Raw genomic sequence first — 57,671 nt, 5'->3', positions numbered from 1 at the left:
AAATTATATCCGGCTTTTTAAAAACGGCCGCTTGCCAGTGGATGAATTGGTAAGTGATGTCATTTCTTTGGATGAGATAAATGAGGGTTTCGACAAATTGGCCAAAGGGGACTCATCCAGAATCATGATTCGGTTCGACTAAAAGATGATTGCCAAAAAACGTGCCCCGTGCCGCTAATGTGGCCCCCATGTTAAGAACACATTAAAAGAAGAGTTCAAGCAGCTATAAATGAACTTAAGTTTTAACATTAAGCCCGAGCACCCATTTGCATGATGACGACTTGTTACAGCAGACAACAGAGCTAGGATATTTTGTTCGTTTTATAAAACGACAAAATTTTTGATTTCCTGACTGAATCCTGCGATTTGCAAATGGTTTGAGCAGGAATACAGTATTGATCCGTTTACCGTCAGCATCCGCTTTGAGGAGGATGACGGCAGGTCGTATACGTGGTCTACAAAAGGCTTGGCGCAGCGCAGCGTGCCAAGCCTTTTATTTACAATTTTTTTAATGCAAATTATACTGAAAATACGACTTTATACATAAAAGAAGGTCTATTTTCATGAATAAATCGGCATTTTTAAAACTGAGCATCTCAATGGTGATTTTTGGTTCAATCGGATTTTTCTCTAAGTATACGGGTCTGCCCGCACTGGAGCTTGTTTTCGTCCGCTGTGTGAGTGCTTCAGCGATCTTAGCCGTTTACTGGCTTGCAACCGGCCAGTACAAAAAAGAGCGCTGGAATATAAAAGAGATGCTCTTTATTTTAGGCGGCGGTGTTACGCTTGTTATCAACTGGCTTTTCTTGTTTTTGGCGTTTGAAAAAACTTCTGTCACCGTCGCAATTTCCATTTACAATACAGCTCCGCTCATTGTGCTCGTTGCAGGCTGGACGTTGTTCCGGGAAAAATTCCAATGGGGCGGACTGCTTGCCACTTTGGCGGCCTTTATCGGCACCATCATGATTACCGTAACAGCTTCCTCTGCGTTCAGCCACGTTCTCCTGCTTGGGTCGGTTTACGCATTTTGTGCGGCGATTTTTTATGCGTGTACCGTGATGATCGGCACAAGGATCAAACAGGCAAGCCATACCTCGTCACGTTTCTGCAAACATTCATTGGGATTATCATGTTGACACCTTTTGTCGATTTTTCAAAATACACTGGGCTGACTCCCGGAAACTGGACATTCAGCTTGCTGACAGGTGTCATCCATACCGGTATCGTGTATTTGCTGTTTTATGGCAGCATCCGATTTTTGCGCACGTCCGTCATCTCAGCCCTTTCTTATCTTGATCCGTGTGTTGCCATTTTACTTGATATTCTCATCACTGGTTTCGCACCGTCCTATATACAGGCAGCCGGCATCGCCATCATCTTTTTAGCTGTCTCCTATACAGTAAGAGCCCTTGCCAAAATGCTATATCCCCTGAAACTGTAAGCAGTCAGACAATTAAAGGTCGTTGATTTATTCCACTAAAGAAAAAAGACGTTTGTAGGAACATTATGACAAATGTAAAAATAAATTGTGAGTTTTTGATTTTAATGGGGTAAATTTATTTATTATAAGTGTCTAAATTTTTCCATTTTAGTCGGGTTTCAATAGATTAAGCTACTCATTCCTGTGGTAAATATTGTAAAACGGAAAAGGATGATTTTTTTTTGAAAAAAAAAAGAGCCATGAAAGCCACTCCTTTGTTAAGATATAAGTACCACCAAATATCCAGGGAGTGATTTCATGACTAGTTCTATTCTAACACAAACCAGAGACTTTTCAATACAACAAAATTTGATTCCCCACAATTGGCAAGACTATGCCGATATACCATTTGTCATTCCAGCCATGTGTTTCCCATGGGAGATTTTTAAGCCGATTGAACGAGAATACTACACCCTTTTATATTTGCACCTAAAAAATGAAAGAGCACATGATCCTTCTAATGAAATACAACCGGCACTATTTTCAATAACGGAGGAAGAAGACAAGTCTGCGTCTTCATTATTTCATCTCCCTTCCACTGGGAGAAAACCGCATCCTTTCATGCCCTTTTTTCGTGCTTTTGAACTGGCCTCTTTACAGTATATTGAAGTGATGGTGGAGAGTGTCTATTTGCAAGTGAAATCAAACCCGCTATTTGCCACCATGTGTGGATTTACAGAGAAAATTCCGAGCTACCGGTCCTTTGCTCGTTTTGATCAAATCATGACAACAAATGGTCTTTGGGAAAAAGCCCGGCTATTGGTTGTTGAATATAATAAAGGGGAAGGCGTGGTTGAAACGAATGAGGAAGCAGCCGCCGTGGATACATCGCATATAGAGGCAGAAGCAACCTTGAATAAAACAAGGAAGACGTGTTCTTGTGAGGGTGATTGCGATTGCCCCAGAGTCCTTACGGACGACAATGTAGGGGTAATGCGTAAAAGTAATGCAGTCTCCTATATTGCGCATAAATTATCAATGGTATGCGGGGTGAAATCCGGTTTGCCTTTGACGCGGGAAGTATTTAAAGGAAATACACCCGATGGGAAAACATTAGAACCGACATTGGAAACGTTTAAGGCAGAGCACCCCGAGATGGCTGAGCAGTTGAGCTTTATCCTGGCAGATGGAATCTACCAAACGCCGGAAAATCAAAAAGTGACAAAGGATGTATTACAGGCGAAATTGGTGGCACCGATCAATCCACGGAACCGTAAAGATAAACCAACTACCGCCCGGGGGATTGAAAAAATCAACCGGTACGGCACTCCCATCTGTATCAGTGGACATAAAATGGAACTTAGAGGATCTGATCGGGAAAAGGGGCAATATATTTACACTTGTCCTGTATTTCATCCAAATGCCAAGCAAGAAGGTCTCACCTGCCCGCTAGCGAATCACGCGGAATGTTGTAATGGGGCAGCACAAGGAAGAGTATTTAGGATAGACTTTGATCAAACGCCTCAAGTAGATGTCGAGTTGCCTCAACATGGTCGCACATTTGAAGTGTTATATAGTGCCAGGACGATCATCGAAAGAATCTTTGGCATTCTAAAAGACGGATACAGTCTCCGTCGTGTTCACAAGCGTGGGAAACAGGCAGTTGAAGCTCATGTAGATCGATGCATGATATCTATGCATATCATGGCAAATATGGCGTACCATCAGACTGGAAAGGCCAATTGTGGATGGACACGCAATCGGCTGCAAAGAGCAAATTAAGTTATTCACAGGTGGATATGTGAATAACTCAAATGAACGTTTTCTTTCCACAAAGGGTAGTGAAAAAAACCATTTTGTGAAGGCGGGATACGTATGCCCTTTTTTTGAAGAAAAATGACCGTTTTACTTCTATTGAATTGAAAATCTGGATGTAAATTGAAAATCTGGATGAAAAGGCAAAAAAAAATCGGGATAATTAATTTTCCAGAGCCTCGCTCAAGGGTATATTTTTATTTTGGCAGAGGCTCTAAGAAAAAACAGCCAGGAAGACCCGGCAACACAAAGACAAGTATAAATTGGATTCTTATCCGCAGTTTGATCCAAGGGATGGAATCGGTTGTTTTTTTGGGGGGCTGTTGGTTGGATTGTTTATGGGCAAAAAATCGGCAGCACTTTTTCACATCGTCGAGCTGCACATCTGTTTTTGCCATCTCAACCACCGCCCGCAATCGTGGCAATTTTTCACATGGCCGAGCTGCACCATCATTTTACCGGTCACAATACATGTTCTTTTTCTGTGCAGCTCCGCTTTTTTAAAGGATTGCTTGCTATAAGAAATCGTTTATGGGACCCCGAATATTGCTGTTGCATTTCGCTTTCACGCCTTCCATTTGGGATACCTGTTGATTGCCAAAAATAGAAGGTTCAACTTTTTTTAATCTCTAAAAAATCTGCAAAAAGGGTTGACGAGCTGAATAAAAAATACTAATATAGAGATATTTAATTTTTGCAATGTTAGAAATCCATACAATATTAGCAACCGCTTCAATTAAGTTGAAGTTTCATTCAGCTAAAGAAAATGACAATTCAGGGAGGTATGACCGTTGAATCAGACGATCGGACATCAGTTGGACAGGCTGTCAGTAGGAAAAGTGCAACAACGGGCAACCGCGGTAATTGGAATGGGATTATTTTTCGAGTTTTTTGAGTTATTTCTTGCAGGTGTGCTCTCCAGTGTATTAGGTGAAGAATTTCATGTCTCGGCTTCGCTCATGCCTTTGCTGCTGGGCTCCAGCTTTTTGGGGATGTTTATCGGGGCTATTTTCCTTTGCCATATTGCAGACCGTTACGGCAGAAAGCGGGCTTTTATGCTAAATATCGGCATTTATAGTCTTTTTACTATTTTCATTGCCTTTAGCCCGAATGTCGTCACGGTCATCTTTTTCCGGTTCCTGGCAGGAATGGGTCTGGGCGCGCAGCCGGCGTTATGTGATACATATTTAAGCGAATTGATTCCGTCGGTAAAACGCGGGAAATATATTGCCTGGGCGTATACGCTTGGTTTTCTCGCCGTTCCTGTTGAAGGATTTCTTTCCCGTGTCCTTGTGCCTTTAAGCCCCATGGGATTGGATGGATGGAGATGGGTGTTCCTGCTTGGGGCGGCAGGGGGTGTTTTCGTCTTGATGGCGGCGCGTACGCTTCCGGAATCTCCGCGCTGGCTTGCCACTAAAGGAAGAATGCAGGAAGCAGTTGCATTACTGGAGAGATTTCAGAAAGGAAAGAAAGAGGCCGGGATGGTTTCAAAATTACAACCTGAGCCTGCAGACCAAATGCCAAAGGGAAGTACTTTGAGTGCTGTCTTTCAAAAAAGATTATGGAAAAGTACGGTCATGCTTTACATTTTTCAAATTTTCCAAACGATTGGCTACTACGGCTTTGGGACGCTTGCGCCGCTTGTACTCGCATCAAAAGGCTACACTGTCACGCATTCACTGGAGTATATCGCCTTGTCATTTATCGGCTACCCGCTCGGATCATTACTTTCTGTTCCGCTTATCGAAAAAATGGACCGTAAATGGCTGGTGTGCTTTTCCGCTGTTTGTATGGGTGTATTTGGCGTTTTATTTGGAATCGGCGGTTCGCCTTTTCTGGTCATTGTATTTGGATTTGCCTATACACTTTGCAGCAATATCTTTTCAAATGCTTTCCACGTACTGCAGGCGGAAATCTTTCCAACTGAAATCCGTGCGAGTGCTACCGGAATGGCATACAGCATCAGCCGTATTATGAGCGGCCTTATGCCGTTTATGCTGCTCCCGGTACTGGAAAATGAAGGTGCAACAGCGATGTTTATTATTGTTGCAATAGCAATGCTGATTGTCGTATTGGATATCGCACTACTGGCGCCAAAAACGACAGGACGTTCGCTCGAAAATATAGAGAGTCTATCTGAACCGCAACTGTTTGGGAAAACCAGGGTCCACCTTTAAAATGAAAAAGAATATACAGGCAAGCAGAATATTGATGGCTGGAAAAGTGATCAGACATTTACCAAAAGAAAGTCTCATACAAAGGGGTCCTATCCGATAACAATTGAAAGAAGGGCTCGCCTTGAGAAATCAGTCAATATTTAATACTTTATCACTTAGTGAAAAGTTCAAGTGGTTTTTCTTAGGGCAAACAGTCTCTTTATTCGGAAGTGCGATGACTCCTGTTTCTCTTGCTTTTGCAATTCTTCAAGTTAAGCAGGGCCAACATCTATTGGGGTATATACTTGCGGCTGCGGTTCTCCCTAATATTTTGATGCTGGTTATCGGCGGCAGTATTGCTGATCGTTACAGACGAGATAAATTAATACGCCTAAGTAACCTCGGTTCCGGATGTTCTCAAATGGGGATTGCCATTATCGTCCTTGCAGGCGGAAATCCATATACGATTTTCCCATTGGCAATTATAAATGGTATATTAGGAGCCTTTACTTCCCCTGCAATGCGAGGTATTATCCCTGAATTGGTGGAAAGAAAACATATCAAACAAGCTAATTCACTGTTAAATTTATCACGGAGTGCATCTAAAATTGTTGGTCCTGCTCTTGCAGGGACTTTAGTAGCAATTTTCGGAGGAGGATGGGGGATTGCAATTGATGCGATTAGTTTTTTTATCGCCTCTATTTTTATGAGTAGAGTTCATATTCCTTCACATCCTGTTGTTTCGAAAACTTCGTTCATGCACGAAATGCGCGAGGGGTGGAGTTACTTTCGAAGGCGTCGTTGGATTTGGTTAATAACGGGAGCTTTTGCTTTAATAAATGCAGTCCAAATGGGTGTGTGGCAAGTGCTTGGACCCATTATTGCTAAAAATACCATTGGTTCAACTGGATGGGGTCTAACATTAAGTATAAAAGCAGTGGGTCTTCTTATAGCTAGTCTAGTGATGCTGAAATTACAACTCCGGTATCCTCTTCGGGACAGTTTGATTGCCGTTGCTTTCGGTGGAATACCTCTGATCGTCCTTGGCCAAGGATTCGCATTACCTTATTTATTAATTGTTACAGCAATCGCGGGGGTTGGACAAACGATCTCTGGAATCGGCTGGGATACAACATTACAGCAAGCGATTCCACGTGATAAACTTTCACGGGTACTTGCTTTTGATGACTTAGGAGCTTTTATTACAATCCCCATTGGTCAGGTGATGGCAGTTCCTTTGGCTGAGATTTTTGGATATAAAATGGTTGCTACAGTTGGCGGAATAAGCTTTATCCTTGTTGCCCTCATTCCACTATTAGATCGGTCTATAAGAAAAATGAACCCGGAGAAGGAACGATTTTCTAGTTAACATAATTGAGTAATAAGGTTTTTGCACGGTGCATTTGAAGTTTCTCAACTCAATGCCAGACCGGAAGACAGGGGACTTGATGATTTTATCATATACTTGAAAAAAGACTCGATGTTCTATCGAGACATTTTGCTTCACGGGACCTGCCTTTGTCTACTACAGTTATTTCCGGGCATGGAAGAAGACAAACTGCCTATATAAATTGTTGACCTTTTCTAGATATGTGGTATTATTAAACTATAGGCAATATTTACAATTTAATACACGAAGTCATCCGCTAGAGGTGCCTTTTTTAAAAGGCTGAGATCGAAGTATACTTCGGGACTCTTATGAACCTGATCTGGGTAATACCAGCGTAGGAAAGTGGAAACAGGATATTTGATTTCTTTTCAAATCATCAGCCATTTTCTTACCGAAGAAAGTGGCTTTTTTGTTTTTCATTAGGTTCATTTATGTGGAAATTTTCCAAGGAGGTGAGCTAAATTTCTAACGGTATTAAAGAATTACATGTGATCTCGAATGGCAAAATGCCCGTTGCACAGTTACATGAAATATTAACCGATATTCACCCGTTCGTAACGGCCATCCACATACGGGAAAAACAAAAAACGGCACGGGAACTTTACCAGATAATTGAGTATCTAGCGCAAAACATTCCCCTATCCAAAATGATCATTAATGACCGGGTAGATGTCGCTTTGGCAGCGAAAGCAGCTGGTGTTCAGCTAGCCTTTCATAGCTTGGAAACTTCGATTGTCAAAACCATGTTTCCCTTTCTTAAAGTTGGCCGATCGATTCATTCCTATCGTGAAGGCGTAAAAGCCAATCGGGATGGTGCGGATTACGTCTTGTTCGGCCACATCTTTTTTTCCGGCTCAAAGCCCGGAAAGATACCCAAGGGGCTAAAACAATTAGCCAAAGTGGCACAACTAGACATACCGGTGATTGCGATTGGCGGTATAACGCCAGAAAATGCCCAAAGTGTTATTCACGCTGGTGCAAAAGGGATTGCCGTCATGTCAGGAATACTTGAGGCTCGTGATCCTTTATCAGCAGTTAAGGATTACTACAATGCCTTAATAAATGGAGATGGAAAAATTGACGCGTACATTTGATGTTGTCGTGATAGGCGGCGGAATTAACGGAAGTTCTATCGCCTATCAACTTTCAAAAAGAGGAAGAAAAGTAGCCATAATTGAGAAGAAACAATTAGCATGTGAAGCCTCTAGTGCGGCAGCGGGAATGCTTGCGGCACAAGCGGAGATAGAACAAGACGGTCCACTGTTCCAATTCGCTTTAAAAAGCCAAGCTATGTTTCCTGAACTTGCAAACGAACTGTATGAAATGACTGGAATCGATATAGAGTTTGACCAAAAAGGGATCATAAAAATTGCCGAAACCGATGCTATCGCAGAGGAAGTAAAAAAACAGGTGACCTTCCAGCAAAATTGGGATCCAGCCATAAAGTGGCTTGATTCTCATGAATGTTTGGAAATGGAGCCGTCCCTCTCCTCTAACATCGTTGGTGGCATGTATCTTCCTAATGATGGCCACGTCATGCCGGCAACCTTATCGAAGGCCTTTGCAAAGGCAGCGATTCATTTTGGAACGGAAATTCTTGAAAACACGGAAGTCCTCTCGTTCATCTATGAACGGGAACGTGTCATTGGGGTTAAAACGACTTCCGGTGACATCCATTGCCATCAGGTTGTCCTTGCAACGGGAGCATGGTCAGCACAGTTGATGAAGGATACAGGGATAGACATGCCGGTTTATCCGGTAAAGGGCGAATGCTTTTCCGTTAAATCTGATACCCCTATCCTGAAGAGAACGATTTTTTCCGATAAGAGATGCTACTTTGTACCAAAGCGGAATGGTGAAATCTTTATTGGTGCTACCCAGGTAGAAAATACGTTTGATAAAAAAGTGACGCTTGGGGGAATTGCTTCATTAGTAGAGAGAGCGATCCAATTGGTTCCCCAAATAAAAGATGCCAAGTGGGAACGAGCATGGGCAGGTGTTCGGCCGCAAACAGGGGATGGCCTCCCGTACATAGGAGAACATCCGTTTAAGAAGGGATTGTTTATTGCAGCGGGGCATTACCGTAACGGTATTTTATTAAGCCCGGTTACTGGTCAACTGATAGCTGATTTATTGGAAGGCCATCCAGATGATACGCTTCTCTCCGCTTTCAGGATTGATCGAAACAAGCAAAAGGTTCATTAGGAGGTCTATAATGGTTATTACAATAAATGGTGAGTCCGTTTCATTACCAGAACAGATTGTATTTGTCACAGATTTACTTAAATACTACGAAATTCATGATAAAGTCGTCGTTGTCGAAATCAACGGAGAGATATTAACAAGGACAGAACACCAGCGTACTAGATTATCTGATAAAGATCGAATTGAAATTGTCCATTTTGTAGGAGGCGGATGATATGTTAAAAATTGGTCCATTATCCTTTCATTCTCGTTTATTGCTTGGAACTGGAAAATATCCAAGCTATGAAATCCAAAAAGAAGCGGTTGAAGTTTCGAAAACGGAAATCCTTACATTTGCCGTTCGGCGGATGAATATTTTTGAACCAAATCAGCCGAACTTTTTAGAACAGTTGGACACTTCAAAGTATACCCTGTTGCCGAATACGGCTGGTGCCAAAACAGCAGCAGAAGCGGTTCGAATTGCAAAACTGGCAAAAGCTTCGGGTCTATGCGACATGATTAAAGTGGAAGTCATTGGCTGTGACAAAACTTTGCTGCCAGATCCAATTGAAACCCTTAAAGCTACAGAAGAATTGGTAAAAGAGGGGTTCATTGTCCTCACCTATACCTCAGACGATGTTGTATTAGCCAGAAAGCTTCAAGAGATTGGATGTCACGCCGTTATGCCAGGTGCCTCTCCAATCGGGTCTGGTCAAGGCATCCTTAATCCAGTTAACTTAAGTTTTATCATTGAACAAGCTGTCGTTCCGGTTATAGTGGATGCTGGAATTGGTTCGCCTGCCGATGCGGCTTTGGCAATGGAATTAGGTGCCGATGGCGTTTTATTAAATACGGCGGTGTCACTAGCAACTGATCCTGTTAAAATGGCAAAAGCCATGAGGTTAGCAATCGAAGCTGGACGGTTAGGATTTGAAGCAGGCCGTATCGAGAAAAAACGCTATGCCGCTGCGAGCAGTCCAATGGAAGGAATGAGCATCGGGTGAATAATCGATACTCACGCCAAGTGCTCTTCCTTCCAATCGGAAAAGACGGGCAGGAAAAGATTTCAACGAAACATGTCCTCATCATAGGAGCTGGGGCACTTGGTTCCGCAAATGCGGAAGCGCTTGTACGTGCTGGTATTGGTCAACTAACGATTGTGGACCGGGACTATGTAGAGTGGTCAAATTTACAGCGGCAGCAATTATATACTGAACAAGACGCCGAAAAAAGACTGCCAAAAGCAATTGCGGCCAAAAATCGTTTAACGTCCATCAACTCCTCCGTGTCCATCGAGGCAGTCGTCGCAGATGCTTCTGTGTTAGAACTTGAGAAATGGGCACAGAAAGCGGACCTTATAATCGATGGGACAGATAACTTTGAAACCAGAATGATGATAAACGACATAGCACAGAAGTACAAAGTGCCATGGATTTACGGTGCCTGCGTCGGGAGCTATGGAGTCTCCTATACGATTATTCCTGAAAAGACTCCCTGCCTTTCTTGTTTGTTAGAAACAGTACCACTTGGAGGGGTAACTTGTGATACTGCTGGTATTATTGGTCCGGCAGTTAATATGGTTGCTGCCAATCAAATCACTGAGGCATTAAAAATTTTGGTTGGTGACTTGGAATCATTGCGAAATAAACTCGTTTCGTTTGATTTATGGAAAAATCAACATCGTACAATAAAAGTAGACAAATTAAAGAAAGAAGATTGCCCTTCTTGTGGAAACAACCGCTCCTACCCGTTTTTGACATTTGAAAACCAAACAAAAACGACAATGCTATGTGGAAGAGATACTGTTCAAATACGCCCCCCCTCTCCGGTCACACGTGATTTAGAAACCTTAGAGCCTCTGCCAAAATAAAAATATACCCTTGAGCGAGGCTCTGGAAAATTAATTATCCCGATTTTTTTTTGCCTTTTCATCCAGATTTTCAATTTACATCCAGATTTTCAATTCAATAGAAGTAAAACGGTCATTTTTCTTCAAAAAAAGGGCATACGTATCCCGCCTTCACAAAATGGTTTTTTTCACTACCCTTTGTGGAAAGAAAACGTTCATTTGAGTTATTCACATATCCACCTGTGAATAACTTAATTTGCTCTTTGCAGCCGATTGCGTGTCCATCCACAATTGGCCTTTCCAGTCTGATGGTACGCCATATTTGCCATGATATGCATAGATATCATGCATCGATCTACATGAGCTTCAACTGCCTGTTTCCCACGCTTGTGAACACGACGGAGACTGTATCCGTCTTTTAGAATGCCAAAGATTCTTTCGATGATCGTCCTGGCACTATATAACACTTCAAATGTGCGACCATGTTGAGGCAACTCGACATCTACTTGAGGCGTTTGATCAAAGTCTATCCTAAATACTCTTCCTTGTGCTGCCCCATTACAACATTCCGCGTGATTCGCTAGCGGGCAGGTGAGACCTTCTTGCTTGGCATTTGGATGAAATACAGGACAAGTGTAAATATATTGCCCCTTTTCCCGATCAGATCCTCTAAGTTCCATTTTATGTCCACTGATACAGATGGGAGTGCCGTACCGGTTGATTTTTTCAATCCCCCGGGCGGTAGTTGGTTTATCTTTACGGTTCCGTGGATTGATCGGTGCCACCAATTTCGCCTGTAATACATCCTTTGTCACTTTTTGATTTTCCGGCGTTTGGTAGATTCCATCTGCCAGGATAAAGCTCAACTGCTCAGCCATCTCGGGGTGCTCTGCCTTAAACGTTTCCAATGTCGGTTCTAATGTTTTCCCATCGGGTGTATTTCCTTTAAATACTTCCCGCGTCAAAGGCAAACCGGATTTCACCCCGCATACCATTGATAATTTATGCGCAATATAGGAGACTGCATTACTTTTACGCATTACCCCTACATTGTCGTCCGTAAGGACTCTGGGGCAATCGCAATCACCCTCACAAGAACACGTCTTCCTTGTTTTATTCAAGGTTGCTTCTGCCTCTATATGCGATGTATCCACGGCGGCTGCTTCCTCATTCGTTTCAACCACGCCTTCCCCTTTATTATATTCAACAACCAATAGCCGGGCTTTTTCCCAAAGACCATTTGTTGTCATGATTTGATCAAAACGAGCAAAGGACCGGTAGCTCGGAATTTTCTCTGTAAATCCACACATGGTGGCAAATAGCGGGTTTGATTTCACTTGCAAATAGACACTCTCCACCATCACTTCAATATACTGTAAAGAGGCCAGTTCAAAAGCACGAAAAAAGGGCATGAAAGGATGCGGTTTTCTCCCAGTGGAAGGGAGATGAAATAATGAAGACGCAGACTTGTCTTCTTCCTCCGTTATTGAAAATAGTGCCGGTTGTATTTCATTAGAAGGATCATGTGCTCTTTCATTTTTTAGGTGCAAATATAAAAGGGTGTAGTATTCTCGTTCAATCGGCTTAAAAATCTCCCATGGGAAACACATGGCTGGAATGACAAATGGTATATCGGCATAGTCTTGCCAATTGTGGGGAATCAAATTTTGTTGTATTGAAAAGTCTCTGGTTTGTGTTAGAATAGAACTAGTCATGAAATCACTCCCTGGATATTTGGTGGTACTTATATCTTAACAAAGGAGTGGCTTTCATGGCTCTTTTTTTTTTCAAAAAAAAATCATCCTTTTCCGTTTTACAATATTTACCACAGGAATGAGTAGCTTAATCTATTGAAACCCGACTAAAATGGAAAAATTTAGACACTTATAATAAATAAATTTACCCCATTAAAATCAAAAACTCACAATTTATTTTTACATTTGTCATAATGTTCCTACAAACGTCTTTTTTCTTTAGTGGAATAAATCAACGACCTTTAATTGTCTGACTGCTTACAGTTTCAGGGGATATAGCATTTTGGCAAGGGCTCTTAGAAAGAATACTTTCAAACCAAGGGGGAACTGTTCAGCGAAATCCTTATCTTCTATCCTATCGTACAGGTCCGCACCGAATCATCATTTTTAAAGATGGCAGGGTCTTGATTCACGGAGCAAAGGATATTTCTGAGGCTAAATCGATTTATCATAAGTTGTTAGGTTAAAGGCTACCGGCTGCGATCCAAATTGATTTTGGACCGCAGCCTTATAGGGGTCTGATCAATGAGGCCATTGATTGTCTAAATAAAATGGTGTCCTAAATAGGGACAACCAGGATCCCACCCCTTATGCGACAAGGTTTCAAGCGTTCTTCAATCCTTTCCTAGGTGCGTTCTGGTCTAATCTATTTTTTAAACCGATAACCTACACCCCAAATAGTCTCTATGAATTTTGGATTAGAAGGATCCTCCTCAATTTTTTCTCTGATTTTCCTAATATGAACAGTGACTGTTGTGGTATCTCCAATTGAGTCATATCCCCAAATACGCTCAAATAAATGTTCTTTGCTGAATACAATGTTCGGGTTTGTCGCCAAAAATTGTAGTAAGTCAAATTCTTTAGCGGTCAATGTTTTCTCTTCTCCATTTACTATTACCCGCCTTGATTCACTTTGGATAAGAAGGCCGCTTATTTGGAGGTCATCTTGTTGATGTTCACGATGAATTAGACGGTCATATCTTGAAATATGTGCTTTTACCCTTGCTACCAATTCATTCGGATTAAATGGCTTTACGATATAATCATCAGCACCTCGGTCAAATCCCCTAATCTTGTCTATATCTTCCTTTCTAGCTGTTACCATCAATATGGGTATATCCAATGTTTCTCTTAACTTTTTGCACAATTCGAATCCATCCATTCCAGGAAGCATTAAATTCAATAGAATAAGGTTATAGGTTTGCGTCATTGCTAGTTCTAATCCTTTTTCACCAGTTGTAGCAATATCACTTTCAAACCCATTAACCTCTAAATAATCCCGTTCCAATTCTGCAATTATTCGTTCATCCTCGATGATTAATATTTTTGGCATTTACATCACCTTTTTTAGTTTGAAATAAATACTTGTCCCTTTTCCTACTGCCGCCAGTGGAAGAGTTTCTCGAAGTATCGATACGGTAAAAACTTTCAAAAATATGGGGCATATCTTCTTTCCTTATGCCGATGCCATTATCCTTTATTTCTACAATGACCTCATTGGACTTGGATAATAACAGTACCTGGATCTTTTTATCACTCTTCCCCATATATTTCAGGCTATTTTGGATAATGTTTGTAACAGCACGTTTCAATTTATCTCTGTCAGCTTTCACTATATAGGAATCATTCTTATTTGCAATAAGGGTTACAGTACCTTGTTCTTTTTCCAGGTTGAATGCCAATTCATCAACAAAATCGGCGAAAAAAGGGTACAGATCTACCTCCTCATAATGGAATGGTAGTCGATGTAAATCCAGCTTGGAATATAGAAATAATTCATCAATGAGTCCATCCATATCATTTGCCGTTTTATAAATGATGTTCAGATAACGCTCTAACTTTTCCGGGGTATTTGCCACTCCATCCTGAATTCCTTTTATATAGCCCTTTATGGAGGTTAAGGGTGTTTTCAAATCATGAGAAATACTTGCAATTAGCTCCTGCCTATTTTGTTCATATTGTATCTGAGCATCCTTTGCTTCTTTAAGTTTCAGACGCATTCCTTCAAATGTATTACAAAGCTCACCAAGTTCATCCCTTTTATTGGATTCAACACTATATTCTAAATCACCCTCACTGATTTTCTTTGCCGCAATGGACAGTTTTTTGATGGGGATGAGAATGCTTTTGGAAACATAATAAGTTAGTAATCCATTTGTTACGACTAGTATTAGGGCCATTGCAATAAATCGGAAACTAATGAATAGGGTTAAATCCGTGCCGTGGGGATTCCCGTTAAAAACCACAAATAAAAAGTATCCCAATATGATTTCTACTAATAAGATACCAATAATCGGAATAACGACCATCCCTATATTTGAAAAAATTAATCGTTTCTTTATCGACAAGGTTTTCACCTGCTTATGTTTATTGCCTTAATTATAAAAAAGATAGGTCAAATCTGAAAAAATGAGGACCGCCAAGATTGCTTGACAGCCCTGATTATTAATGTTACCAGAATAGCTTGCCATCTTCAAGATGTAAGACACGATCGAGCTTTTTGCGATGTTAACAATTTTTCTTTCAATGCAAATAGAACACCACCAGAAATATAATATTGTCAGATAAATATATGCCCATTTTCACTATAAAGTCAATTTTACACGCTTAAAAAATGTACTGTTATCAGATAATTGTTGAAAAAATATAGAAATGTATCTAAAAAAAGGCGCACGAATCCAATGATCCACAAGCGCTTTTTTTGAAATTGATTTCCTTTATGTGGATAAGTTAAGAAACGAGGCTTCTCATTTTTTCAGCCTGGTTCTCTTTGATCCGGCCTAAGGCCATGGCTAACATGACACAGAGTGCCAGTCCACAACGCAGCTTCATTTTAGCCATTCCCCGAATTGTATGAAGTTCAAAGCCGAAAGAAGTATCAAGCCGGCTGTTCACGCGCTCTACAGCTGTACGTCTGTTGTATTCTTTTTTCCACTTATAGCTCGATCGATCAATGGGTGTAAAAATACGCCTGTCTTCAGATAATGAGATACGGAGCCCTTGTGCCACGGGGCATTGAGCCTTGCCTTCACATGTCACTCCCATTTGTTTCGCCGGGCAAAGTTTTTTTAGTTTCTGGCGGTCTTTCTCAAATCCCCCGTTGCACATTTCCCGTTGTTTACCTGTTTCAGGGCATACGCAGGATACGGTTCCTTTGTAGTTATAAACGACGTTTTCCTTTCCCGGGAGTAATCGTGTTTTGTCGGGGTCTTTCCACATATTGCGAATATCAATGATGGGCTTAATCTTATACGTATCCCAGAGTTTCGTAATCAGCTTCGTGTCATCATAACCCCGGTCTCCCGCCATCGTTTCCGCTGTTTTCAGAAGCTTTGGCTGCTTTTCTTCCATTTGCTCTAAGAGTTTATGCCCTTCCGTAATGTCTGACTCAGACGCTTTTGTAACCTTGAATGTTACCGGTAACTCGTAGGTTGCATCCACCACCAGATGCAGTTTGTAGCCAAACCATTTCACAACTTTTTGCCATGGGTTGCCTTCTTTTGTCACACCACTGTAAACCTTCTGGCTATGATTTGCATCCAGATCCCGGCGACCATCCTCGGTTTCATGCTTGTTCGGATGTTTAGAAAACGATGAGATCGCCTTGCTGTCGATTGCCAAGCGTTTACCAAAATCCGGCAACCGTTCCAGGAGCTGTTCTACCAAAGTCTCAAACATTTTATCCATCATTTCTTCGTCACGGATTAGGGATTTTAGAAAGCGCGTATAGGCATATGAAGTTGGAACCTGCCCTTCAAAGCCACACATCTCCCTTAATTGGCCATTACGGGAGAGTTCACGGCGTAATTTCTCAATGCTTTCATGTTGAAATACAATGCCTGCCAAGATAGAATTCCACATGGCACGAACGGGGTAGTCATTACGGCCCTTCCCCCTTTTCTTTTCAAGGCTTTGCATGAACGCTTCATCAGGCATGTAGTCCAGTACAAGGCGAAGACGGTCTAAATCTCCAAGAATCTCAATTTCTTTCCATGTAAACAGACTCATTTGTGGTATAATAGCCATACAGGTGAACCTCCCAGTGTTAACTCCCAGTGTTAAGATGTTAGTCCTAAAACTATTTTAACCTACTGGGGAAACGGGTTCACCTGTTTTTGTTTCAGTGGGGTGGAATTTTTGTCCACTCCTTATTTTTTTATCATTTTTGCTTGTTTCCCCCTCTTTTTAGGGGGAAAATTTTTTTATCCTTTTTTCAAACCCTTGGGCTACAAGGAGTCTGTAACATCGCAATTACCTCCACGATCACAGTTCTGAAGAGTAAATTCATCAATTTTTAGATGTTTTATGATAAAATGACTTATCCACATTTAGAAAATTTTTCCATCTATTTTTCCTGCTTTCAAAGTCAAAAAGAGCCGAATTTGCAAATTTCTTTTTTAAAATTGTGGATAACTTCAAAAAACCTTTTTTTACATCACATCCTTTGCTATAATATAACCATTAAGTAAACCTTACTTGTATTGGCTTACTTAAATGGGTGAAATCCTCGTCTGTTAAAATACGTGTCCGAAACGATTCCAACAGATTTGAGGATTTTTCTTTTGCCGTTTTTTTGAGTGCTTTTAAGATTGACGAACCTTTTTCAAACAGCTGTCTAATAATATCTGTTATTTGAACTAATAAATAATGATTTTTCATGGCTGTGTAGTTTTGGCTATTGGCATGTTCTATATTGTAACGATTATTTTTTTGTTCGTTAAATCCTTGATTTTCAATCTTCCAGCGGCTTCTTCCTGCAGCGATGAGTCGTTCCACGTTCTTTTTCGTGATTTTAATATCCGTTATAAATACATACTCTTTCGATTTCCCATCCTCTGTTTTCATTGTGGCCTCCATCAGATTGACCGTTCTGTCTTTGTAGGCAATATCATTCACCCAAACTAATGAATTCTGATCCTTACTTTGTTCCAGCTCTTTTATTGCCTTAAACTCCGTCGAGATACTTTTAATTCTCCCTTCCTTAAATCTGCATATATATTTCCATTTGTGCGCCCTGCACAGATTAAATACCGTTTCACATGCATAGAGACTATCTCCCAAGATACAAATCGGTAGTCTTTTAAATATTTTTTTTATTTTCTTTGCCAGCCTGTCGAAGGCTTTTAATTCACAATCTTGCTTAGAACGCATATTCCGCACGTAAATTTTTCCATTTTAAGATTTTTTTAAAGGAATTTTCTCCTTCTTTGTAGAATTGAATGATTATCTAATTACGGGAAGATGAGGAAATTTTTATGTCAGATCAAATTTTAACCTTACATGTGGGGCCGTCTCAACTTTTATCTAAACTGTGTGATGAAATAGAACTCGAAAAAACCATTAATGATTTAGTCAAATGGGATTCTGTCCGTTGTCATATCTCACCCGGAACAAGGATTAAAGCCCTTGTCTTAAACATTTTATGCAGTGGCAAGCCCCTTTATAAGGTTCATGAATTCTATCAAAACCTAGATTCTGAGATGCTTTTCGATACATCGGTTTCACCCGATCAATTAAATGATGATGCATTAGGAAGAGCATTAGATTACTTGTATGAAGCCGAAGCATGGAAAGTCTATTCCACCCTTGCATTAAAAGCACTAAAAAAATTGAATCTTCCTATTGGTATACTGCATAACGATACAACCTCAATTTCTGTTTACGGCGAATATAAGCAACCGAAGGAAGATGGACTGCAAATTACGTACGGGTATAGTAAGGCCCATAGGCCTGACTTAAAACAAATCGTTCTGGGGATGGGGGTCACACCTGAACGAATTCCTATCCTTGCAAAAGTAGAAAATGGGAATACTTCGGATAAATCTTGGAATGTGGAATTCATTCAAAAGATGAGAAAAATCCTTTCCCATGAAGATTGGAAAAATCTCATTTATCAAGCCGATTCTGCATTAATCACAACGGAAAATCTAGCGGAAATTCAACAACAAAATTTATCGTTTATTTCCCGTTTACCTGATACATTCGGTTTAAGCACAGAACTAAAGAAAGAGGCATGGTTGCTCAATAACTGGGAAAGGGTAGGCTCACTTAGCAATAAAAAAGACGCAGCTATTTACCAAATTCAAGCTTTTGAAAGACAAATTCAAAACCTTCCTTACCGGTTTCTTGTTGTCCACTCAAACAATTTAGATCAACGAAAAGAGAAAACCCTAAATCGGGCGATCGAAAAGGAAGAAATACAATTAAAAAAAGAGATAGAAAAACTGAGTAAAGTTATCTTTCATTGTAAAGAGGACGCACTAGAAGCAATTCAATCTTTTAAGAAAAAACAAAAGGCTTCATATTTCTGTTATAAACTAAACGTCCAGATGAGTGATCAACCTATCAAACGAAAAAAGAGAGGAAGACCTAAAAAGGACGAACAGACAAAACGAGAACAAATCTATCAAATACAACTGGAATCGTTTGAAAAAGATCATGATTTTATCGAAAATAAGAAAAAAATGCTCAGCACTTTTGTTTTAATCACAAATAAATTAGATGAGGAGACACTATCCAATCAAGAAGTTTTGAGGGTTTATAAAGGACAGTCGGCCGCTGAGACCCGTTTCCGATTAATCAAAGATTCACAAATGATTGATGCCATTTACTTGAAAACCCCGGAAAGGGTTGAGGCCTTAGGTATTGTGTATGTGATGGCTTTATTAATCTATGGAATTTTAGAATATCGAGTTAGAAAAGAACTGAAAGAAAAGAACCTATCTCTAATCTTGAAAGGAAAAAGGAAACTCTATCAACCCACAGGCCAAGCATTGTTAGAGCAATTAGAAGATATTACCGTGATCCTTATAAATCAAAATCAACAAAAAATAAGGCTCTTACCCGATAATATTGATTCACAAGCCAAAAAAATCATTGAATTATGCGGGTATGATGTATCAATATACGTGTCAAAAAATGTCGAAAACAAAGGAGAATAACACACAATAGGAGGAATTCATGAAAAGAATGTCGAATTGAAAAGAATTTTATCGAAAATTCCTCAAAAATAAGAAGATATCATCCCACCAAGCCATTTAAATATAGTTCATTCAAAAATTAGAATAAACTATATTTAAGACGTGCGAAATGTGGGTTAGAAACATTTTCTGATTCATTTTCGATAAATTCGGAGGCAATACTGAAGACCATATCCCCCACGACAAGCTTGGCTTCAAGTACATGGTGCATATAAAGTACGTTCGTTTCTCCTGTTTCTTTATTTGTATATGCCCGTCTCAGGCAGTGTTTACAATGTTTCTCATGAAAGGTGTGTAATCCAGTTCCATCAATGATGACACCCCAGTACTTTCCTTCAATTCGATAAGACTCGAGAGACCTTTTTTTCAATAATTCTTTAATCATATACGTTCTAATTTTTTCTAATTCATTTACATCTAAGCCAGATAAAAAGTCGTTAATTGTATCATAATGTGGAAGTTCTTCAAGAGAATCTAAGCCTAACACCTTCCCTACATTTTTAATACATTCTTCTTTATTAAAACTCTCACTCATGTTTCTCATGGATTTTAGGCCGGTCATATTTTTCAACATCATCGTAAATAAAAGGACCTCTGGACCATAAGTGATATAGCTTTGATGTCGGTGGTCTGCTACCTTTTTTAGGTTATTCATCAGGTCTTTGAAAAAATGCTTCTGAATTTTAAGGAACTCGAAAAAATAATTTGCTTCTTTTTCACGATTTCTTTTTTCTTTTCTAGTAACCAAAATAAAAACCCCCTCAAAACAGCCAAGTTTAATTAGGGCTTGCTGAACGAATCAAATTTTAGCTTGTATTCGACTTGTCACTAAGCCATGCCAAAATATTCGTCCAGCAAGCTCTAATTATTTAAATTATTACATATTTAGCCGCATTTTTGGGGGGGAATAGTTAAATTATCACGAAAAATTTTTACTCCTCAGAGCTGAAAGTTTTACTCGAAGAGAAGATGAGTGGAAAAATGGGACGACATTCTATTTTGTAAATGTACACTTTTAAAATGAACATCTAAAGAAGGGTCTTCCCATGGGTATGTAATCAATAATTGCTGGATTATGAAAGGATACAAAGAGTCTTATCGAAGTTTAAACTTCCGATGCAGAAGGCTTTTACACAATGGATTGGGGACGTATTTGAGAACTTAGATAAACAATTAGACAGAGGAAGTTGAGTCCTGCCCTGCTCGAAATGATTCAGTTGCATATATAAGTACATAGTTATATATTAATATAAGGAACACAGAAGCGAGGTGAATGGTGTTGGATACGCTGATTAACCTGGAGCGAGCAGCCGTACTTTTAAAATTATTAGGAGATAAAACCCGGCTGTCGATGATGAAAATTCTTGATGTGGATACCTGCTGTGTCTGTGAGTTTGTCGATCTATTTCAGATGAGCCAGCCGGCCATCAGCCAGCATCTCCGTAAGTTAAAAGATGTGGGATTGGTGGAGGAAGAGAAGAAGGGGCAGTGGGTTTATTACTCAATCCGAAAAAGCAGCGAGTATTATCCATTTATCAAACGAATACTCGACCAATTGCCGGATCTAAACGGAAAATTACATAAAAGTGCAGGACAATCCTGCTGCTAATTTGGGGGTCTTTCGTTTGTCAGTACAGCTTTTATTTGCGATTGTTATTTTTATTGCAACATTAGTTTTGGTCATTTGGCAGCCAAAAGGTTTGTCAATCGGCTGGTCCGCGATTGGCGGGGCCGCTATCGCTTTAATTGCCGGAGTAGTCGGATTCAGTGATGTACTTGAAGTCATTCATATTACGTGGAATGCCACGTTATCATTTGTTGCCATCATCCTCATATCCTTAATTCTGGATGTGATTGGGTTATTCGAATGGGCGGCCTTACATATGGCGAGGATGGCAAAAGGCAATGGCATAAAAATGTTTGTTTACATCAGTGTTTTAGGAGCGATTGTGGCAGCCTTCTTTGCCAATGACGGGGCCGCTTTAATCTTGACACCGATTGTATTGGCCATGGTTAGAAACTTAAATTTCAAAGAAAAAATGATTTTTCCGTTTGTCATGGCGAGCGGCTTTATTGCAGATACGACCTCACTGCCGCTGGTCGTCAGTAATTTAGTGAACATCGTCTCGGCCGACTTTTTCCATATCTCATTTGTGGATTATGCACGCCGAATGATTATCCCGGATCTTTTTTCATTGGCTGCAACGATTATCGTGCTGCTGATTTATTTCCGGAAAAGCATTCCGAGGCAATATAACTTGTCGAAGCTGAAAGAACCGAAATCGGCCATTCGTGATTTAAAAATGTTCCGCCTTTCCTGGTATGTACTCGGAATTTTATTGATCGGCTACTTAGGGAGTGAATTTATTCATGTTCCGGTATCATTCATTGCGGGTACGGTTGCCGTTTTCTTTCTGATCATGGCGGGCCGCAGCCGTGCAGTTGATACAAAGGCTGTCATAAAAGGGGCACCATGGAACATTGTTTTCTTCTCAATTGGTATGTATGTCGTGGTATTTGGTTTAGGAAATGCCGGGCTCACAACTGCTTTGGCCCATGCGATCCAGGCTTCGGCCGAAAAGGGATTGTTCGCGGGCACGATCGCAATGGGATATATTGCCGCATTCCTCTCTTCCATTATGAACAATATGCCGACCGTGATGGTTGATGCTTTGGCGATTGCAGAAACGCATACAACCGGTATGACGCGTGAGGCGCTCGTCTACGCCAATGTGATCGGATCTGATCTTGGGCCGAAGATAACCCCAATTGGTTCGCTCGCAACTCTTGTTTGGCTTCACGTACTATCACAAAAAGGCGTCAAAATTACATGGGGTACATATTTTAAAACCGGGATTACTTTAACGATTCCCATTCTGTTTATCACGCTATTAGGACTATTTTTTATCCTATTATGGGAGTTTTGATGATGAACAAGAAAAAAATTTATTTTTTGTGCACAGGGAATTCATACAGGAGCCAAATGGCAGAAGGCTGGGCGAAAAAATATCTTGGTGATGCGTGGGAAGTCCGGAGTGCGGGTGTAGAAACCCACGGTTTAAATCCGAATGCTGTCAAGACGATGAAGGAAGCGGGGATTGATATTTCTGGTCAACAGTCAAAACGAATTGATCCGGAGTATTTGAACGATGCCGATTTTGTTGTCACACTTTGCGAAGATGCTGATGAGAGATGCCCGGCCACACCTCCTCATGTCAGGCGGGTCCACTGGGGATTTGACGATCCGGCCAAGGCTGAAGGAACGCCCGAAGAAGTTTGGAATGCATTCTGCCGTGTCCGTGATGAAATAGGAGGCAGAATCAAACGGTTTGCGGAAAGCATTGTGATGTGAGTCTGAAGTTGAAAGAGGGCGGAGGTTATTTACTGCAAAAATAGGTGATGTTTGCCGTATCGGTTTTGCTGCTGAATCTACGCCATTTTGGATACGGTTGGGGTCATCGGGACAAGTTCTTTAAAATACCCAGGGACGGCAAAAGCAGCTTTCACTATTGCCTGTATCCTTGTATGGTGGTTCTGGTTCACCGGTTTGGCGATTATGGGGAGGGTAATTGGGAGTGGACCAGTCAGGGAGATGTTTAATCTTGCTAAATAAGGCTTCCATAGTCACTTATTGACGAAGAGCAAATAACATGGTATTGTTTAATTAAACAATTAATTAAATGATTAAATGTTATAGGAGGCAAAATATGTGCTTAATGCTTTATTTAAAGCTTTAGCTGACCCAACAAGAAGGCAGATTTTGGAGCTTCTTAAGGAGAAGGATCTAACTTCTGGGGAAATCGCAGATCATTTTCAAGCAAGTAAACCGAATATCTCCCAGCACCTGGCGATTTTAAAGCATGCTGATTTGGTCACAGCCATGAAAAAGGGGAAATATGTTTACTATTCACTAAATACGACTGTTTTTCAGGAAGTTGTCAATTGGATTCTAAATTTAAGAAATAGCGGGGAGGGGCCACAATGAAAAAGCAATTGGTTTTGCAGGCAATTTTAACAGTTGTCATGCTGGTGATTTGGGTGCTTTTTTATCCGAAGCTGCCGGATACGTTACCTGCACATTGGGATATCAACGGCAATATCGACCGGTTTGTGCAAAAAAGCCTGGTTATGTGCATGCTTATCGGTTTGTTGTTGCTTTCTACGATGTTGTACGTCATTGTGCCGTTGATTGATCCAAAGCGGAAAAGTTATATTTATTCATTAAAAAATTATAACCGGATTCAGCTCATCACATTTATCTTTTTCTTCATTCTTAATTTAATGATCTTATATACGGGATTCCACCAAAATATTTCTTCTCCGAAAATGGTATATTTTTTCATTGGTGCCTTATTCCTTTTTCTTGGAAATTATTCTGCATCTTTGAAACAGAATTTTTTCATCGGGATCAGGACGCCTTGGACATTAAGTGATGAAAACGTCTGGAATAAGACAAACAGGAAAGGGGCACAGCTGCTGGTAATTTCCGGTATACTGATTTGTCTTGGGGGATTTTTGCCCGGTAAAATTCCATCAGTCATCACGGCCATCTGCATCATGATCATGATCGTTTTTCCTTTTCTTTACTCTTATTGGCTGTTCCGAAAAAGAAATGAATAGTAGTGAGATGAATTTTGAAAGTTGCCTTTTTTATTGTCTGTCATTTATAACTTTCAGCAATGAAGGATAACTGTTTACGAGGGACATAGACTTTTTTAAAATATTTCTTTTCAACTTATCGTCCCTCTAAGGGCTTTCTGAACCTAGATTCGGAAAGGATTCTGACAGCTTTAGCTGAACCTCTAAATGCAAGGGATTTATTAAAAAACAGGAAAAACTTTGCATTCGAAAGCTGATTCAATGTAAGGAGAAGACAGAGCCAAACATTTTCGAAAGAGGCATTTTTCTATCATTTGAGGCAGAGCGGATTCGTTCAGCATTTATTATTGATTTTCAATAAGATGTATTTTGTTTCAAGAAATTCTTCAATCCCGTGATGTCCACCTCACGTCCAAGGCGCTGTTTAAAACCGCCAAATGGGACCTGAATAACGGAAAGAAACCCGTCATTCAGGCCGACAATGCCATAATCTAACTGCTTACTGATCTTGACCGCTCGGCTGATATTCTGTGTGAAAAGTTAGACGGCAAGCCCTTTCGAAGATTACAAAGATACTTTTTCAACACTGGCAGCAGCTAAGATGGCTTGTTTTAAAATATCCAATCCTTCCTGTAGCTGATCATCCGTAATGACAATTGGCATCAGGATGCGAATGACATTACCGAAAATGCCGGCGCTTAGCAGCAGCAGGCCGCGTTTGTTGGCCTCTTCCACGATGCGGTTCGTTAATTCTTTGTCCGGTTCTTTTGTGCCTCTGTCTTTTACGAGCTCAATCGCGCACATTGCTCCGAGCCCGCGGACATCACCGATAAAATCGAATTCTTTATACCAGCTTTGGAAAGTGTCCATCACGGTTTGGCCGATTTTTTCCGCGCGTTCATTCAGCTTTTCTGATTCGATGATATCCAGCACTGCAAGACCGGCAGCACAGCCAAGCGGGCTGCCGCAATATGTCCCACCCAGTTCGCCTGGATTGGCAGCATCCATGATTTCACTTTTGCCAATCACGCCGCTTAATGGGACGCCGGCCGCTAACGATTTTGAAATCGTAAGCAGATCCGGAACGACATCAAAATGTTCAATCGCAAAATAACGGCCAGTGCGGCTAAAGCCCGTTTGAATTTCATCTGATACGAATAAAATGCCGTTTGCATGACAGTAATCATATACCGCTTTCACAAATTTTTTGCTTGGAACAATAAAGCCGCCTTCCCCTTGGATTGGCTCCATGACAACCGCTGCAACCATTTCCGGCGCGACATCATTTTTAAAAAAGTTCTTGAATTCCTGGATCATTTCATCTTCATATGCTTCATCGGTCAGATTGCCGGGTTTGCGGTAAAAGTATGGGTACGGCGCTTTATACACTTCTGAAGCAAATGGCCCGAATTCGTATTTGTACGGCTTAACTTTACTTGTCATTGACATCGTCATTAATGTTCTGCCATGGAATCCGCGCGAGAAGCTGATGATGGCCGGGCGTTTCGTATATTTGCGTGCGATTTTGACCGCATTTTCGACTGCTTCTGCGCCGCTGTTTAGGAAAATCACTTTTTTTTCATCGCTGCCGGGCGCAAGGGCGGCCAATTTTTCTGCCAATTCCACATATGGTTCATACATCATAACGTTGAATCCGGTATGGATAAAATGGTTCAGCTGATTTTGTAAAGCGGCAACCACTTTTGGATGATTATGACCAACGTTTAAGGTTCCAATCGCGCCTGCAAAATCTATATACGTATTTCCATCAACATCTGTAACAATGGCCCCCTTTGCTTCTTTGGCGAAAGTTGGAATGCCATTGCTGACACCGCGCGGGACGGCTTTTTCCCTTCTTTCAAGCAGATCTTTTGCGAATGTTCCCGGTAAATTTGTTTTTACATTTGCGTAAGTCATTTGATACGCTTCCTTTCACTCAAATAGTATTTTTATTGACAAGGGGAAAGTTCGACAGGGTTTTCCGCATTTTTAAAATCCATTTCGGGCGGCTCTCCCTTGAACCCCTTTGTTAAAGACATCTTAGGAAATAGGATTAGATCTGTTTGCTGTTCTTTTGGTTCAATCATCAGGTCCAACATTTATCATTAAGACGCGGCATGATTGGGGCATTGGCTATTTGAACCATTCTCGTGAATCCCTTCTTTCCGTGTATGATTGTGTACCAAAATTGTATACAATTTTGGACGATAAAAAATATCAGATATATTTATTGACGACTTGGACAATAGGGACAGAGTGTGAATATTCTTTTGAAAAGTCAATATCGTTCTGGATGGAATTTACATGATGAGCTGCCAGTGCTTTAGCGGCTTCAGGTTGCCGGGTTTGGATCGCCTCTAAGAGTTCAGCGTGTTCTTCTATTGCATTGGCTTCTTTGTGTTCAGATACATCATAGAAAGTCAAAATAATGTGTGAAAGTGTAATCATTTTTCTAAGCGTCTCAATCAAGAATAGATTTCTTGAGGCATCTACTATACTTAAATGAAAGTTTTTCGTTGCTGTTAATGATTTGTGGAAAGATTTGTCTTTTATAAGTACTCTTTCTTCCTCAAGAAAATGCTGCATTTTTTTAAGCTCAATATCTGTTGCATGAATCGCAGCAAGCTCAATGGCCCGTGGTTCCAGTAATTGGCGCATTTCAAAAATCTGTTCAGCCTCACTCGGAGTAGGGCAATAAACGAATGCTCCCCGTTTCGGCTTCAGTTCAATCAAAGCATCAAATTTTAATCTTTGAAAAACAGTTCGAATCGGTGTACGGCTCACCCCAAATGTTTCTGCTAACAAACTCTCCTTTAATTGCTGACCAGGCGGAAGATCCGCATTTAAAATCGCATCACGCAATACTTGATAAATTTTTTCTTCTGATATTTTCCGTGTTGTAACCACCACTTCTCTCCCATCCATCTTTATTTTTTAATATTACATTAACATAAAAATTCGGAAAAGGGCAATAGTTTGACAGATTTTATAATCATTTTTTATTTTGTGGGAAGGAAACACGGTCTTTTAAACCCATGATGACCAGACTTTTTGTTTGGAATCAAACACGCCTTCGAGCCGGACTGTAACTGACGGTCTATTTCAACTTTGGATGCAATGAAGCATCCCGAAACTTGCGCAATGTTTGCCAATCATTGACGCTGCGCATTACCCCTGTATGAATTCCCCCCCTTTTATTAACCCATAAAAAACTGCAGCCTGTTTGTACAGCAGCTGCAGTTTTTTGACTGTTATTCAAAATGAAGTTGGTAGTCTTCCGATTTGATCATTTTTAGTTTTCTAGAAAAAACATAAATCAGTCCGATGTTCAGTACGACCGGAAGAATAAAGAAGGTGCTGAGCATGATGGCGATATTTTTGATTGTCCAGCCGCCGTCAGCCAAATGCATAAAGTTCAGTGGACCGACTAAGCCGGACAAACCGAATCCCGCGCTGTACGGAGTGCCTTGGATATTGAGGAACCCGGCGAGCGCGCCTAAAATAGCAGCTGTAATCAGCATTGGAAACGCAATTTTCGGTTTCATGAAAAAGTTCCGCATCTGGATTTTCGGTGAACCGAGCACATGCGCAAGGGCAGTGCCGAGCGAATTGGCTTTATAACTGGCAATGGCAAGCCCGACACCCGCCGCGCAAATGCCGAGATTCGCAGCGCCTGAACCAACGCCTGACAACATAATCACAGTGGCGACCCCAACGGTTGAGAGCGGCGATAAAATAATCAGGCAGAAAACAACAGCAATGATGGCGCCCATGACAACCGGCTGCATGCTTGTAATATGGGCAATCCCAATCCCGATCAGCCCGGTAGCCGCTTTTACATAGGGCAGTAGGGTAAGCCCAATCATTCCGGGAATCAAGATACTTAATGTTGGCAGTAAAAGGATGGAATAGGCTTTTAACCTTGCACCGATCCATCGCATAAATAAAACAGCTAAAGCAGCCGTAATCCCGGTATTAATTACAATGCCAATTCCGTTCAGCTGGAATAACCCATCCGCAGTTTTCTGGATGGCACCGCTGCCGACCATGGCTGCGAGGCCGATGCTGGCAGTCTGGATGGGTGTGCACTTAAATGTAATGCCGACCATGACGCCGATCAATACTGGTAGCAGGCTCATCACAATGACCGTGACATCCAGCACTTGCTGTAAAAAGGGTGCATGGGGAATCATTAATTTTAAAATTTCCCCAAGTAGCGCGTTCGGGATAAGGGATACAACAATTCCGATACTCATGCCTGTTAACAATTTGTTGAAGAAATCCTTCATCATAAAAGCCCCCGTGTAGTCAAATTCAATTGAAAACGTTTGCTGTTCGGCATACATAAATGACTTACAACCTAAAAATTCCATTTTTTCAAGAAAGGACGGCATTTGGATTATGTGCCAGTGCACTGGTCAAACACACCCTGCTTGTCTTTGTATGGTTGATTATATATAACATTCAGACTAGAGTCAACAAATTTTTTAATACTTTACCGCGTGTGTGCGTGTGTGTATAAAAGCGCGGCAATATATTTTCATTTATGAAGGCTGCATATGTCTATATCCCGATAAAAGTGCATTTTAACAATAGTTTGCAACATATACCTGTGGAAATTTCGAGTAAGATGGATGCCTCTATATTTTGAGGCAGACCTAGCTGACAAATCGGGTACAAACGCCGAATCGGATTCGTTTAGCAAGCCTTAATTATGAAAACTATCATTTCTATACCACTCGATTCGAAATAAAAGATAGAGTAAAGCATCTAGAAGATTGCTTTACTCTATCTTTTTTACTTGCTTATATTTGCTAAGAACTTACTCGGAGCATACGGTTGTAAATCAATATCTTCTATGGGATGATCTAAAGAAAGTTCGGCTGCTAGCTTGCCAAAATATGGTCCCATGGTTAATCCTGATGCCCCTAATCCCGTCGCAATCACTAATCCTTCATATTGAGGAATGAAGCCGAGTATCGGGATATGGCTTGGCGCCATAGGTCTAAAACCGATTCTGATTTCATGAAGCGTTCCGTCGCTTAAACCTGGGGCCACATCTAACCCTGCATTCAGAACCTCACTCACTCCTCTGGCTGTCAGGCGATAATCAAAACCCGAGCCTGTTTCTCTCGTTGCTCCTACGACAACGCGATGATCGTTGAATGCAAGAAGATAGTAACTTGTTTGCGGAAGAACGACCGGCCATTTTGAAGTATCTTCTTCCGGTAAACTAATATGGATAATTTGTCCCCTCTGCGGTTCAATCGGCAATTGTACCCCCAGCGGTTCCAATAGATATGGTGTCCATGCCCCTGTAGCTGCAATGACACGGTCTGCTGTGATCGTCTCAGATTTGGTTTTAACACCCGTCACTTTCCCTTCGACAGTGAGCAAATCTGCCTCTTCTTGTAAATATATGGCACCGTGTTTCCGTGCTGCACTTAATAATGCCTTACGCATCAGACGTCCATCGACACGAGCCGCTCCCGTCACGTGTACGGCGCCATAATCTGAGGCGAGTGGCGGAAACAATTTTTGTGGTTCACCCGGCGCAAGATAAGTAATATCGCCTACTTCAGGAGTCTGTTTTTTCCTTTCTTTTACCCTTTTCTCTATCTCTTTTAATTCCTCGATATCCCTACTGATACTAAGCCCGCCAACAACGGCATAACCTAACTCCATTTCGCCATCAGCTTCTAATTGTGATACGATTGTTGGATAATAGCAGGCACTGGCTTTCGACATATTGTACCAAGCTGGATCTTCCACACGGGAAAGCCATGGACAGACAATCCCCGCACCGGCTGCGGTCGCTTGTCCTTCATGTTTTTTATCGATGATAATGACTTCCGCACCCTTTAAAGCTAAATGATAAGCAGCGCTTGCTCCCACGATACCTGCTCCTAATACGACAACCTTCATTTTCATCAGTCCTTTTTTATGTGAATAATTAATCTATTCCACGCATCATTTGATGAATTTTCGGTGCGAAGAAGAATAAGATGACACCTAAAATCATGACCATTCCGCCTACGAGACCAAAATAGCTGACCTCGGTACTCGGTTTAAAAAACGGTACAATCTGAGCATTAATCCCTTGAGCCGTAGCGTCGGAAATCAGCCATAAACTCATCGTTTGTGCCGAGAAAGCCGCTGGTGCGAGTTTCGTTGTAGCTGATAAACCAACCGGAGACAAACACATGGCACCGACAATGACTAAGAACCTCCAATAATACCCGACATAAAGACTAAAGCACCTTATACGGACATGATGGCGGCAGCCGTACCTTGAGAAAACCCCAAACCGCCACGAACGATTTGATCGTACATATAAAAAAGAAGAATAGCACGCATGCCATAATAAGAAAACCGTTCCCACACTTCTGTAAAAAATAGCGTTGACAAACCCTTAGGGTGGCCAAAAAAACTTTTCTGCAGCGGCAAGGAGGATGGCTTGACTTTTTGGTGCTTTGCAGCATTCCCGGAATCGCGCATTCTTTGTTCTCCTTAATTTTGTTTTAAATTTTTAATTTCTGACATTATTATATAAAAATATAAAGTTATAACTTTATATTTTTATAACTTTCTCTGTGGAACCATCACAGACATTTTTTATCCAAATTCACTTACATGTTGAGACTAACTTCAATATAATAATCGACTTTATCATGACGTATTACAAACTTGGAATATTCTACAGGAATGTTTTCTTCGGTAAATGTCACTCGTTCTATAACAAAAAGAGGTGTGCCCTTTTTTATTTTTAGAAGATTGGCCTCATAGGAATCCGAACTGATAGACGAAAAGTTGATCTTCACCTTGTCTAGACTAACCCCGTTTTGCTGAACCGCGTTGTATATAAGTTCTTTTTCTGCCATCTTAGGTGAAAAATTTCTGCACAAATCATGAACCAAAAATGTATGTTCTATCGCAGCAGGTTCATCATCCTCATATTTAAGACGAATCATCTGAATAACTTGATCCTCTTTTTTCAACTTTAACTTTTCTGAAATGACATCATCAGCTTGAACAACTGAAGAATAGAGCAATTTATGTGGGCTCATCTTCACTTCTGCGCTACCGAATGTTACGACATCCAAAATGCTTTTTTCTTTTGTTTTCTTCGATACAAAAGTACCCTTTCCTCTAACACGATACAGTTTGCCCTTCTTTACTAACTCCTGAACCGCTCTTTTCACAGTAATTGCACTTACATTAAAGATGCGCGCCAATTCTTTCTCGGTAGGTATTTGAAATCCTTCTTCCCATTGGCCAATGGATATTTTTTTGTCAAGAATTTCTTGTACCTGATGATATAAAGGAGTTGGTAGATTTTTGTCGATTTGCATGCTGCTCCTCCAAAAGTTATAACTTTATAAGTTAGTATAATGATAAAAATCACAATTGTCAATATTTATTTGGGATCAGGCATCGCGTAAACTTCCCCATAAACACGAATCTCCCCGTGAAGTGCTGGATTCACAAAGAAATGCCCTACCTAAAACCGTTGGGGAAGTGGTGGGAGGGTTCAAGCCTTAAGCTTGCCGCAAGAGATTTCCACACGATTTGGATCAAAATTACCTGTATGGGGAACATCATGACGGATTTAATGAACCTTGCAGGTAATAAGCCTAGTATTCCTTTTCCGGTTAGCATCCATAGCCATAGTGTATCTAATCCAAGATTAACAACAACGGTAATGATCAATACCGCCATGCATACTCTCCAAAATCGCACAGATTTTCGATATAAAAACAATCCGTAAATGGTACCTGACAGAAACGCAGAGAGTGTGAAACCAGGAAAATAAGCAGCTCCGCCCGAAAATAGTATCATCCCTATGATATCTGCCAATCCAGCTGTTATTCCTGCAAATAACGGTCCCAATAAGACAGCAGACAATGCCGTAGGAATAAAAGTAAATCCAATTCGGATGATCGGTGTTTGTATGGATAAGAAACGTGTGAAAATCACTTCTAATGCTATAAAAAGACCGGCAAACACAATTTTTTTAACACTCATTATTTAACCCCCATTATGTGAATCTACCAGGTGCAGACGTAAAAAAGACAATTTAACATCAAATTCACAATAGTTTTATAGCTTTATTATGCTGCGCAGGGAAGATATTGTCAATGTAAAGAAACAGAGGTTTGGATAATCAAGGTGTATTGAAATAACTTTCAATTCTTCCAGCTCATCGCCTCAAAGTCAAAAGAATGAATGAACTTGATAATTTGATATGACAGAGAAGGTTAGTGGGGATCGCGAAAGTTGTCGTGCGTTTCCGCTTCCGCCGGGATATCCAGCATCGTTTTGAAAAAAATCTTCTTTTCGATCATGCCGGATTGGTGGGTGGAGCTGCCGACAATCGTGGCCTTTTCAAAGTTGTTCAGTTCCGTTCCTCGAAAAAGCTTTCACTCCGGAAGCACCACCACCATTCCACTTTCGGTTGGGCGCCCCTTAAGTGTGCTTTTAATTGCTTCCGCTGCTCTTCATCCGGCCTATGAAAGAAGTTGAACTCATTTTCCCACTCGAAATATCCTTCACCGTCGTCTTTCCTTTATACGCAAATAAAAAGCGCGGCCCCCGGGAGACCACGCCTTTTACATAATGCATTCATAGGCTGTTTATTACTTAAGTTGTAGGTGGACACGAGCCCTCACCGAAAGTATACCGGTTACGGACAACTGTCCCATTTGCCCTAAGGACAAATGCATTGCCAAATACTGATGGTGAAGTCGCTGTCGAGCTTGTCATATAAGCTTACCAGTCCCTTCTTTAATGTGTATTGGCCTTGCCCTTATTGTATACCCGGGAACATTGACAATAAACAAAAAATAGGTATCCCAATATATTCCAATTGCACAACCGGCCATGATGCACGCCTTTTTCCATGCTTTAGCCCCATCCGTCGTTTTTCTGCTCAGACATTTGGCGTACTTAATCGTTATCGGTACAATCAAGAGGTCATAAAACAAGTCACGTAAATATGTCCAGTTCATTTTTCATTCTATAAATGAAAGGTAACTGCTGATATTCACAATTCCACAATAATCCTGGTGGCTTTGTCCGCCGCACCTATCGGAAAAGCACATATAATGTACCATACTCAAAGGAATGGGAGGATACATTATGTCATTTGGACACTATCATGCATTGTGCCAAAGATACAGAGGCAGAGCGGTTCAAATCCGGACTGTTGATGGGAGAATCCATAGAGGCATTATTCATCATGTGAGTGGAAACAGAGTCTACCTTCAGCCACTTGGCCGGCCGCGGAATCTTGGTGGATTTGGCTATGGCGGCTGGGGATGGGGTTTTGGCTGGGGCATCGCAATCGGTTCAATCGTTGGATTGGCTTTACTTCCTTTCTTTTTCTGGTAAGGGATTTTTTATTGAAAAAAATATAGATTACAGAGGTAAAAATATCAAATCAGCTAATCTTATATAGACGCAACCAATATCTCTATATAAAAAGATGATGTTACAGCTCTTCCCGTTTGGGTGCTTGTCTTTTCCAAAAATTGATCGATTTGTTTGCGCGTTTTGACAGTTTTTTGGAAGGTAACTCCACCATATACGGCCGAAATGACTTGGGTCGAAATGTTATTGAAAATGCCTGTCAGTACACGTGAGGAATCAGTAAAAAACGATCCGCTGGCACACCGGAGATGGATTGCTTTTTTGGCAGAATGGAGCCATTAAAGAGAAACCTTCATTTTCACTAAATTTTCCGTCTTAGTGACAAAGCAAGCCCGGTTCACGGCTAAGAATCCGCCGATTCCGGGCTTGTTTTTATTTCAAATCCAAATTTTTCACCACTCTTCTTGGCCCGCTTTGTGCCTTTTCCAATGTTAGGGAAATACAGTATGAAGAGCCCGGCACTTGCGTATGATAATCAAAAAAGTTTTTAAAAGAGGGTGCCGAAAATCGAAAAAACAATCACTGTCGGAACAGTTTCAAAGCATCAAAAGAAACAGGCGGAAAAAAGGCGCGGCAGGTTGAATGAATACAGTTTGGCCGGGCTTGGGATTGGCGGCATGATCGGCGCCGGGTATTTTCTTGGTTCAGGTTTGGCTGTTCGGGAAGCGGGGCCTTCAGTCATCCTGGCTTTTTTGATCGGTGGAGTGATGATGATGCAGGTACTCGGGGCGATGACAAGCATCAATGTGAACCGTCTGCAGCAAGGGTCTTTCCGGGTATATGTCGAAAAATTTTTAGGACACTATGCAGGATTTTTGATTGGGTGGGCACTATTTATTTCCAGTATTTTAGCTATCGGTTCGGAAGCCATTGCGATGGGGGTATTTGCACATTTTTGGTTGCCAAAAGTACCGCTTCCTGTTCTCGCAACTGTTTTTATGGCGGTGATTATCGTGATGAATGCGATGAATATGGAAATATTCGGGCATATTGAGTCGGCAATGGCCGCGGTCAAAGTGTTGGCGCTGCTTGCCTTTATCCTAATGGGAGGATGGGTATTGCTGTCACATGGCGAGATAATAGACCAACATCCTTTTGCAAGTCGCCATGCATTTTTTCCGAATGGTATCTCGGGCCTGCTTCAATCTATGCTTATCGTTATCTTTTCATTTTCAGGCATCAGTGCAATCGCCATGGCTTCAACAGAAGTAGTAAAACCGCGCAGACAAATCCCAAGGGCAGCCGGGCTGATGGCATTTGGGTCGATTGGTTTATATGCACTTTCCATGTTGGTTCTGGTTATGTTAACTGCATGGAATACGGTTTCTACCCATAAGTCCCCTTTCGTCCATGCATTTGATGTGATTGGTATGGATTGGGCAGCTGCATTCTTCAATATTGTGATCTTACTGGCGGCTTTTTCTGTTATGGCGGCAAGCTATTATACGTCTGTCCAGTTAGTTCTATCTCTATCAGAGGTAAAAAAAGGACCAGGCCTGTTTTTAAAGCAGTCAAGTAGGGGCTTTTACCTTTATGCATGGCTGGCAGTTGCCATAGGGTGTTTGCTCGTTGTCGGTGTATCGTTTTTGCTGCCTTCATCTTTATATAATTATTTGATTTCCGCTTCGTCCTATTTCACCTTTTTAAATTGGATTCTGAATCTGATCACCTTCTTAATTTGGCGGAAAAAGCGCAGTAAAAACGAAACCTATCAATCGAGCCTGATTTGGGGAATTCCCGGAGCATATGCCACGATTTTTGCTATTTTGATACTGTTTGGAATCAGTCTGCGTGTTAATGATTTCCGGATGGTCTTTTACGCAGCCTTTTGCTTTGTGTTGATCATTACGCTGGGATACGTCATTTGGCAGAAGTTCACCCCTCATATGGAGCAGGAAAGTCCTGAGTGAGCGCAGTAAATGCTGCCTGCAGGTTGGGATGCTGCTTCATATGAGGGGATTCCAAATATAGCAGAGGATGGTTGAAGTGGTCCCGAACTGGTCTCGTGGACACAACTTAGTGAAACACAGTGTAAAATGGTCGAAAAATTTTTGTGGAAACGAATGTTCTTATCATGTATAATATGATTAACAATTCAAATTTAGCAAAGGATGGGGTAAAATAATGGGAGAAGTACTTGTTCTGGAGAATAGGGTGAACTATTCACCTGAAACTGATTATGATGGGCTTTGGAAGAAAATTATCAGTGAACTATTTGAGGAATTTATTTTATTCTTTGCATCCAACTTGTATGAGGCCATTGATTTTGGAAAAGGAATTGTCTTTCTTGAACAGGAATTGCACAAAGTCATCATCAAGCATAAAAAAGGGAAAAAAATTGCAGACAAAATTGTAAAGGTTTCCTTGAAAAACGGCGAAGAAAAATATGTATTCATTCACATTGAAATTCAAGGAAAAAAGGATCCGGACTTTTCCAAACGAATGTTTACTTATTTTTATCGTTTGTTTGATCGCTTTCAAGAAAATATTTATTCCATTGCGATTTTAACCGATTTGTCTAAGTCAAACAATCCAGAGCCGTTTCAATATTCTTTTTGTGGCACTGAACTTACGTATCGCTTTAACACTTATAAGTTTAATGAAGCGGACATTCCTTCTTTGAAAAAATCTACGAACCCTTTTGCCATTGCGGTATTGGCAGGCATTTACCTTCATCAAACGGAAAAAAACTATCAGAAACGATATGAAGTAAAGAAAAGATTGTTGAAAGAATTCATTTTAACCAACCCGAACCTTAACTCTAACGATGCGGAAGCACTTTTTTACTTTATTGACTATTTACTGAATCTTCCTGATGAGCTGACAAAACAATTAATGAAAGAGTTATCTATTCATATTGAAAAGGAGGCAAACCATATGCTGTATTCTGAAAAACTTAAAGAAGCACCTACATTTGCAGAATATCTGAAAACTGTGAAGGAAGAAGGAATTGAAATAGGGATTGAAAAAGGGAAGAAAAAAGGAATTGAAATAGGGATTGAAAAAGGGAAGGAAAAAGGTATTGAAATAGGGATTGAAAAAGGAAAAATGGAAGAAAAAAGAAATTTAGCTGCCGAGCTATTACGGGAAGGATTTTCAGTTGAAAAAGTTGCAAAAATCGTGAAGCTGAGTCTAGATGAAGTGAAAGAGATTGTTGCAAGTATTCATCCTAACCAATCCGAATCTTAATCCTAATTTTACGGATCTTCCTCATGGGTTAACAAACCAATTAACGAAAGAATTATCTATTCACATTGAGGAGGCAAACCATATGCTGTATTCTGAAAAACTTAAAGAAGCACCTACATTTGCAGAATATCTGAAAACTGTGAAAGAAGAAGGGATTGAAATAGGGATTGAAATAGGGATTGAAAAAGGAAAAATGGAAGAAAAAAGGAATTTAGCTGCCGAGCTATTACGGGAAGGATTTTCAGTTGAAGAGGTTGCAAAAATGGTAAAACTAAGTATAGATGAAGTGAAAAAAATAGAAAAATTTTAAAAATACGTGAATGACTAAATAGATTTAGACAAGGGATGGGTTGCCTTTCTATATAATCAAAGAAATACTGATTTTAGAGGATCACTATTAATTGCCGCTGAAAATTCCTTAGAGCCTCTGCCAAAATAAAAATATACCCTTGAGCGAGGCTCTGGAAAATTAATTATCCCGATTTTTTTTTGCCTTTTCATCCAGATTTTCAATTTACATCCAGATTTTCAATTCAATAGAAGTAAAACGGTCATTTTTCTTCAAAAAAAGGGCATACGTATCCCGCCTTCACAAAATGGTTTTTTTCACTACCCTTTGTGGAAAGAAAACGTTCATTTGAGTTATTCACATATCCACCTGTGAATAACTTAATTTGCTCTTTGCAGCCGATTGCGTGTCCATCCACAATTGGCCTTTCCAGTCTGATGGTACGCCATATTTGCCATGATATGCATAGATATCATGCATCGATCTACATGAGCTTCAACTGCCTGTTTCCCACGCTTGTGAACACGACGGAGACTGTATCCGTCTTTTAGAATGCCAAAGATTCTTTCGATGATCGTCCTGGCACTATATAACACTTCAAATGTGCGACCATGTTGAGGCAACTCGACATCTACTTGAGGCGTTTGATCAAAGTCTATCCTAAATACTCTTCCTTGTGCTGCCCCATTACAACATTCCGCGTGATTCGCTAGCGGGCAGGTGAGACCTTCTTGCTTGGCATTTGGATGAAATACAGGACAAGTGTAAATATATTGCCCCTTTTCCCGATCAGATCCTCTAAGTTCCATTTTATGTCCACTGATACAGATGGGAGTGCCGTACCGGTTGATTTTTTCAATCCCCCGGGCGGTAGTTGGTTTATCTTTACGGTTCCGTGGATTGATCGGTGCCACCAATTTCGCCTGTAATACATCCTTTGTCACTTTTTGATTTTCCGGCGTTTGGTAGATTCCATCTGCCAGGATAAAGCTCAACTGCTCAGCCATCTCGGGGTGCTCTGCCTTAAACGTTTCCAATGTCGGTTCTAATGTTTTCCCATCGGGTGTATTTCCTTTAAATACTTCCCGCGTCAAAGGCAAACCGGATTTCACCCCGCATACCATTGATAATTTATGCGCAATATAGGAGACTGCATTACTTTTACGCATTACCCCTACATTGTCGTCCGTAAGGACTCTGGGGCAATCGCAATCACCCTCACAAGAACACGTCTTCCTTGTTTTATTCAAGGTTGCTTCTGCCTCTATATGCGATGTATCCACGGCGGCTGCTTCCTCATTCGTTTCAACCACGCCTTCCCCTTTATTATATTCAACAACCAATAGCCGGGCTTTTTCCCAAAGACCATTTGTTGTCATGATTTGATCAAAACGAGCAAAGGACCGGTAGCTCGGAATTTTCTCTGTAAATCCACACATGGTGGCAAATAGCGGGTTTGATTTCACTTGCAAATAGACACTCTCCACCATCACTTCAATATACTGTAAAGAGGCCAGTTCAAAAGCACGAAAAAAGGGCATGAAAGGATGCGGTTTTCTCCCAGTGGAAGGGAGATGAAATAATGAAGACGCAGACTTGTCTTCTTCCTCCGTTATTGAGAGCCCTTGCCAAAATGCTATATCCCCTGAAACTGTAAGCAGTCAGACAATTAAAGGTCGTTGATTTATTCCACTAAAGAAAAAAGACGTTTGTAGGAACATTATGACAAATGTAAAAATAAATTGTGAGTTTTTGATTTTAATGGGGTAAATTTATTTATTATAAGTGTCTAAATTTTTCCATTTTAGTCGGGTTTCAATAGATTAAGCTACTCATTCCTGTGGTAAATATTGTAAAACGGAAAAGGATGATTTTTTTTTGAAAAAAAAAAGAGCCATGAAAGCCACTCCTTTGTTAAGATATAAGTACCACCAAATATCCAGGGAGTGATTTCATGACTAGTTCTATTCTAACACAAACCAGAGACTTTTCAATACAACAAAATTTGATTCCCCACAATTGGCAAGACTATGCCGATATACCATTTGTCATTCCAGCCATGTGTTTCCCATGGGAGATTTTTAAGCCGATTGAACGAGAATACTACACCCTTTTATATTTGCACCTAAAAAATGAAAGAGCACATGATCCTTCTAATGAAATACAACCGGCACTATTTTCAATAACGGAGGAAGAAGACAAGTCTGCGTCTTCATTATTTCATCTCCCTTCCACTGGGAGAAAACCGCATCCTTTCATGCCCTTTTTTCGTGCTTTTGAACTGGCCTCTTTACAGTATATTGAAGTGATGGTGGAGAGTGTCTATTTGCAAGTGAAATCAAACCCGCTATTTGCCACCATGTGTGGATTTACAGAGAAAATTCCGAGCTACCGGTCCTTTGCTCGTTTTGATCAAATCATGACAACAAATGGTCTTTGGGAAAAAGCCCGGCTATTGGTTGTTGAATATAATAAAGGGGAAGGCGTGGTTGAAACGAATGAGGAAGCAGCCGCCGTGGATACATCGCATATAGAGGCAGAAGCAACCTTGAATAAAACAAGGAAGACGTGTTCTTGTGAGGGTGATTGCGATTGCCCCAGAGTCCTTACGGACGACAATGTAGGGGTAATGCGTAAAAGTAATGCAGTCTCCTATATTGCGCATAAATTATCAATGGTATGCGGGGTGAAATCCGGTTTGCCTTTGACGCGGGAAGTATTTAAAGGAAATACACCCGATGGGAAAACATTAGAACCGACATTGGAAACGTTTAAGGCAGAGCACCCCGAGATGGCTGAGCAGTTGAGCTTTATCCTGGCAGATGGAATCTACCAAACGCCGGAAAATCAAAAAGTGACAAAGGATGTATTACAGGCGAAATTGGTGGCACCGATCAATCCACGGAACCGTAAAGATAAACCAACTACCGCCCGGGGGATTGAAAAAATCAACCGGTACGGCACTCCCATCTGTATCAGTGGACATAAAATGGAACTTAGAGGATCTGATCGGGAAAAGGGGCAATATATTTACACTTGTCCTGTATTTCATCCAAATGCCAAGCAAGAAGGTCTCACCTGCCCGCTAGCGAATCACGCGGAATGTTGTAATGGGGCAGCACAAGGAAGAGTATTTAGGATAGACTTTGATCAAACGCCTCAAGTAGATGTCGAGTTGCCTCAACATGGTCGCACATTTGAAGTGTTATATAGTGCCAGGACGATCATCGAAAGAATCTTTGGCATTCTAAAAGACGGATACAGTCTCCGTCGTGTTCACAAGCGTGGGAAACAGGCAGTTGAAGCTCATGTAGATCGATGCATGATATCTATGCATATCATGGCAAATATGGCGTACCATCAGACTGGAAAGGCCAATTGTGGATGGACACGCAATCGGCTGCAAAGAGCAAATTAAGTTATTCACAGGTGGATATGTGAATAACTCAAATGAACGTTTTCTTTCCACAAAGGGTAGTGAAAAAAACCATTTTGTGAAGGCGGGATACGTATGCCCTTTTTTTGAAGAAAAATGACCGTTTTACTTCTATTGAATTGAAAATCTGGATGTAAATTGAAAATCTGGATGAAAAGGCAAAAAAAAATCGGGATAATTAATTTTCCAGAGCCTCGCTCAAGGGTATATTTTTATTTTGGCAGAGGCTCTGAAAATAGTGCCGGTTGTATTTCATTAGAAGGATCATGTGCTCTTTCATTTTTTAGGTGCAAATATAAAAGGGTGTAGTATTCTCGTTCAATCGGCTTAAAAATCTCCCATGGGAAACACATGGCTGGAATGACAAATGGTATATCGGCATAGTCTTGCCAATTGTGGGGAATCAAATTTTGTTGTATTGAAAAGTCTCTGGTTTGTGTTAGAATAGAACTAGTCATGAAATCACTCCCTGGATATTTGGTGGTACTTATATCTTAACAAAGGAGTGGCTTTCATGGCTCTTTTTTTTTTCAAAAAAAAATCATCCTTTTCCGTTTTACAATATTTACCACAGGAATGAGTAGCTTAATCTATTGAAACCCGACTAAAATGGAAAAATTTAGACACTTATAATAAATAAATTTACCCCATTAAAATCAAAAACTCACAATTTATTTTTACATTTGTCATAATGTTCCTACAAACGTCTTTTTTCTTTAGTGGAATAAATCAACGACCTTTAATTGTCTGACTGCTTACAGTTTCAGGGGATATAGCATTTTGGCAAGGGCTCTTAAGATTGCCAAAGCACTCAAAATATTAGCACCCAAAAAGTTCTTTTTGAAAGATTTTACACTAAATAAGGAAATAGCCATATGAAAATATCGACTTTTAGCGTCTGTTTTTTAAAGAATGAGCTTCTTGGGTGCTACCCAGTTGTTTTATATAAAAAAAATGGATAAAAAATGAGCTGACCTTTGCAGTGAAAATCACTTAACCCAACACGTTTTTATCCATTTTATATTCAAAGGCAATTTCTGTAACGCCAGTATTTCTTACACATCCTGGCTATTCGTTTTACTTTCCTGTATTCTTTTTAAAAAAATTTAAGTTTTGGACCATAATGGGCCCAAATTCTTCAAAGGAGAAATCATTCTTCAATTCTAGTTAACTTCACTTCAACCTTAAATCGATCCGGATTTTTTTCCAAAACTGCGATGAACCGTTTTAAGTCTTGAAAGATAATAAATCCTTCTGTTTCATTTTCGTAATTCATCGTAAAGGACTCCGGTTTTTCATTATTTTCTTCATCTTCTGATGCGTCATGTTCAGCTATCTTTTCTGTTTCTTCAACGGCAACTTGGTTATTTGAAGATAATAAATTATTAATCAACATCTTCATTTCCTTAAACTCATTCATCAGTTGGTCAACACGTTCATCCCCTGCATTTCCAGCTTGTTCTTGTCCGGATTCCACAACAGCCGGCGTAAAATCTTTTATATTCTCCTGTGCTTTATCTTTCTTATATTCATCTATCCACCCGTTTTTGAGGGCTAATTTTTTCAGATTGTGCTTATAATTATGAACGGAAGAATCTCGTTTCCCCCAAATTTTTGCAATTGATTGGGCGTTCCATTTTTCCGTATATTCGGATATAAGCAGCCATTGATCTTTTTTTGGAAGCTTTTTTAAATCATTAAATGGGATCACTTGGTTTGGATCTGCGTCCGGTTTTGAGTGCGGAAATGTCCGTTTCTTCTTCATTTCAAGTCCTAAATCAGCCAACAATTGATAGTATACCTCTTCTTCAACACCCAATGCTTCTAATATTTCATTCTCTGAATAGGTCTCCCTCCATTTCGTTAAAATTTCCGTTTGTCGTTCTTTCGGATGCGTTTTTAAATCTTCGTAGGTCATTAAACTTGTAAACATATTGTACACCTTTACCTTTCCTGATTTTTTATATAACTTTTTTCTTTTCCTCTTAATAAGTCACTGGCAAAATAGATTTTCCCTATCCCGTGTTTGACTCCCTTTCCCTTTTTTGCATATGCTCCATAAGAACTAATCTTCTTTTCTTTGATTTCTGCATAATATGTTTGCTTTATGTCATTATGCGTATTTAGCACCGGTCTACCTCCTTTGCATAAATTTGAAAATCGCTTTTCATTCCATATTCTTTCTATAATGATTACAGTGTTGGGTTGATGTTGGAGAATTTTCAGTTATTTTTAAGGGACTTTGTTCTATTACAGCTCTGAGGAGTAAAAATTTTTCGTGATAATTTAAATATACCTCCCAAAAATGCGGCTAAATATGTAATAATTTAAATAATTAGAGCTTACTGGACGAATATTTTGGCATTGCTTACTGACAAATCGGATACAAGCTAATATTCGATTCGTTCAGCAAGCCCTAATTAAACTTCGCTGTTTTGAGGGGGTTTTTATTTTGGTTACTAGAAAAGAAAAAAGAAATCGTGAAAAAGAAGCAAATTATTTTTTCGAGTTCCTTAAAATTCAGAAGCATTTTTTCAAAGACCTGATGAATAACCTAAAAAAGGTAGCAGACCACCGACATCAAAGCTATATCACTTATGGTCCAGAGGTCCTTTTATTTACGATGATGTTGAAAAATATGACCGGCCTAAAATCCATGAGAAACATGAGTGAGAGTTTTAATAAAGAAGAATGTATTAAAAATGTAGGGAAGGTGTTAGGCTTAGATTCTCTTGAAGAACTTCCACATTATGATACAATTAACGACTTTTTATCTGGCTTAGATGTAAATGAATTAGAAAAAATTAGAACGTATATGATTAAAGAATTATTGAAAAAAAGGTCTCTCGAGTCTTATCGAATTGAAGGAAAGTACTGGGGTGTCATCATTGATGGAACTGGATTACACACCTTTCATGAGAAACATTGTAAACACTGCCTGAGACGGGCATATACAAATAAAGAAACAGGAGAAACGAACGTACTTTATATGCACCATGTACTTGAAGCCAAGCTTGTCGTGGGGGATATGGTCTTCAGTATTGCCTCCGAATTTATCGAAAATGAATCAGAAAATGTTTCTAAGCAAGATTGTGAATTAAAAGCCTTCGACAGGCTGGCAAAGAAAATAAAAAAAATATTTAAAAGACTACCGATTTGTATCTTGGGAGATAGTCTCTATGCATGTGAAACGGTATTTAATCTGTGCAGGGCGCACAAATGGAAATATATATGCAGATTTAAGGAAGGGAGAATTAAAAGTATCTCGACGGAGTTTAAGGCAATAAAAGAGCTGGAACAAAGTAAGGATCAGAATTCATTAGTTTGGGTGAATGATATTGCCTACAAAGACAGAACGGTCAATCTGATGGAGGCCACAATGAAAACAGAGGATGGGAAATCGAAAGAGTATGTATTTATAACGGATATTAAAATCACGAAAAAGAACGTGGAACGACTCATCGCTGCAGGAAGAAGCCGCTGGAAGATTGAAAATCAAGGATTTAACGAACAAAAAAATAATCGTTACAATATAGAACATGCCAATAGCCAAAACTACACAGCCATGAAAAATCATTATTTATTAGTTCAAATAACAGATATTATTAGACAGCTGTTTGAAAAAGGTTCGTCAATCTTAAAAGCACTCAAAAAAACGGCAAAAGAAAAATCCTCAAATCTGTTGGAATCGTTTCGGACACGCATTTTAACAGACGAGGATTTCACCCATTTAAGTAAGCCAATACAAGTAAGGTTTACTTAATGGTTATATTATAGCAAAGGATGTGATGTAAAAAAAGGTTTTTTTGAAGTTATCCACAATTTTAAAAAAGAAATTTGCAAATTCGGCTCTTTTTGACTTTGAAAGCAGAAAAAATAGATGGAAAAATTTTCTAAATGTGGATAAGTCATTTTATCATAAAACATCTAAAAATTGATGAATTTACTCTTCAGAACTGGTTCTATTATTGCTGTCTTGATCTTCAGGGACGATTTTTCCTCCTGCCAGTTGTTTAAGGTGCATAAAATTCTTTTTTGAGTTCCAATTTTATACATGATATTCCAATTTACCTACTTATTCCTTTAAGCTGTCTACTAATTAACGGACTATCTATATTATACTAGATCCTATGTATATTATCTACATTGAATGGAAATTTCATCACTAATTTGATAAGCTCGTTTTTCAAAGTTTTATATAGATGAACGAAATATTCCTACTTCTTCAGGTGTTGCCAACTAGAATGTTTACCCTGATCCTAATTGATTTTGACATGAAAAATTTTATTTCATTTTATAACGTTCGTTTTTCCGGATTATGCGGGTATGCTGGGGCAAAAGTTCAATGGGCCATCAAAGAAAATGTCCGGACACTTACCGGGAAAAAGTAGTCTTGCACATGGTGAATGAAAAGATGGTCCAACCGGTACGGCCTCATGGGGATCGAGCGTTATTACGCAGCAATACTCCTTATCATGTTCTACTACTTAATCCTTTGAATATGTATAAATTGAGACACGAATACGATGGAGGATTCGGCTATGCACTATTATTATGGGAATCAAATGCCTTTGCGTGTGCTGGATGAGGCTGAGTTTTGGAAACACCAGGAAGAAGAACATACGATTGTGATCCGGGAGCTTGTTAGAAATCTCGAACAAAAGTATGTGGAGGCATTACAAGAATGGGAAAACGCTTTTTCAAAGGCACATCATCGCGTGATAAGGTATATTGAAACGGTCAAGTTTCTCAAGCACTCTACCAAGATATTTTGCAACTAACCCAATTTTGCTTACAGCAGAGTGAACAATTTATCCGGTTTTGTCGCACGCTTATGGAAGCAAGTGAACCGATCAGCACAAACCCGACAGCTAAAGTGGTGTTGAACCATATTATTGTGAATCAGAATATTTTATAGGTGTAGCCCAGACATTTTGTACCAGCCGTAATTCCAAGCTTAGTTTAAAGAAGCTTTAACACCCTGTTCATCCATTTTCAGCGCGAGGGTGTTTTTATCTTGCGCCCCAGCCCCCTTCTTCACACGATTGAAGGAGGGTACCTCATGATGGTAGGCTGAAAACTTTTTTCTTTTACTCTTCTCTTTTCCCCACCAACTGCACACGACTCGCGGATATCTTTTTTTTAACCAGATATGTAGAACGAACAAAAAAGAGCGCATACCGGTGGTCGGGGGGTCGAAAACATCCTTTAAACCTTTAAGTTAACAAGAATTTTGTTTACCTCTGCACAAAATTTGTGGAAAAAATTTTCGAAAGCCATCACAAATGTCCCCTTTTCTCTTATAGACATTTTTGATAAAATTAAGTTATTGGTTGAAGAATACTAAATGTAGGAGTGACGGCAATGCTTTTGTTTTTTGGTAAGTTTATCTTGCTTTATTTGTTCCTTTCAATTGCATTTGCCTTATTCAAAGTGCTGTATTACAATATCGGCAAAAAATTCGTTTCGAAGACGGCTGAAGGAACCATATTGCATTGGGCTTTAAGTGTTTTTGTTAAAAACGGTACGAAAATGGATAGTAATGATTACTTTGTTATGGCTGTCTTGGCGGCTTTATTTACGATTTACTTATGAGCCTCTGCCAAAATAAAAAATTCCCCTTAAACGAGGCATTGGAAAATTAATGATCCCGTTTTTTTTGCTTTTCTTCCAGATTTTCAAATTCAACAGAAATAAAATGGGCATTTTTCTCCAAAAAAGGGCATACGTATCCTGCCTTCACAAAATGGGTGTTTTTTTCAATGCCCTTTGTGGAAAGGAGATGCTATATTGAACTTATTCACATATCCACCTGTGAATAACTTAATTCGCTCTTTGTAGTCGATGGCGTGTCCATCCACAATTGGCCTTTCCTGTTTGATGGTACGCCATATTTGCCATGATATGCATAGATATCATACACCGATCTACATGCGCTTCAACTGCCTGCTTTCCACGCTTGTGAACACGACGGAGACTGTATCCGTCTTTTAGAATGCCAAAGATTCGTTCGATGATCGTTCTGGCACTATATAACATTTCAAATGTACGCCCATGTTGGGGCAACTCGACATCTACTTGAGGAGCTTGATCGAAGTCTATCCGAAATACTCTTCCTTGTGCTGCTCTATTACAACATTCCACGTGATTCGCCAGCGGGCAGGTGAGTCCTTCTTGTTTGGCATTTGGATGGAATACAGGACAAGTGTAAATATATTGCCCCTTTTCCCGATCTGATCCCCTAAGTTCCATTTTATGTTCACTGATACAGACGGGTATACCATACCGATTGATTTTTTCAATTCCCCGGGCGGCAGTTGGTTTATCTTTACGGTTCCGTGGGTTGATGGGTGCCACCAATTTCGCCTGTAATACATCCTTTGTCACTTTTTGATTTTCCGGCGTTTGGTAGATTCCATCTGCCAAGATAAAGTCCAACTGCTCAACCATCTCGGGGTTCTCCGCCTTAAACGTCTCCAATGTCGTTTCTAATGTTTTCCCATCAGGTGTATTTCCTTTGAATACTTCCCGCGTCAAAGGCAAGCCGGATTTCACCCCGCATACCATTGATAATTTATGCGCAATATAGGAGACTGCAGTACTTTTACGCATTACCCCCGCGTTATCATCCGTAAGAATTCTAGGGCAATCGCAATCCCCTTCGCAAGAACACGTCTTTCTTGTTTTATTCAACGTTGCTTCTGCCTCTATATGTGATGTATCCACGGCGGCTGCTTCCTCAACCGTTTCAACCACGCCTTCCCCTTTATTATATTCAACCACCAATAGCCGGGCTTTTTCCCAAAGATCATTTGTTGTCATGATTTGATCAAAGCGAGCAAAGGAACGGTAACTCGGAATTTTCTCCGTAAAACCACACATGGCGGCAAATAGCGGGTTTGATTTCACTTGTAAATAGACACTCTCAACCATCACTTCAATATATTGTAAAGGGGCCCGTTCAAAAGCACGAAAAAAGGGCATGAAATGATGTGGTTTTCTCCCTGCGGGAGAGGGATGAAATAATGGAGACGCAGACTTATCTTCTTCCTCGGGTATTGAAAATAGTGCTGGCTGGATTTCATCAGAATGATTATGTGCTCTTTCATTTTTTAAGTGCAAGTATAAAAGGGTATAGTAATCTCGTTCAACCGGTTTAAAAATCTCCCATGGAAAACACACGGCTGGAATGACAAAGGGTATATCAGCATAGTCTTGCCAATTGTGGGGAATCAAATTTTTTTGTATTGATAAATCTCTGGTTTGTGTTAGACTAGAAATAGTCATGAAATCACTCCTTGGATACTAGGATATTGGGTCATACTTTATCTTACCAAAGGAGTGGCTTTCATGGCTCTTTTTTTTTCAAAAATAATCATTCTTTTTCCGTTTTACAATATTTACCATGGGAATGAGTAGCCTAATCTATTAAAACTAGTCCAAAACCGACCGTAATTAAAAAATTTAGATATTGGTAATAAGCAAATTTATCCATTGAAATCAAAACTCGCCATTTCTTTTTTATATTTGTCATAATTTTCTTACCAATATCTTTTTTCTTTAGTGGAATAAATCCACGATCTTTAATTGTCTGACTGCCTACTGCTAAGGGGATATAGAATTTTGGCAAAGGGTCTATAAAAAACTCCTGGATTTATTCCAGGAGTTTTTTATTTTGTTGGATATCCATTGTTTTTACAGAATTGTTTAATCTTCTTATGCTTTTTTGAAAACTTTTTGCACGCTTGTTTGATCCCATGTGTATAAATATCTTTTAAGAACTGTTGGGCGACGCCAGCAAATCCCGCAGCTGTTAGAAGTGCAATTAGCTCTTCTAACGAGAGATATACAACATAGGGTATTGCAGGTACAAACATAGGCTTGATTTGATTATCTTCTTTTACCGCAAACTGTTTCCCTTCCTCTAAAAATTTCACTTGTTCTGTTGGCAAATTTTCATAAAAAGTCGCCATATTTTCTACTTGATCTGGAGAAAAACCAATTTGAAGTGCTTTTTGGCGGTCTACAGAATACGTAAAATCATCATTGATTTTCAGTGCTTCTTTTACAAACTTTTTCGCTTTTTCCATGTCTTTTTCATCAATATTTTGTACAACATCGCTAACCTCTTGATGATTGGTCAAGATCTCTGTAGCACTTTTTGCCTGTACTGTAGTTGCTGGTGCACTCAATACTACTGTAGTAAGAAGTGCAAATACTGAAAAAACTGCTAACACCCTAGCCTTCATATTTTTCATACAAAGACAACCTCCTATAGTTTATTTTTTCAAGCAATATATTAACATATAAACCAATTTTATGGAAGCGCTTTTTTATAAAAAATACAAAATTTTAATTTTTTCTCTGACCCGTATATAATCATCCACAGACAGCCCATACATCAGTTGGCATCGTCTAACTAGGGCCTGCTGAACGAAGCCGATTCTGAGTTTGTCTGCAAGCTCTGTCTCAACATATAGAAGAATTCTTTTGCGAAAATGGGTGACTTTATCTTCTCCATACGTTGAATCGGCTTTCGAGTGCAAGCTTTTCACTGGATTTGTTGTAAAACCCTAGCATTTAAATGGTTGCCAAAGCTGTCAGCAACCTTGCCAAATATAGGAATTTTGCTTATTCAGCAAGCCCTAACTAGAGTGGCTTGTTTTACCGTAATAGCCTCTTGTCGTTATTCTTTTCTCTTTTGTATGGATAGAAATAAAGAGCAGCATGGCAGCTGAGCCTCCGGGATCTAGCGAACGACCTTTTCTCTCATCAGCTGGCTTTTTACCGTACAATTGCCAGACTGCATAAAGAAAGGATGTTTTTGCCGTTGGAAGGAAGACTTTTTCTTTTTCACCGCAATAGCTGCAAAAGCTTTTTTCTGTCGCCAGTCTATAATTCTATTCACTCGATACCCGCTTTCCGTTGCAGCGCTTTTACAGCTTGCACCGTTTCGTCTCCGTAAAACCCATTAGCGCTGTATTTTGGGAAAGAGCTCGCAGCAATCAAACATTTCTGTAGCGTGTTGAACTGGAAACCGGACAACGCTTTTTTTAGAATGGCCTCTGTGCATTTATTTGGAGCACGCGATTTTAAAAAGTCGGCTTCCTTTGCTATCCTTTTAGTTATAAACAGAAAAGAAAGGAATAGCGAAATGAAGAAGCATTTAATTTCCGCCATCTCCATTGTTTCTGCCGTGTCAGCACTGTTGTTTCTGGCCGGCCTGTGGATGGTTTTTGAAGACCAGCAGACGAAAGCAACAGGCGTAAAGACGGAAACTGCCAGAACCGGCAAAAACACGTCAAAAGCGGACGGTACGAAACAAATCACGATTACAGCAATCGGCGACTCGCTGACAAGGGGAACGGGAGATACAGCAGGAAAGGGGTATGCGGGTTATGTTGCGGATCGTTTAAAGAAAAAAACGAAGAAGGCTGTTCTGCTCCAAAACAATGGTATCAAAGGGCTTACTTCAAGCGGGCTGCTTGAACAGATCAAACAGCCGCAAATCAAACGCGAACTCCGGAATGCGGATATCATTTTGCTGACCATCGGCGGCAATGATTTGTTTGCAGGCGGGGAGGCGCTTGGCCATTTGGATAACGCTTATATCGAAAAGTTGGAAAAGCCTTATTTGGTCCATTTAAAACAGATCTATGCAGGGATCCGGGCGGTAAACAAAACGGCAACCGTCTATCACGTCGGGCTGTATAATCCTTTTATTGATCTGTCTCAGGCGAAAACCACCTCTGCGATCGTCCGGAAATGGAATTTTGATTCGGCTTCCGTCGCAGCTGATTTTCCAAAGGTGGTCTATGTGCCGACATTTGACCTTTTTGAACTGAATGTGAACGACTATTTGTACAGTGACAAATTCCATCCGAATATGGCCGGTTATCAACTGATCGGAGAGCGTGTTGCTTCCCTGATCCATTATCGGGAGGAGAAAGCGAAATGACGACGATTCCCGCACTTAAGGTTATCGATGTCCATAAAAAAATTGGCAGGAAAGAAATCATCAAAGGCATCAGTTTTGAAGTGATGCCGGGAGAGGTATTCGGATTTCTCGGGCCGAACGGGGCAGGGAAGACAACAACGATTCGGATGCTGACAGGTCTGATCCGCCCGACTTTGGGAAAAATTTTGATCGGCGGAAAAAACGTACGGACCGAGTTTACGGAAGCAATGAAAAATCTCGGTTGCATTGTCGAAAATCCGGAGATGTACCCGTTTTTGACCGGGTATGAAAATCTTGCCTATTTTGCACGGATGGATCCGTCCATTCAGAGAAACAGGCTGGATGAGGTGGCGGCGCTCGTTGGCTTAACTGGCCGGATCCATGATAAAGTAAAAACATACTCTCTCGGCATGCGGCAAAGGCTTGGCATTGCCCAGGCACTCCTTGGGAACCCGAAGCTTTTGATTCTTGATGAACCGACAAACGGGCTTGACCCGGCAGGCATCCGGGAAATGCGCGAATTTATCCGGTCGCTTGCCGAAAAAGCGCATTTAAGCGTCCTTGTTTCTTCGCATTTGTTAAGCGAAGTGCAGCTGATGTGCGACAAAGTGGCCATTATCCATAACGGCCAGGTGATTCGGACCGGGAATGTACATGAGCTGCTTTCCGAAAAAGCGCGTACCTTTTGGAAAGTTGCGCCAATAGAGAAAGCACGCACCTTGCTTCAGGCGGAGACACAGGTGGCAGAAGGAGAAGATGGCCTCCTCGTGACCCCTTATGATGAAGAAAAAAATGCTTTATGGAACGAAATGCTCGTTCAAAACGGGGTCCGGGTGAAAGAAATGAAGGCCGTGCTGCCGGCGCTTGAAGATTTGTTTTTGGAACTGACAGGGGGCAGGAAAAAATGATCCAACTCATATACAATGAACAGCTGAAGCTTTGGAAGAAAAAGCGGATTCTTGTCATTATCTTGATTATCGCCTGCCTTGTTCCCATTTTTACCTACGCGCAGTACAAAGAATCGAAAGCGCTGCAGGAAAAAATCGGGACAACCGACTGGCGGGTTAAGCTCCAGAAACAAATTGTCGATACGCAAAACCGGCTCGGATCGGCAAGCCTTTCTGATGATTTTAAAAAATATTTGCGTATCACATTGAGTCAGGAACAATATTATCTCAACCACAACATCAATCCGAACGCGCCGGGTGCCCCGACGTTTATGCGGGTATTTATTGAAAATGCGATCGGCATGCTTTTGCCGCTGTTCGTCATGGTGGCGGCAAGCGATATCGTGTCTGCTGAGGCGGGCAGCGGGACAATCAAATTATTGCTGACGCGCCCTGTGAAAAGATGGCGCATCCTGCTTAGCAAGTACATTGCCATGCTGCTGTCCGTTTCGTTTATTTTGCTGTGCACTGCCGTATTCACCTATGGTATTTCCGGACTGGTATTCGGCTACCACGGCTGGAACATGCCCATACTTACCGGTTTTACGATAAAAGGGGACGAGCTCCTTACATCACATGTGCATGCTGTTTCGCAATGGAAATATTTGCTCATGGCGTTTGGCCTTGCCTGGTTTGTCGGCGTCGTTTCAGGCAGCCTCACATTTATGCTTTCTGTCTTGTTGCGCAGCACGGCCGCCGTAATGGGGATTATGCTGTCCTCATTGATTGCCGGCGCCATTTTGACCAATATGGTATCGGCATGGCCAAGCGCAAAATATTTGTTTATGGTGAATTTGCAGCTGACAAATTATCTCAATGGTACAAGCCCGCCTGTTGCAGGCATGACGCTCGGATTTTCGGTTGCTGTGCTGCTTGTGTGGCTTTTTCTCTCGCTCGTGGTTTCTTTTGTTGTGTTTACAAAACGGGATGTTTATTAAGAAAAACGGAATTCCGCCAATTTCCGGTAAAATTTTTTCGCTGCATTAATACAATGATAAAGCAGGATTTTTTACGGGGCAGCACGAATTTCGTATGATAAGCAAAGGGGGAGATGCTGTGTTTCAACGGTTTGTCGTTGGGATGGGGATTGCTGTGTTTATGTTTATTGCAGGTGTCACTTATTTTTACTTTAACAAAGGAGAAGCGATTGCAACGGAGGCAGCACCTTCGAAAAAACCGGCTGCAGAGGAAGAGACGGCTGCAAAAGCGGTTATACAGGAAAGCTTCTGCCAGAAGACGCCTGAGCGCAAACTTTCGGCATACAAAAGCATGAGCGAAGAAGCATTGGTGCAGGAAGTACATAATATGACGCATCAAAAAGTGGCGGCAAATGAAAAATGGGGAGCTTCCGAAATCACAAAAGAAAAGGTGGACGCCCTGTATTCGGCAATTAGCAATCAAACTTTTGCGGATACAGAACTGCAGGATATGCTGCTCGGTATATTAAAACCGTGGAAAAAAGGCGATTTCAGCAATGCGGTGAAGGCCCATAATGAGATTTGGGCCTACCAGAAAGGCAACATCGGAAAAGCGGAGCGGCGGCTGACGCCTTCTGAAGAAGCGGCATATATTAAGGAAAATTTCAAATGACATCAGGAAGTGGAAACGGTGAAAATTTTAGGTATATCCGGCTCGCTTACCGGTGAGAAGACCTCCATTGGTGTATATGAGGTGCTTATGGCAATTAAAGCGGAAGATCCGGAAGCGGAAACTGAACTGCTCGATTTAAAAGATTATGAAGTGGAGTTTGCAAGAGGGTTTCCACTTTCTTATTACAATGATGATACGATTGCGGCCGTTAATAAAATGCTTGAAGCGGATATCCTTGTTTTTGGCTCGCCAATTTATCAGGCGTCCATTACAGGCGCTTTGAAAAATTTGCTCGACCATTTGCACCGCGATGCTTTTCAGTCCAAAGTATGCGGCATTGTGATGAACGGCGGCTCGGACAAACATTTTCTTGTTGCTGAATACCAGCTGAAACCGGTGTTAACCTTTTTAAAGGCCACCTGTGCGGTCCGCAATGTTTTTATCCACAATGATGATTTTAATGAGGACAATGAAATCATCAATGCCGATATCCAGGCACGCATCCGAAAGCTTGCGCAGGAACTGTTGCAATTGGGAAAAGCTTTCTCCGGAGGCAATCCTGGAAATTTGGGATGATGCACTTTTGCAGCATGGTGCTGCAGCCGTTGCGCGCGGGCGGTAGCGTATCATCAGCGAAGCTTAGCGCAGGCGTGCTTAAAGCGAAGGAAGGCGCCGGATATTTTTGCCGCTATCTTGCCGCATGCATGCAGCACCAGCAGAAGGATGAAAAATTCGGGCAATTTTTTAGGATAGACAGAAGGCGAACACTTTTCCACGCTTTCTGAACGTTGTATCGTTCTTTAGGAAGAATAAAAAAAGCGCCGGCGGGCAGCCGGCACTTTTTTACTGCAATTCCCTTTTCAAAATCTGTTCTGCATGTGCAACTTGTTCTTTTGTCGGCGGTTCGACACCTTTGAGGGGATAGTCGATGCCGAGCGCCTCGTATTTGTAGACGCCTAACTTATGGTACGGAAGGATTTCGATTTTTTCGACGTTTGGCAGCGAATGGATAAAATCAGATGTTTTTTGCAAATCTTCTTCAGAATCGACGCCGGGAACGAGCACATGGCGGATCCAGACTGGAATATGCTTGTCAGCGAGATACCCGGCGAAATCGAGAATATGCTCATTTGACATGCCGGTGAGCCATTTATGCTTTTCCGGGTCAATATGCTTGATGTCCAATAATACAAGATTTGTATATTTCATCAATTCATCCAGTTTTTCCATAAACCGGGAACTGCGCGAGAAACATCCGCCTGCTGTGTCAATGGCAGTATGGACGCCAATTTCTTTGCACGCTTTAAACAATTCGATCAGAAAATCGAGGTGCAAAAGCGGTTCGCCGCCGCTCACTGTAATGCCGCCGTGGGAAGCTTCAATAAAAGGCAGGTAATCGCGCACATCGCTCATAATCTCTTCGACGCTCATTTCATTGCCTTCATTGATTTTCCACGTATCCGGGTTATGGCAAAATTTGCAGCGCAGCGGGCAGCCTTGCGTAAATACGACATAGCGGATGCCGGGCCCGTCGACCGTGCCAAATGATTCAGTGGAATGAATGCGCGTTGTCATGTTCATCTCAATCAAATCCTTCTATATAGATTCCCCATAAGTTAAGTGTTAAATAGGGGGGGAGGGGGCATGCAGGCGCATGCCGCCCGAATCAGTTTACATCATTTCATGGAACGTCCGGTTAATGACTTCAAGCTGTTGTTCCCTTGTCAATTTGATGAAGTTTACCGCATATCCCGATACACGGATCGTCAATTGCGGATATTTTTCCGGATGATCCATCGCATCCAGCAATGTTTCGCGATGCAGGACGTTGACGTTTAAGTGGTGCGCTTTTTTCGCCATATAGCCATCCAGCATGCCGTCCAGGTTGGAGACCTGTGTTTCTTCTTCGTGTCCGAGCGCTTCCGGGACAATCGAGAAAGTGTTGGAAATGCCGTCAAGCGAATATTTATAAGGCAGTTTCGCAACAGATGTCAACGATGCGACTGCGCCGTGCGAATCGCGGCCGTGCATCGGGTTTGCGCCAGGGGCGAACGGTTCGCCTGCTTTCCGGCCGTCCGGTGTGCTTCCTGTTTTCTTGCCGTATACGACGTTCGATGTAATCGTCAGGATCGAAGAAGTATGGACAGCGTTCCGGTAAGTCGGATATTTTTGCAGTTTTTGCATAAACGATTTGACGAGATTGACGGCAATTTGGTCGACGCGGTCATCATTGTTGCCGTATTTCGGATAATCGCCTTCGACTTCATAGTCAACGGCAAGGCCATCTTCGTCACGGATGACTTTTACTTTCGCATATTTGATGGCGCTTAGAGAGTCGGCCGCAACAGACAAGCCGGCAACGCCGCAAGCCATCGTGCGCAGTACATTGCGGTCATGCAATGCCATTTCAAGCCGTTCGTAGCTGTATTTGTCATGCATATAATGGATGATGTTTAAAGCATTGATATAAACGCCTGCAAGCCAGTCAAGCATCCGGTCGTATTTTTCCATTACTTCATCGTAATTGAGATATTCCGAAGTGATCGGCTGGAACGGAGGTGCGACTTGCATTTTATACCGTTCATCAACGCCGCCGTTAATCGCATATAGCAAAGCTTTTGCCAGGTTGGCGCGGGCGCCGAAGAATTGCATTTGTTTGCCGATCCGCATCGCCGATACACAGCAGGCAATGCCGTAATCATCGCCGTATTCTTCACGCATTAAGTCGTCGTTTTCGTACTGGATGGCGCTCGTCTTGATCGACATTTTCGCGCAATATTGTTTCCATTTATCCGGCAGTTTCGTCGACCAGAGCACGGTCAGGTTCGGTTCCGGCGCAGGGCCGAGGTTGTCGAGCGTGTTCAGGAAGCGGAACGAGTTTTTCGTAACGAGCGTACGGCCGTCCAAAGCCATACCGCCGATCGATTCTGTTACCCATGTCGGGTCGCCGCTGAACAGTTCATTATATTCTTCCGTCCGTGCAAATTTGACGAGGCGGAGTTTCATGACAAAGTGGTCGACGAGTTCTTGTGCTTCCCGTTCAGTCAAGACGCCGTTTTTCAAATCTCTTTCAATATAAATGTCAAGGAAAGAGGATGTGCGCCCAAGGCTCATGGCCGCGCCGTTTTGTTCCTTAATGGCAGCCAGATACGCGAAATACAGCCATTGGAAAGCTTCTCGTGCGTTTGAAGCCGGTTCGGAAATATCGAATCCGTAGCTTTGTGCCATTTGTTTCAATTCCTGCAATGCGCGGATTTGTTCCGAATGTTCTTCGCGTTCGCGGATGACTTCTTCTGTCATCAAGCCGCAGCCGATTAAGTCAAGATCTTTTTTCTTTTGTTCAATTAAATAATCTACCCCGTAAAGTGCAACGCGCCGGTAGTCGCCGATAATGCGGCCGCGACCGTAAGCATCCGGAAGGCCGGTTACAATGCCGGCATGCCGTGCAGCTTTGATTTCCGGCGTGTAGGCATCGAATACACCCTGGTTATGGGTTTTCCGCCATTCTGTAAAAATATGTTTGATTTCCGGATCAATTTCATAGCCGTAAGATTTTAAGGCGCTTTCTGCCATCCGGATTCCGCCAAACGGCATCATCGAACGTTTGAACGGTTTATCGGTTTGGAAACCGACAATTTTTTCAAGTTCTTTGTTTAAATACCCCGGGCTATGCGATGTAATGGTGGATACAATTTTCGTATCCATATCCAGGACGCCACCTTTTTCGCGTTCCTGTTTCGACAGTTCCATGACCTGGTCCCATAATTTTAAAGTGGCTTCAGTCGGACCGGCAAGGAAGCTTTCATCGCCTTCGTAAGGGGTTACATTTTTCAAAATAAAGTCCCTTACGTCGATTTCTTTTTGCCAGTTTCCTCCTTTAAAGCCTTCCCATTGTTTTTTAGAGAGCGGTGCTTTTGTCAGCAATTGTTCAGTCATTTTAAATTGGCCTCCTTTAAGCCTATTAATGAGCTGCCTTCAGAATTGGATGTTTGTTTGTTAAATAGTGAACATTTCTTATTACGCTTTCATTTTAGCACGGGCGATTTTAAAAAGATAGTGATAGCGTTCACATTTTAGGGCCGGAAAATGCAGTTGTCAAAGAATGTTCAAAACATTTGGCCGTAGATATATAATAGAAAAATGCGATGAAAGCGTGTTATAACACAAATTGATCAGTTTTTCACATGATTATTTTTCTTGGGAGGAGTTTGTAATTTGGTAACATGATCAATATTTCACAAAATCGACACAGCCAGATGAAAGCGGTTGCGGTATATTTTTCGTGTAAGCTTGAATTTTTTGCTTACATTTATAAGCTGGATCATGGTATTCCCCCCTATATGACATCCATTTTTTTAACTTTAAGCGCTGATGCAATTAGAATGGCAACTTCTAAAACGAGTAAAATAAATATACTGTAATGAATATTTAAATCGTCTGTATATAAGCTATTCACTTTGCCTAAATTTTGTTTGAAACCCATTCCGTAATTACTAAGGGATAAATAATAAATATACTTTGGCAGCCCTTTTTCACTAATTGAAATGCAGGAAAAAACGATATAAATATTGACGATCAGAAACGCAATGCGGGAATTTAAAAACATTTTCAAAAGAGACTGGAGGCTGATGATAACATAGATCATCAAAAAATAACTGAATAGCAATATTCCCATTCCATTATTTA

The 57,671-nt window shown here is 40.9% G+C and carries 49 protein-coding genes, 6 pseudogenes and 1 riboswitch (2 of these 56 cut by a window edge); of the genes and pseudogenes, 29 read left to right on the top strand and 26 right to left on the bottom strand.

The window, feature by feature from the left end; genetic code table 11:
• The 3 genes and pseudogenes from NSQ19_RS11660 to NSQ19_RS11650 form a co-directional block, all read left to right on the top strand.
• Nucleotides 1-142, top strand: the 3' portion of a protein-coding gene (locus NSQ19_RS11660; protein WP_133537497.1) for a zinc-dependent alcohol dehydrogenase family protein. 986 nt of this gene lie to the left of the window's left edge; 142 of the gene's 1,128 nt are visible here — the last part of the coding sequence; the start codon falls outside the window, past its left edge; its stop codon occupies nt 140-142.
• Between the two features lie 421 nt (nt 143-563).
• Nucleotides 564-1,441: pseudogene (locus NSQ19_RS11655) on the top strand (DMT family transporter).
• Between the two features lie 297 nt (nt 1,442-1,738).
• A complete protein-coding gene (locus tag NSQ19_RS11650; protein ID WP_042512439.1) occupies nt 1,739-3,202 on the top strand; it encodes a transposase in 1,464 nt (487 codons plus the stop codon).
• 230 nt (nt 3,203-3,432) lie between these two features.
• Here NSQ19_RS11650 and NSQ19_RS11645 read toward each other — a convergent pair whose 3' ends face one another.
• Complete coding sequence (locus NSQ19_RS11645; RefSeq protein ID WP_340702880.1) at nt 3,433-3,633, bottom strand: hypothetical protein; 201 nt, start codon at nt 3,631-3,633, stop codon at nt 3,433-3,435.
• Between the two features lie 393 nt (nt 3,634-4,026).
• On the opposite strand from NSQ19_RS11645, the gene NSQ19_RS11640 reads away from it, so the two are divergent.
• The 7 genes and pseudogenes from NSQ19_RS11640 to NSQ19_RS11610 form a co-directional block, all read left to right on the top strand.
• Nucleotides 4,027-5,412: an MFS transporter gene (locus NSQ19_RS11640; RefSeq protein WP_133537499.1), complete on the top strand. Its 1,386-nt coding sequence runs from the start codon at nt 4,027-4,029 to the stop codon at nt 5,410-5,412.
• Between the two features lie 121 nt (nt 5,413-5,533).
• Nucleotides 5,534-6,760, top strand: coding sequence for an MFS transporter (locus tag NSQ19_RS11635; RefSeq protein ID WP_237348453.1), 1,227 nt, complete (start codon nt 5,534-5,536; stop codon nt 6,758-6,760).
• A gap of 269 nt (nt 6,761-7,029) precedes the next feature.
• A riboswitch (TPP riboswitch) is annotated at nt 7,030-7,139 on the top strand.
• Between the two features lie 130 nt (nt 7,140-7,269).
• Complete coding sequence (locus NSQ19_RS11630; protein WP_340702879.1) at nt 7,270-7,875, top strand: thiamine phosphate synthase; 606 nt, start codon at nt 7,270-7,272, stop codon at nt 7,873-7,875.
• Nucleotides 7,844-8,986, top strand: a complete 1,143-nt coding sequence (gene thiO / locus NSQ19_RS11625; protein ID WP_340702878.1) for a glycine oxidase ThiO — start codon at nt 7,844-7,846, stop codon at nt 8,984-8,986. The genes NSQ19_RS11630 and thiO overlap by 32 nt, the downstream gene beginning before the upstream one ends.
• Nucleotides 8,987-8,996: 10 nt before the next feature.
• The gene (thiS, locus tag NSQ19_RS11620; protein ID WP_237348451.1) at nt 8,997-9,200 is read left to right on the top strand and encodes a sulfur carrier protein ThiS; all 204 of its coding nucleotides are present in this window, start codon (nt 8,997-8,999) and stop codon (nt 9,198-9,200) included.
• 1 nt (nt 9,201) lies between these two features.
• Entirely contained in the window at nt 9,202-9,969 is a 768-nt protein-coding gene (locus NSQ19_RS11615) for a thiazole synthase (RefSeq protein WP_237348450.1), read from the top strand.
• Nucleotides 9,966-10,832 (top strand): annotated as a pseudogene (locus tag NSQ19_RS11610) (ThiF family adenylyltransferase); the annotation flags it as partial. The gene NSQ19_RS11615 and the pseudogene NSQ19_RS11610, both read left to right, overlap by 4 nt.
• Before the next feature lie 233 nt (nt 10,833-11,065).
• Here the strand turns inward: NSQ19_RS11610 and NSQ19_RS11605 are convergent.
• The 5 genes from NSQ19_RS11605 to NSQ19_RS11580 all read right to left on the bottom strand — a co-directional run bounded on the left by NSQ19_RS11605 (nt 11,066) and on the right by NSQ19_RS11580 (nt 17,719).
• On the bottom strand, nt 11,066-12,529 hold the full coding sequence (locus NSQ19_RS11605; RefSeq protein WP_042512439.1) for a transposase: 1,464 nt from the start codon (nt 12,527-12,529) through the stop codon (nt 11,066-11,068).
• Nucleotides 12,530-13,214: 685 nt separating this feature from the next.
• Nucleotides 13,215-13,901, bottom strand: a complete 687-nt coding sequence (locus NSQ19_RS11595) for a response regulator transcription factor (protein WP_237348448.1) — start codon at nt 13,899-13,901, stop codon at nt 13,215-13,217.
• Nucleotides 13,873-14,916 carry a sensor histidine kinase gene (locus NSQ19_RS11590; RefSeq protein ID WP_237348447.1) on the bottom strand — a complete coding sequence of 348 codons (1,044 nt, stop codon included), beginning with the start codon at nt 14,914-14,916 and terminating at the stop codon, nt 13,873-13,875. Before NSQ19_RS11590 ends, NSQ19_RS11595 begins: the two co-directional genes overlap by 29 nt.
• 382 nt (nt 14,917-15,298) lie before the next feature.
• Nucleotides 15,299-16,594, bottom strand: coding sequence for a transposase (locus tag NSQ19_RS11585; RefSeq protein ID WP_014097075.1), 1,296 nt, complete (start codon nt 16,592-16,594; stop codon nt 15,299-15,301).
• A 435-nt stretch (nt 16,595-17,029) separates the two neighbouring features.
• On the bottom strand, nt 17,030-17,719 hold the full coding sequence (locus NSQ19_RS11580) for a transposase (RefSeq protein WP_340703185.1): 690 nt from the start codon (nt 17,717-17,719) through the stop codon (nt 17,030-17,032).
• Nucleotides 17,720-17,823: 104 nt separating this feature from the next.
• On the opposite strand from NSQ19_RS11580, the gene NSQ19_RS11575 reads away from it, so the two are divergent.
• On the top strand, nt 17,824-19,509 hold the full coding sequence (locus tag NSQ19_RS11575) for an IS1634 family transposase (protein WP_340702290.1): 1,686 nt from the start codon (nt 17,824-17,826) through the stop codon (nt 19,507-19,509).
• A 118-nt stretch (nt 19,510-19,627) separates the two neighbouring features.
• Here the strand turns inward: NSQ19_RS11575 and NSQ19_RS11570 are convergent, their stop codons facing one another.
• Nucleotides 19,628-20,296 carry a transposase family protein gene (locus tag NSQ19_RS11570; RefSeq protein ID WP_340702877.1) on the bottom strand — a complete coding sequence of 223 codons (669 nt, stop codon included), beginning with the start codon at nt 20,294-20,296 and terminating at the stop codon, nt 19,628-19,630.
• 528 nt (nt 20,297-20,824) lie between these two features.
• Between NSQ19_RS11570 and NSQ19_RS11565 the strand changes: the two genes are divergently transcribed.
• The 5 genes from NSQ19_RS11565 to NSQ19_RS11545 all read left to right on the top strand — a co-directional run bounded on the left by NSQ19_RS11565 (nt 20,825) and on the right by NSQ19_RS11545 (nt 24,168).
• Nucleotides 20,825-21,157 (top strand): ArsR/SmtB family transcription factor, encoded by a 333-nt coding sequence (locus NSQ19_RS11565; RefSeq protein WP_237349393.1) that lies wholly within the window; start codon nt 20,825-20,827, stop codon nt 21,155-21,157.
• Between the two features lie 16 nt (nt 21,158-21,173).
• Nucleotides 21,174-22,475, top strand: a complete 1,302-nt coding sequence (locus NSQ19_RS11560; RefSeq protein ID WP_237348446.1) for an arsenic transporter — start codon at nt 21,174-21,176, stop codon at nt 22,473-22,475.
• A 2-nt stretch (nt 22,476-22,477) separates the two neighbouring features.
• Nucleotides 22,478-22,900 carry an arsenate reductase (thioredoxin) gene (arsC, locus tag NSQ19_RS11555; protein WP_237348445.1) on the top strand — a complete coding sequence of 141 codons (423 nt, stop codon included), beginning with the start codon at nt 22,478-22,480 and terminating at the stop codon, nt 22,898-22,900.
• Between the two features lie 357 nt (nt 22,901-23,257).
• Complete coding sequence (locus tag NSQ19_RS11550) at nt 23,258-23,533, top strand: autorepressor SdpR family transcription factor (RefSeq protein WP_237348444.1); 276 nt, start codon at nt 23,258-23,260, stop codon at nt 23,531-23,533.
• The gene (locus tag NSQ19_RS11545) at nt 23,530-24,168 is read left to right on the top strand and encodes an SdpI family protein (protein WP_237348443.1); all 639 of its coding nucleotides are present in this window, start codon (nt 23,530-23,532) and stop codon (nt 24,166-24,168) included. Before NSQ19_RS11550 ends, NSQ19_RS11545 begins: the two co-directional genes overlap by 4 nt.
• Nucleotides 24,169-24,481: 313 nt before the next feature.
• On the opposite strand, the pseudogene NSQ19_RS15780 reads toward NSQ19_RS11545, so the two are convergent.
• From NSQ19_RS15780 to NSQ19_RS11500, 9 genes and pseudogenes are all read right to left on the bottom strand, one after another.
• Nucleotides 24,482-24,687, bottom strand: a pseudogene (locus NSQ19_RS15780) (aldehyde dehydrogenase family protein); the annotation flags it as partial.
• 24 nt (nt 24,688-24,711) lie between these two features.
• Nucleotides 24,712-26,064, bottom strand: coding sequence for a 4-aminobutyrate--2-oxoglutarate transaminase (gene gabT, locus NSQ19_RS11535; protein WP_237348442.1), 1,353 nt, complete (start codon nt 26,062-26,064; stop codon nt 24,712-24,714).
• A gap of 300 nt (nt 26,065-26,364) precedes the next feature.
• Entirely contained in the window at nt 26,365-27,054 is a 690-nt protein-coding gene (locus NSQ19_RS11530) for a GntR family transcriptional regulator (protein ID WP_237348441.1), read from the bottom strand.
• Between the two features lie 344 nt (nt 27,055-27,398).
• Nucleotides 27,399-28,436: a PTS transporter subunit IIC gene (locus NSQ19_RS11525; protein ID WP_340703183.1), complete on the bottom strand. Its 1,038-nt coding sequence runs from the start codon at nt 28,434-28,436 to the stop codon at nt 27,399-27,401.
• 508 nt (nt 28,437-28,944) lie between these two features.
• Nucleotides 28,945-30,072, bottom strand: a complete 1,128-nt coding sequence (locus NSQ19_RS11520) for an NAD(P)/FAD-dependent oxidoreductase (RefSeq protein WP_237348440.1) — start codon at nt 30,070-30,072, stop codon at nt 28,945-28,947.
• Nucleotides 30,073-30,100: 28 nt separating this feature from the next.
• A pseudogene (locus NSQ19_RS11515) lies at nt 30,101-30,370 on the bottom strand (POT-type proton-dependent oligopeptide transporter); the annotation flags it as partial.
• Nucleotides 30,371-30,411: 41 nt separating this feature from the next.
• Nucleotides 30,412-30,645, bottom strand: a pseudogene (locus NSQ19_RS11510) (hypothetical protein); the annotation flags it as partial.
• A 131-nt stretch (nt 30,646-30,776) separates the two neighbouring features.
• The gene (locus tag NSQ19_RS11505) at nt 30,777-31,499 is read right to left on the bottom strand and encodes a GntR family transcriptional regulator (protein WP_237348439.1); all 723 of its coding nucleotides are present in this window, start codon (nt 31,497-31,499) and stop codon (nt 30,777-30,779) included.
• Nucleotides 31,500-31,644: 145 nt separating this feature from the next.
• Complete coding sequence (locus NSQ19_RS11500; RefSeq protein WP_237348438.1) at nt 31,645-32,172, bottom strand: folate family ECF transporter S component; 528 nt, start codon at nt 32,170-32,172, stop codon at nt 31,645-31,647.
• A 1,113-nt stretch (nt 32,173-33,285) separates the two neighbouring features.
• On the opposite strand from NSQ19_RS11500, the gene NSQ19_RS11495 reads away from it, so the two are divergent.
• The 4 genes from NSQ19_RS11495 (at nt 33,286) to NSQ19_RS11480 (ending at nt 37,075) form a co-directional block, all read left to right on the top strand.
• On the top strand, nt 33,286-33,537 hold the full coding sequence (locus tag NSQ19_RS11495) for a hypothetical protein (protein ID WP_237348437.1): 252 nt from the start codon (nt 33,286-33,288) through the stop codon (nt 33,535-33,537).
• Nucleotides 33,538-34,073: 536 nt separating this feature from the next.
• Nucleotides 34,074-35,486, top strand: a complete 1,413-nt coding sequence (locus NSQ19_RS11490) for an amino acid permease (RefSeq protein WP_237348436.1) — start codon at nt 34,074-34,076, stop codon at nt 35,484-35,486.
• 214 nt (nt 35,487-35,700) lie between these two features.
• Nucleotides 35,701-36,765 (top strand): hypothetical protein, encoded by a 1,065-nt coding sequence (locus NSQ19_RS11485; RefSeq protein WP_237348435.1) that lies wholly within the window; start codon nt 35,701-35,703, stop codon nt 36,763-36,765.
• Between the two features lie 82 nt (nt 36,766-36,847).
• The gene (locus NSQ19_RS11480) at nt 36,848-37,075 is read left to right on the top strand and encodes a hypothetical protein (RefSeq protein WP_340702876.1); all 228 of its coding nucleotides are present in this window, start codon (nt 36,848-36,850) and stop codon (nt 37,073-37,075) included.
• A 359-nt stretch (nt 37,076-37,434) separates the two neighbouring features.
• On the opposite strand, the gene NSQ19_RS11475 is transcribed toward NSQ19_RS11480, so the two are convergent.
• On the bottom strand, nt 37,435-38,595 hold the full coding sequence (locus NSQ19_RS11475) for a transposase (RefSeq protein ID WP_340702875.1): 1,161 nt from the start codon (nt 38,593-38,595) through the stop codon (nt 37,435-37,437).
• 413 nt (nt 38,596-39,008) lie between these two features.
• Here NSQ19_RS11475 and NSQ19_RS11470 point away from each other — a divergent pair, with 413 nt between their 5' ends.
• The gene (locus NSQ19_RS11470) at nt 39,009-40,472 is read left to right on the top strand and encodes a transposase (protein WP_042512439.1); all 1,464 of its coding nucleotides are present in this window, start codon (nt 39,009-39,011) and stop codon (nt 40,470-40,472) included.
• 230 nt (nt 40,473-40,702) lie between these two features.
• Here the strand turns inward: NSQ19_RS11470 and NSQ19_RS11465 are convergent, their stop codons facing one another.
• From NSQ19_RS11465 to NSQ19_RS11455, 3 genes are all read right to left on the bottom strand, one after another.
• Nucleotides 40,703-40,948, bottom strand: a complete 246-nt coding sequence (locus tag NSQ19_RS11465; protein ID WP_340702874.1) for a hypothetical protein — start codon at nt 40,946-40,948, stop codon at nt 40,703-40,705.
• Between the two features lie 692 nt (nt 40,949-41,640).
• Complete coding sequence (locus tag NSQ19_RS11460; RefSeq protein ID WP_237348431.1) at nt 41,641-42,423, bottom strand: hypothetical protein; 783 nt, start codon at nt 42,421-42,423, stop codon at nt 41,641-41,643.
• Between the two features lie 11 nt (nt 42,424-42,434).
• Nucleotides 42,435-42,620, bottom strand: a complete 186-nt coding sequence (locus NSQ19_RS11455; protein WP_237348430.1) for a hypothetical protein — start codon at nt 42,618-42,620, stop codon at nt 42,435-42,437.
• 322 nt (nt 42,621-42,942) lie between these two features.
• Between NSQ19_RS11455 and NSQ19_RS11450 the strand changes: the two genes are divergently transcribed.
• From NSQ19_RS11450 to NSQ19_RS11440, 3 genes and pseudogenes are all read left to right on the top strand, one after another.
• Nucleotides 42,943-44,253 carry a transposase family protein gene (locus tag NSQ19_RS11450; protein WP_013858128.1) on the top strand — a complete coding sequence of 437 codons (1,311 nt, stop codon included), beginning with the start codon at nt 42,943-42,945 and terminating at the stop codon, nt 44,251-44,253.
• Nucleotides 44,254-45,031: 778 nt separating this feature from the next.
• Nucleotides 45,032-45,467 (top strand): annotated as a pseudogene (locus NSQ19_RS11445) (DUF2935 domain-containing protein).
• A 387-nt stretch (nt 45,468-45,854) separates the two neighbouring features.
• A complete protein-coding gene (locus NSQ19_RS11440; protein ID WP_237348429.1) occupies nt 45,855-46,085 on the top strand; it encodes a hypothetical protein in 231 nt (76 codons plus the stop codon).
• 228 nt (nt 46,086-46,313) lie between these two features.
• On the opposite strand, the gene NSQ19_RS11435 is transcribed toward NSQ19_RS11440, so the two are convergent.
• The 3 genes from NSQ19_RS11435 to NSQ19_RS11425 all read right to left on the bottom strand — a co-directional run bounded on the left by NSQ19_RS11435 (nt 46,314) and on the right by NSQ19_RS11425 (nt 48,748).
• The gene (locus NSQ19_RS11435; protein WP_340702873.1) at nt 46,314-47,423 is read right to left on the bottom strand and encodes a transposase; all 1,110 of its coding nucleotides are present in this window, start codon (nt 47,421-47,423) and stop codon (nt 46,314-46,316) included.
• A gap of 487 nt (nt 47,424-47,910) precedes the next feature.
• Nucleotides 47,911-48,120, bottom strand: coding sequence for a hypothetical protein (locus NSQ19_RS11430; protein WP_133537726.1), 210 nt, complete (start codon nt 48,118-48,120; stop codon nt 47,911-47,913).
• Nucleotides 48,121-48,160: 40 nt separating this feature from the next.
• On the bottom strand, nt 48,161-48,748 hold the full coding sequence (locus NSQ19_RS11425; RefSeq protein WP_340702872.1) for a hypothetical protein: 588 nt from the start codon (nt 48,746-48,748) through the stop codon (nt 48,161-48,163).
• Nucleotides 48,749-49,644: 896 nt separating this feature from the next.
• Here NSQ19_RS11425 and NSQ19_RS11420 point away from each other — a divergent pair.
• The 5 genes from NSQ19_RS11420 to NSQ19_RS11400 all read left to right on the top strand — a co-directional run bounded on the left by NSQ19_RS11420 (nt 49,645) and on the right by NSQ19_RS11400 (nt 53,561).
• The gene (locus NSQ19_RS11420) at nt 49,645-50,448 is read left to right on the top strand and encodes a GDSL-type esterase/lipase family protein (RefSeq protein ID WP_340702871.1); all 804 of its coding nucleotides are present in this window, start codon (nt 49,645-49,647) and stop codon (nt 50,446-50,448) included.
• Nucleotides 50,445-51,356 carry an ABC transporter ATP-binding protein gene (locus tag NSQ19_RS11415; RefSeq protein WP_035189488.1) on the top strand — a complete coding sequence of 304 codons (912 nt, stop codon included), beginning with the start codon at nt 50,445-50,447 and terminating at the stop codon, nt 51,354-51,356. Before NSQ19_RS11420 ends, NSQ19_RS11415 begins: the two co-directional genes overlap by 4 nt.
• Complete coding sequence (locus tag NSQ19_RS11410; protein ID WP_035189491.1) at nt 51,353-52,333, top strand: ABC transporter permease subunit; 981 nt, start codon at nt 51,353-51,355, stop codon at nt 52,331-52,333. The genes NSQ19_RS11415 and NSQ19_RS11410 overlap by 4 nt, the downstream gene beginning before the upstream one ends.
• Nucleotides 52,334-52,451: 118 nt before the next feature.
• Nucleotides 52,452-52,985, top strand: coding sequence for a DUF6241 domain-containing protein (locus NSQ19_RS11405; protein ID WP_017551797.1), 534 nt, complete (start codon nt 52,452-52,454; stop codon nt 52,983-52,985).
• An 18-nt stretch (nt 52,986-53,003) separates the two neighbouring features.
• Nucleotides 53,004-53,561: an NADPH-dependent FMN reductase gene (locus NSQ19_RS11400; RefSeq protein ID WP_340702870.1), complete on the top strand. Its 558-nt coding sequence runs from the start codon at nt 53,004-53,006 to the stop codon at nt 53,559-53,561.
• Between the two features lie 267 nt (nt 53,562-53,828).
• Here the strand turns inward: NSQ19_RS11400 and pflA are convergent, their stop codons facing one another.
• The 3 genes from pflA to NSQ19_RS15775 all read right to left on the bottom strand — a co-directional run.
• On the bottom strand, nt 53,829-54,566 hold the full coding sequence (pflA, locus tag NSQ19_RS11395; RefSeq protein WP_340702869.1) for a pyruvate formate-lyase-activating protein: 738 nt from the start codon (nt 54,564-54,566) through the stop codon (nt 53,829-53,831).
• A gap of 90 nt (nt 54,567-54,656) precedes the next feature.
• Nucleotides 54,657-56,921: a formate C-acetyltransferase gene (gene pflB, locus NSQ19_RS11390; RefSeq protein ID WP_328196785.1), complete on the bottom strand. Its 2,265-nt coding sequence runs from the start codon at nt 56,919-56,921 to the stop codon at nt 54,657-54,659.
• Between the two features lie 400 nt (nt 56,922-57,321).
• Nucleotides 57,322-57,671, bottom strand: partial view of a DUF2705 family protein gene (locus NSQ19_RS15775; RefSeq protein WP_367587342.1) — the 3' portion only. Its footprint extends 61 nt past the window's final position; the window shows 350 of its 411 coding nt (coding positions 62-411); the start codon falls outside the window, past its right edge; its stop codon occupies nt 57,322-57,324.

Origin of the sequence: Weizmannia sp. FSL W8-1119 (assembly GCF_038008605.1) — a bacterium.
GTDB classification, from domain to species: Bacteria; Bacillota; Bacilli; order Bacillales; family Bacillaceae_C; genus Weizmannia; species Weizmannia coagulans.
This window is presented reverse-complemented; position numbering and strand designations above follow the sequence as displayed.

Bases quoted from the DNA above. Each gene is read 5' to 3' on its own strand.
- NSQ19_RS11650 (WP_042512439.1), top strand. From the start codon at position 1,739: ATGACTAGTTCTATTCTAACACAAACCAGAGACTTTTCAATACAACAA.
- NSQ19_RS11645 (WP_340702880.1), bottom strand. From the start codon at position 3,633: ATGGCAAAAACAGATGTGCAGCTCGACGATGTGAAAAAGTGCTGCCGA.
- thiO (WP_340702878.1), top strand. From the start codon at position 7,844: ATGGAGATGGAAAAATTGACGCGTACATTTGATGTTGTCGTGATAGGC.
- thiS (WP_237348451.1), top strand. From the start codon at position 8,997: ATGGTTATTACAATAAATGGTGAGTCCGTTTCATTACCAGAACAGATT.
- NSQ19_RS11615 (WP_237348450.1), top strand. From the start codon at position 9,202: ATGTTAAAAATTGGTCCATTATCCTTTCATTCTCGTTTATTGCTTGGA.
- NSQ19_RS11605 (WP_042512439.1), bottom strand. From the start codon at position 12,529: ATGACTAGTTCTATTCTAACACAAACCAGAGACTTTTCAATACAACAA.
- NSQ19_RS11595 (WP_237348448.1), bottom strand. From the start codon at position 13,901: ATGCCAAAAATATTAATCATCGAGGATGAACGAATAATTGCAGAATTG.
- NSQ19_RS11585 (WP_014097075.1), bottom strand. From the start codon at position 16,594: ATGGCTATTATACCACAAATGAGTCTGTTTACATGGAAAGAAATTGAG.
- NSQ19_RS11580 (WP_340703185.1), bottom strand. From the start codon at position 17,719: ATGCGTTCTAAGCAAGATTGTGAATTAAAAGCCTTCGACAGGCTGGCA.
- NSQ19_RS11575 (WP_340702290.1), top strand. From the start codon at position 17,824: ATGTCAGATCAAATTTTAACCTTACATGTGGGGCCGTCTCAACTTTTA.
- arsC (WP_237348445.1), top strand. From the start codon at position 22,478: ATGAACAAGAAAAAAATTTATTTTTTGTGCACAGGGAATTCATACAGG.
- NSQ19_RS11545 (WP_237348443.1), top strand. From the start codon at position 23,530: ATGAAAAAGCAATTGGTTTTGCAGGCAATTTTAACAGTTGTCATGCTG.
- gabT (WP_237348442.1), bottom strand. From the start codon at position 26,064: ATGACTTACGCAAATGTAAAAACAAATTTACCGGGAACATTCGCAAAA.
- NSQ19_RS11525 (WP_340703183.1), bottom strand. From the start codon at position 28,436: ATGAAGGATTTCTTCAACAAATTGTTAACAGGCATGAGTATCGGAATT.
- NSQ19_RS11520 (WP_237348440.1), bottom strand. From the start codon at position 30,072: ATGAAGGTTGTCGTATTAGGAGCAGGTATCGTGGGAGCAAGCGCTGCT.
- NSQ19_RS11505 (WP_237348439.1), bottom strand. From the start codon at position 31,499: ATGCAAATCGACAAAAATCTACCAACTCCTTTATATCATCAGGTACAA.
- NSQ19_RS11500 (WP_237348438.1), bottom strand. From the start codon at position 32,172: ATGAGTGTTAAAAAAATTGTGTTTGCCGGTCTTTTTATAGCATTAGAA.
- NSQ19_RS11495 (WP_237348437.1), top strand. From the start codon at position 33,286: ATGTCATTTGGACACTATCATGCATTGTGCCAAAGATACAGAGGCAGA.
- NSQ19_RS11485 (WP_237348435.1), top strand. From the start codon at position 35,701: ATGGGAGAAGTACTTGTTCTGGAGAATAGGGTGAACTATTCACCTGAA.
- NSQ19_RS11480 (WP_340702876.1), top strand. From the start codon at position 36,848: ATGCTGTATTCTGAAAAACTTAAAGAAGCACCTACATTTGCAGAATAT.
- NSQ19_RS11475 (WP_340702875.1), bottom strand. From the start codon at position 38,595: ATGCCCTTTTTTCGTGCTTTTGAACTGGCCTCTTTACAGTATATTGAA.
- NSQ19_RS11470 (WP_042512439.1), top strand. From the start codon at position 39,009: ATGACTAGTTCTATTCTAACACAAACCAGAGACTTTTCAATACAACAA.
- NSQ19_RS11465 (WP_340702874.1), bottom strand. From the start codon at position 40,948: ATGACTAGTTCTATTCTAACACAAACCAGAGACTTTTCAATACAACAA.
- NSQ19_RS11460 (WP_237348431.1), bottom strand. From the start codon at position 42,423: ATGTTTACAAGTTTAATGACCTACGAAGATTTAAAAACGCATCCGAAA.
- NSQ19_RS11440 (WP_237348429.1), top strand. From the start codon at position 45,855: ATGCTTTTGTTTTTTGGTAAGTTTATCTTGCTTTATTTGTTCCTTTCA.
- NSQ19_RS11435 (WP_340702873.1), bottom strand. From the start codon at position 47,423: ATGGTTGAGAGTGTCTATTTACAAGTGAAATCAAACCCGCTATTTGCC.
- NSQ19_RS11425 (WP_340702872.1), bottom strand. From the start codon at position 48,748: ATGAAAAATATGAAGGCTAGGGTGTTAGCAGTTTTTTCAGTATTTGCA.
- NSQ19_RS11420 (WP_340702871.1), top strand. From the start codon at position 49,645: ATGAAGAAGCATTTAATTTCCGCCATCTCCATTGTTTCTGCCGTGTCA.
- NSQ19_RS11415 (WP_035189488.1), top strand. From the start codon at position 50,445: ATGACGACGATTCCCGCACTTAAGGTTATCGATGTCCATAAAAAAATT.
- NSQ19_RS11410 (WP_035189491.1), top strand. From the start codon at position 51,353: ATGATCCAACTCATATACAATGAACAGCTGAAGCTTTGGAAGAAAAAG.
- pflA (WP_340702869.1), bottom strand. From the start codon at position 54,566: ATGAACATGACAACGCGCATTCATTCCACTGAATCATTTGGCACGGTC.
- pflB (WP_328196785.1), bottom strand. From the start codon at position 56,921: ATGACTGAACAATTGCTGACAAAAGCACCGCTCTCTAAAAAACAATGG.